Annotated in this window: 54 protein-coding genes and 3 tRNA genes (1 of these 57 cut by a window edge); 22 read left to right on the top strand and 35 right to left on the bottom strand. The window is 65.0% G+C overall.

The annotated features are described in order from the left end of the window. From ACQRBR_RS07165 to ACQRBR_RS07150, 4 genes are all read left to right on the top strand, one after another. On the top strand, positions 1–16 hold the 3' portion of the coding sequence (locus tag ACQRBR_RS07165; protein WP_303880628.1) for an AzlD domain-containing protein. It extends 326 nt beyond the left edge of the window; the window shows 16 of its 342 coding nt (coding positions 327–342); its start codon lies off the left edge, out of view; the stop codon is at positions 14–16. Further along, positions 16–351, top strand: a complete 336-nt coding sequence (locus ACQRBR_RS07160; protein WP_204626018.1) for a DUF4911 domain-containing protein — start codon at positions 16–18, stop codon at positions 349–351. The genes ACQRBR_RS07165 and ACQRBR_RS07160 overlap by 1 nt, the downstream gene beginning before the upstream one ends. A 105-nt stretch (positions 352–456) precedes the next feature. Further along, positions 457–1,080 (top strand): hypothetical protein, encoded by a 624-nt coding sequence (locus ACQRBR_RS07155; RefSeq protein ID WP_427812653.1) that lies wholly within the window; start codon positions 457–459, stop codon positions 1,078–1,080. After that, entirely contained in the window at positions 1,077–2,786 is a 1,710-nt protein-coding gene (locus ACQRBR_RS07150) for a carbon starvation CstA family protein (protein WP_427812652.1), read from the top strand. Before ACQRBR_RS07155 ends, ACQRBR_RS07150 begins: the two co-directional genes overlap by 4 nt. 246 nt (positions 2,787–3,032) lie before the next feature. Here the strand turns inward: ACQRBR_RS07150 and ACQRBR_RS07145 are convergent, their stop codons facing one another. After that, positions 3,033–3,590: a nitroreductase family protein gene (locus ACQRBR_RS07145; protein WP_303880630.1), complete on the bottom strand. Its 558-nt coding sequence runs from the start codon at positions 3,588–3,590 to the stop codon at positions 3,033–3,035. Between the two features lie 603 nt (positions 3,591–4,193). Between ACQRBR_RS07145 and ACQRBR_RS07140 the strand changes: the two genes are divergently transcribed. Continuing rightward, positions 4,194–4,667 (top strand): hypothetical protein, encoded by a 474-nt coding sequence (locus tag ACQRBR_RS07140; protein ID WP_427812651.1) that lies wholly within the window; start codon positions 4,194–4,196, stop codon positions 4,665–4,667. Between the two features lie 156 nt (positions 4,668–4,823). Here ACQRBR_RS07140 and ACQRBR_RS07135 read toward each other — a convergent pair. Further along, positions 4,824–4,909: transfer RNA gene (locus ACQRBR_RS07135), tRNA-Leu, on the bottom strand. 478 nt (positions 4,910–5,387) lie between these two features. Here ACQRBR_RS07135 and ACQRBR_RS07130 point away from each other — a divergent pair. Next, positions 5,388–5,864: a phosphatidylglycerophosphatase A family protein gene (locus tag ACQRBR_RS07130; protein ID WP_168935851.1), complete on the top strand. Its 477-nt coding sequence runs from the start codon at positions 5,388–5,390 to the stop codon at positions 5,862–5,864. 437 nt (positions 5,865–6,301) lie between these two features. Here the strand turns inward: ACQRBR_RS07130 and infA are convergent, their stop codons facing one another. From infA to moaC, 3 genes are read right to left on the bottom strand one after another with little or no spacing between them, the layout of a single operon-like run. Next, positions 6,302–6,520: a translation initiation factor IF-1 gene (infA, locus tag ACQRBR_RS07125; RefSeq protein WP_006008898.1), complete on the bottom strand. Its 219-nt coding sequence runs from the start codon at positions 6,518–6,520 to the stop codon at positions 6,302–6,304. A gap of 59 nt (positions 6,521–6,579) precedes the next feature. Next, positions 6,580–7,410: a prolipoprotein diacylglyceryl transferase gene (lgt, locus tag ACQRBR_RS07120; RefSeq protein WP_303880632.1), complete on the bottom strand. Its 831-nt coding sequence runs from the start codon at positions 7,408–7,410 to the stop codon at positions 6,580–6,582. 5 nt (positions 7,411–7,415) lie between these two features. Further along, complete coding sequence (gene moaC / locus ACQRBR_RS07115; RefSeq protein WP_168935853.1) at positions 7,416–7,904, bottom strand: cyclic pyranopterin monophosphate synthase MoaC; 489 nt, start codon at positions 7,902–7,904, stop codon at positions 7,416–7,418. Between the two features lie 170 nt (positions 7,905–8,074). Between moaC and ACQRBR_RS07110 the strand changes: the two genes are divergently transcribed. Further along, a tRNA-Leu gene (locus ACQRBR_RS07110) sits at positions 8,075–8,161 on the top strand. A gap of 289 nt (positions 8,162–8,450) precedes the next feature. Here ACQRBR_RS07110 and ACQRBR_RS07105 read toward each other — a convergent pair. From ACQRBR_RS07105 to cbiB, 3 genes are read right to left on the bottom strand one after another with little or no spacing between them, the layout of a single operon-like run. Continuing rightward, positions 8,451–9,035, bottom strand: coding sequence for a bifunctional adenosylcobinamide kinase/adenosylcobinamide-phosphate guanylyltransferase (locus tag ACQRBR_RS07105; protein ID WP_427812650.1), 585 nt, complete (start codon positions 9,033–9,035; stop codon positions 8,451–8,453). Between the two features lie 40 nt (positions 9,036–9,075). After that, on the bottom strand, positions 9,076–9,816 hold the full coding sequence (gene cobS, locus ACQRBR_RS07100) for an adenosylcobinamide-GDP ribazoletransferase (protein WP_427812649.1): 741 nt from the start codon (positions 9,814–9,816) through the stop codon (positions 9,076–9,078). Between the two features lie 41 nt (positions 9,817–9,857). Next, positions 9,858–10,853, bottom strand: coding sequence for an adenosylcobinamide-phosphate synthase CbiB (gene cbiB, locus ACQRBR_RS07095; RefSeq protein WP_427812648.1), 996 nt, complete (start codon positions 10,851–10,853; stop codon positions 9,858–9,860). A gap of 595 nt (positions 10,854–11,448) precedes the next feature. Here cbiB and ACQRBR_RS07090 point away from each other — a divergent pair. Continuing rightward, positions 11,449–11,535: transfer RNA gene (locus ACQRBR_RS07090), tRNA-Leu, on the top strand. A 346-nt stretch (positions 11,536–11,881) separates the two neighbouring features. Here the strand turns inward: ACQRBR_RS07090 and ACQRBR_RS07085 are convergent. Beyond that, positions 11,882–13,126 carry a metal-dependent hydrolase gene (locus ACQRBR_RS07085; RefSeq protein WP_427812647.1) on the bottom strand — a complete coding sequence of 415 codons (1,245 nt, stop codon included), beginning with the start codon at positions 13,124–13,126 and terminating at the stop codon, positions 11,882–11,884. A gap of 9 nt (positions 13,127–13,135) precedes the next feature. Then, positions 13,136–13,459 carry a chemotaxis protein gene (locus ACQRBR_RS07080; protein ID WP_303880639.1) on the bottom strand — a complete coding sequence of 108 codons (324 nt, stop codon included), beginning with the start codon at positions 13,457–13,459 and terminating at the stop codon, positions 13,136–13,138. 113 nt (positions 13,460–13,572) lie between these two features. On the opposite strand from ACQRBR_RS07080, the gene ACQRBR_RS07075 reads away from it, so the two are divergent. The 8 genes from ACQRBR_RS07075 (at position 13,573) to leuB (ending at position 22,459) form a co-directional block, all read left to right on the top strand. Further along, on the top strand, positions 13,573–14,313 hold the full coding sequence (locus tag ACQRBR_RS07075; RefSeq protein WP_303880640.1) for a substrate-binding periplasmic protein: 741 nt from the start codon (positions 13,573–13,575) through the stop codon (positions 14,311–14,313). Between the two features lie 70 nt (positions 14,314–14,383). Next, positions 14,384–15,985, top strand: coding sequence for a diguanylate cyclase (locus ACQRBR_RS07070; protein WP_427812646.1), 1,602 nt, complete (start codon positions 14,384–14,386; stop codon positions 15,983–15,985). Positions 15,986–16,016: 31 nt separating this feature from the next. Beyond that, positions 16,017–16,658 carry a phosphatidylserine decarboxylase family protein gene (locus tag ACQRBR_RS07065; protein ID WP_303880642.1) on the top strand — a complete coding sequence of 214 codons (642 nt, stop codon included), beginning with the start codon at positions 16,017–16,019 and terminating at the stop codon, positions 16,656–16,658. A gap of 18 nt (positions 16,659–16,676) precedes the next feature. Continuing rightward, positions 16,677–17,468 carry a CDP-diacylglycerol--serine O-phosphatidyltransferase gene (gene pssA, locus ACQRBR_RS07060; protein ID WP_168935862.1) on the top strand — a complete coding sequence of 264 codons (792 nt, stop codon included), beginning with the start codon at positions 16,677–16,679 and terminating at the stop codon, positions 17,466–17,468. Between the two features lie 122 nt (positions 17,469–17,590). After that, positions 17,591–19,138 carry a 2-isopropylmalate synthase gene (locus tag ACQRBR_RS07055; protein ID WP_006008917.1) on the top strand — a complete coding sequence of 516 codons (1,548 nt, stop codon included), beginning with the start codon at positions 17,591–17,593 and terminating at the stop codon, positions 19,136–19,138. A 167-nt stretch (positions 19,139–19,305) separates the two neighbouring features. Next, entirely contained in the window at positions 19,306–20,568 is a 1,263-nt protein-coding gene (locus ACQRBR_RS07050) for a 3-isopropylmalate dehydratase large subunit (RefSeq protein ID WP_168935863.1), read from the top strand. A gap of 26 nt (positions 20,569–20,594) precedes the next feature. Next, complete coding sequence (locus ACQRBR_RS07045) at positions 20,595–21,095, top strand: 3-isopropylmalate dehydratase small subunit (protein WP_006008919.1); 501 nt, start codon at positions 20,595–20,597, stop codon at positions 21,093–21,095. Between the two features lie 290 nt (positions 21,096–21,385). After that, positions 21,386–22,459: a 3-isopropylmalate dehydrogenase gene (gene leuB, locus ACQRBR_RS07040; protein ID WP_303880643.1), complete on the top strand. Its 1,074-nt coding sequence runs from the start codon at positions 21,386–21,388 to the stop codon at positions 22,457–22,459. Positions 22,460–22,929: 470 nt separating this feature from the next. On the opposite strand, the gene ACQRBR_RS07035 is transcribed toward leuB, so the two are convergent. The 6 genes from ACQRBR_RS07035 to ACQRBR_RS07010 all read right to left on the bottom strand — a co-directional run bounded on the left by ACQRBR_RS07035 (position 22,930) and on the right by ACQRBR_RS07010 (position 31,313). Next, the gene (locus tag ACQRBR_RS07035; protein WP_427812645.1) at positions 22,930–23,823 is read right to left on the bottom strand and encodes a DMT family transporter; all 894 of its coding nucleotides are present in this window, start codon (positions 23,821–23,823) and stop codon (positions 22,930–22,932) included. A 155-nt stretch (positions 23,824–23,978) separates the two neighbouring features. Continuing rightward, positions 23,979–24,581: a septal ring lytic transglycosylase RlpA family protein gene (locus ACQRBR_RS07030; RefSeq protein WP_204626359.1), complete on the bottom strand. Its 603-nt coding sequence runs from the start codon at positions 24,579–24,581 to the stop codon at positions 23,979–23,981. Between the two features lie 643 nt (positions 24,582–25,224). After that, positions 25,225–28,224 carry a phosphoribosylformylglycinamidine synthase subunit PurS gene (locus ACQRBR_RS07025; protein ID WP_321030793.1) on the bottom strand — a complete coding sequence of 1,000 codons (3,000 nt, stop codon included), beginning with the start codon at positions 28,222–28,224 and terminating at the stop codon, positions 25,225–25,227. 52 nt (positions 28,225–28,276) lie between these two features. Then, complete coding sequence (locus ACQRBR_RS07020; protein WP_321030794.1) at positions 28,277–29,242, bottom strand: polyprenyl synthetase family protein; 966 nt, start codon at positions 29,240–29,242, stop codon at positions 28,277–28,279. Between the two features lie 14 nt (positions 29,243–29,256). Next, positions 29,257–29,994: a futalosine hydrolase gene (gene mqnB / locus ACQRBR_RS07015; protein ID WP_427812644.1), complete on the bottom strand. Its 738-nt coding sequence runs from the start codon at positions 29,992–29,994 to the stop codon at positions 29,257–29,259. 5 nt (positions 29,995–29,999) lie between these two features. Next, complete coding sequence (locus ACQRBR_RS07010; protein ID WP_427812643.1) at positions 30,000–31,313, bottom strand: nucleotide sugar dehydrogenase; 1,314 nt, start codon at positions 31,311–31,313, stop codon at positions 30,000–30,002. Positions 31,314–31,358: 45 nt separating this feature from the next. Here ACQRBR_RS07010 and ACQRBR_RS07005 point away from each other — a divergent pair, with 45 nt between their 5' ends. After that, positions 31,359–31,559 (top strand): DUF2065 family protein, encoded by a 201-nt coding sequence (locus ACQRBR_RS07005; protein ID WP_040370049.1) that lies wholly within the window; start codon positions 31,359–31,361, stop codon positions 31,557–31,559. 125 nt (positions 31,560–31,684) lie between these two features. Here the strand turns inward: ACQRBR_RS07005 and ACQRBR_RS07000 are convergent, their stop codons facing one another. The 15 genes from ACQRBR_RS07000 to alr all read right to left on the bottom strand — a co-directional run bounded on the left by ACQRBR_RS07000 (position 31,685) and on the right by alr (position 45,197). Continuing rightward, positions 31,685–32,398 (bottom strand): ubiquinone/menaquinone biosynthesis methyltransferase, encoded by a 714-nt coding sequence (locus tag ACQRBR_RS07000; protein ID WP_303880650.1) that lies wholly within the window; start codon positions 32,396–32,398, stop codon positions 31,685–31,687. Next, on the bottom strand, positions 32,391–32,564 hold the full coding sequence (locus tag ACQRBR_RS06995) for a hypothetical protein (protein ID WP_427812642.1): 174 nt from the start codon (positions 32,562–32,564) through the stop codon (positions 32,391–32,393). Before ACQRBR_RS06995 ends, ACQRBR_RS07000 begins: the two co-directional genes overlap by 8 nt. A 254-nt stretch (positions 32,565–32,818) precedes the next feature. After that, the gene (locus ACQRBR_RS06990) at positions 32,819–33,766 is read right to left on the bottom strand and encodes a hypothetical protein (protein ID WP_427812641.1); all 948 of its coding nucleotides are present in this window, start codon (positions 33,764–33,766) and stop codon (positions 32,819–32,821) included. A 140-nt stretch (positions 33,767–33,906) separates the two neighbouring features. After that, complete coding sequence (locus ACQRBR_RS06985) at positions 33,907–34,314, bottom strand: cytochrome c3 family protein (protein ID WP_168935871.1); 408 nt, start codon at positions 34,312–34,314, stop codon at positions 33,907–33,909. A 217-nt stretch (positions 34,315–34,531) separates the two neighbouring features. Further along, a complete protein-coding gene (locus ACQRBR_RS06980; protein WP_303880655.1) occupies positions 34,532–35,185 on the bottom strand; it encodes a hypothetical protein in 654 nt (217 codons plus the stop codon). Further along, the gene (locus ACQRBR_RS06975) at positions 35,178–36,386 is read right to left on the bottom strand and encodes a cobalt-precorrin 5A hydrolase (protein ID WP_427812640.1); all 1,209 of its coding nucleotides are present in this window, start codon (positions 36,384–36,386) and stop codon (positions 35,178–35,180) included. The genes ACQRBR_RS06980 and ACQRBR_RS06975 overlap by 8 nt, the downstream gene beginning before the upstream one ends. Before the next feature lie 644 nt (positions 36,387–37,030). Then, a complete protein-coding gene (gene hemL, locus ACQRBR_RS06970; protein WP_168936162.1) occupies positions 37,031–38,302 on the bottom strand; it encodes a glutamate-1-semialdehyde 2,1-aminomutase in 1,272 nt (423 codons plus the stop codon). Between the two features lie 13 nt (positions 38,303–38,315). Beyond that, the gene (ahbB, locus tag ACQRBR_RS06965; RefSeq protein WP_204674983.1) at positions 38,316–38,792 is read right to left on the bottom strand and encodes a siroheme decarboxylase subunit beta; all 477 of its coding nucleotides are present in this window, start codon (positions 38,790–38,792) and stop codon (positions 38,316–38,318) included. An 87-nt stretch (positions 38,793–38,879) separates the two neighbouring features. Next, positions 38,880–39,434, bottom strand: coding sequence for a hypothetical protein (locus ACQRBR_RS06960; protein ID WP_006008959.1), 555 nt, complete (start codon positions 39,432–39,434; stop codon positions 38,880–38,882). A gap of 217 nt (positions 39,435–39,651) precedes the next feature. Then, positions 39,652–39,918 (bottom strand): RNA recognition motif domain-containing protein, encoded by a 267-nt coding sequence (locus ACQRBR_RS06955; protein WP_006008963.1) that lies wholly within the window; start codon positions 39,916–39,918, stop codon positions 39,652–39,654. A 952-nt stretch (positions 39,919–40,870) separates the two neighbouring features. Further along, positions 40,871–42,337: a replicative DNA helicase gene (dnaB, locus tag ACQRBR_RS06950; RefSeq protein ID WP_303880660.1), complete on the bottom strand. Its 1,467-nt coding sequence runs from the start codon at positions 42,335–42,337 to the stop codon at positions 40,871–40,873. Between the two features lie 425 nt (positions 42,338–42,762). Beyond that, positions 42,763–43,272, bottom strand: a complete 510-nt coding sequence (gene rplI, locus ACQRBR_RS06945) for a 50S ribosomal protein L9 (protein WP_006008970.1) — start codon at positions 43,270–43,272, stop codon at positions 42,763–42,765. Positions 43,273–43,282: 10 nt separating this feature from the next. After that, entirely contained in the window at positions 43,283–43,546 is a 264-nt protein-coding gene (gene rpsR, locus ACQRBR_RS06940; protein WP_006008972.1) for a 30S ribosomal protein S18, read from the bottom strand. Then, positions 43,546–43,848, bottom strand: coding sequence for a 30S ribosomal protein S6 (rpsF, locus tag ACQRBR_RS06935; RefSeq protein ID WP_040370053.1), 303 nt, complete (start codon positions 43,846–43,848; stop codon positions 43,546–43,548). The genes rpsR and rpsF overlap by 1 nt, the downstream gene beginning before the upstream one ends. A gap of 221 nt (positions 43,849–44,069) precedes the next feature. Beyond that, entirely contained in the window at positions 44,070–45,197 is a 1,128-nt protein-coding gene (gene alr / locus ACQRBR_RS06930) for an alanine racemase (protein ID WP_303880661.1), read from the bottom strand. A 161-nt stretch (positions 45,198–45,358) separates the two neighbouring features. Here alr and tgt point away from each other — a divergent pair, with 161 nt between their 5' ends. The 4 genes from tgt to ACQRBR_RS06910 all read left to right on the top strand — a co-directional run bounded on the left by tgt (position 45,359) and on the right by ACQRBR_RS06910 (position 50,215). Further along, on the top strand, positions 45,359–46,495 hold the full coding sequence (tgt, locus tag ACQRBR_RS06925) for a tRNA guanosine(34) transglycosylase Tgt (RefSeq protein ID WP_006008977.1): 1,137 nt from the start codon (positions 45,359–45,361) through the stop codon (positions 46,493–46,495). 101 nt (positions 46,496–46,596) lie between these two features. Beyond that, positions 46,597–48,216 (top strand): GGDEF domain-containing protein, encoded by a 1,620-nt coding sequence (locus tag ACQRBR_RS06920; protein ID WP_321126721.1) that lies wholly within the window; start codon positions 46,597–46,599, stop codon positions 48,214–48,216. Positions 48,217–48,551: 335 nt separating this feature from the next. Further along, positions 48,552–49,481: a GTPase Era gene (era, locus tag ACQRBR_RS06915; protein WP_006008984.1), complete on the top strand. Its 930-nt coding sequence runs from the start codon at positions 48,552–48,554 to the stop codon at positions 49,479–49,481. An 8-nt stretch (positions 49,482–49,489) separates the two neighbouring features. After that, positions 49,490–50,215: a YggS family pyridoxal phosphate-dependent enzyme gene (locus tag ACQRBR_RS06910; RefSeq protein WP_427812639.1), complete on the top strand. Its 726-nt coding sequence runs from the start codon at positions 49,490–49,492 to the stop codon at positions 50,213–50,215. 209 nt (positions 50,216–50,424) lie between these two features. On the opposite strand, the gene ACQRBR_RS06905 is transcribed toward ACQRBR_RS06910, so the two are convergent. From ACQRBR_RS06905 to ACQRBR_RS06895, 3 genes are all read right to left on the bottom strand, one after another. Beyond that, a complete protein-coding gene (locus ACQRBR_RS06905; protein WP_321126718.1) occupies positions 50,425–51,096 on the bottom strand; it encodes a hypothetical protein in 672 nt (223 codons plus the stop codon). Between the two features lie 73 nt (positions 51,097–51,169). Beyond that, positions 51,170–51,628 (bottom strand): DUF134 domain-containing protein, encoded by a 459-nt coding sequence (locus tag ACQRBR_RS06900; RefSeq protein ID WP_427812638.1) that lies wholly within the window; start codon positions 51,626–51,628, stop codon positions 51,170–51,172. A 219-nt stretch (positions 51,629–51,847) separates the two neighbouring features. Beyond that, positions 51,848–52,633: a TrmH family RNA methyltransferase gene (locus tag ACQRBR_RS06895; protein WP_427812637.1), complete on the bottom strand. Its 786-nt coding sequence runs from the start codon at positions 52,631–52,633 to the stop codon at positions 51,848–51,850. Positions 52,634–52,746: 113 nt separating this feature from the next. On the opposite strand from ACQRBR_RS06895, the gene ACQRBR_RS06890 reads away from it, so the two are divergent. Then, positions 52,747–54,390 (top strand): LysM peptidoglycan-binding domain-containing protein, encoded by a 1,644-nt coding sequence (locus ACQRBR_RS06890; protein ID WP_427812636.1) that lies wholly within the window; start codon positions 52,747–52,749, stop codon positions 54,388–54,390. A 353-nt stretch (positions 54,391–54,743) separates the two neighbouring features. On the opposite strand, the gene ACQRBR_RS06885 is transcribed toward ACQRBR_RS06890, so the two are convergent. Next, the coding region (locus tag ACQRBR_RS06885; RefSeq protein WP_427812635.1) for a hypothetical protein at positions 54,744–55,015 on the bottom strand (272 nt) is incomplete at its 5' end.

Here is a 55,015-nt window from a genome sequence, read left to right as displayed (position 1 = left end):
CCTGGGGTGGTACTGATGGCACACGAGTCCCGGCCGCACTGTCCCTTCCACCTGCGGGAGGCCCATCTGCCCCCGGCCCTGCGCAAACCGCGCAAGCCCGCGCCGCCCCTGCCGCCCCCGGCCCGCAGTGCCCGGCTGCTGGTGCGTCTGGCCGCGGAGGATACGGCCCTGTTCCGCTTTTTGCTGGAAGGCTATGACAACACGGCCTACTTCACCGTGCTGGAGCCGCGCACGGCCCTGCTCAAGCTGGTCTTTTCGCCGCACCGGGAAGAGGCCCTGCGCCGGGCCCTGGCCGAGATGGCCGAGAGCCTGGATTTTTCAGTGGAACCCTGGCCCCTGGACAGGGCCTGATACCGTTGGCGGGGAGGTGCCCGGCAGGGCGGCCGTCCCCGGCGTCCCCGGCGCGTTGCCTGTCCGGCACAGGCAGCGGACGGCCGGGAGACGGGAGTTTTTGCCATGGAGAAGGATGCCCCTTCAGATGCGGGAGCCCGCACGGACCAGTCCCGCCCCGCCGGAGAGGAGAGCGCCCCGGACGGACAGCTGGACGCCCTGCTGGCGACCCTGACCGCCGCGAGCTTCGATGTGGAGCGGCAGGACGGGCCCGGCAGCCTGCGCGCCACTTGCGCCTTCCACCGTCGTGACGAGGCCTATGTGCTGCACCGCAAGGCCACGCTCTGGGCGGCGGAGACGCATGAATACGTGCAGGTCCACTCTCTGCCCCGGCTGGATATGGCCGCCTGGGAGCGCATCCGTGACGGAGCCCTGGCCTGGGGGCAGGAGCGCATCCGGCCCCACGACGAACATATGGCCTCGTATGTGAGCGTCATCATCCTTTGCCGGTCATGGCATCAGGATGCGGCGGCCGCCGTGGAGCGCTGCCGTGTCTGCAAGAGTTTCTGGCTGGGCCTGCGCGGCTGGATGCGCCTGCGCGCGCTGGCCCTCACCCTGCCTTCCGCGCCGTGGCGCGACACCGTCCCCCCCGATGCCGCCTGCGTCTGCAACAAGGCAGCCCGGGCCACCCTGCTGCCGCTGGTGCGCAGGGCGTTCCCGTCCCATTTTCCTCAAGAGCGTGCATCATGAATTCCCTGTATCTGCTCCTTGGCGGCCTGGCCCTGCTGGGGCTGGGCTATTTCGTTTACGGCGCCTGGCTGGAAAAGGTCTGGGGCGTCGATCCCTCCCGGCCCACACCGGCCCACCAGTTCCGCGACGGCGTGGACTACATGCCTTCCAAAGCTCCGGTGGTGCTGGGCCACCATTTTTCGTCCATCGCCGGGGCCGGGCCCATCAACGGCCCCATCCAGGCCGCCGTCTTCGGCTGGCTGCCCTGTTTCATCTGGGTGGTCGTCGGCGGCATCTTCTTCGGCGGCGTGCATGACTTCGGCTCCCTGTTCGCCTCCCTGCGCAACAAGGGCCGCTCCATCGGCGAAGTCATCGCCGGCAGCATCGGCCTGCGGGCCAAGCGTCTGTTCGTCATCTTTTCCTTCCTGACCCTGGTGCTGGTGGTGGGGGCCTTCGCCTCCATCGTGGCGGGCACCTTCAACGGCTTCATGACCGATGCCTCGGGCGCGCTGGTCCACAACCACGTCAACGGCTCCACGGCCACCATCTCCCTGCTGTTCATCGTGCTGGCCGTGATCTTCGGCCTGCTGGTCTACCGTTTCGAGATGCCCCTGGGCAGGGCCACCCTGCTGGGCGTGGCGGGCATCGTGGGCGTCATCGCCCTGGGGCTGCGCTTTCCCCTCTACGCGGGCTACGACACCTGGATGTGGCTGCTGGGCCTGTACATCCTCGTGGCCTCGGTGACGCCCGTCTGGATCCTGCTCCAGCCCCGCGACTACCTCAGCTCCTTCCTGCTCTACGCCATGATGCTGGCCGCCGTGGTGGGCATCGTGGCCGCGCATCCGGTCATCGAGCTGCCCGCCTTCACCTCCTTCGAGGTCAACGGCCAGTATCTCTTCCCGGCCCTGTTCGTGACCGTGGCCTGCGGGGCCATCTCGGGCTTCCATTCGCTGGTGGCCTCGGGCACCACGTCCAAACAGCTGAGCAGCGAGCGTGACGCCCGCCTGGTGGGCTTTGGTTCCATGCTCATCGAAAGCGCGCTGGGCATCGCCTCGCTCATCGCCGTGGGCTACATCTTCACCCAAAACGGCCATGCCTTCACCAGCCAGACGCCCACCCAGGTGCTGGCCGACGGCCTGTCGCAGATGCTGGCCCGTGTGGGGCTGGGCAGCGAGAGTGCCCGCGGCGTCACCTACGGCCTCATCATCCTGGCGGTGTCCACCTTCTGCCTGACCTCGCTGGATACGGCCACCCGTCTGGGGCGCTACATGTTCCAGGAACTGTGGCTGGCCCCGGGCCAGAGCGTGAAGGACGTGCGCGGCTGGCGGGCCGTGCTGGTCAACAAATATGTGGCCACGCTGGTGACCGTGGGCCTGGGCATGAGCCTGGGCTTTGGCGGTTATGCCAAGATCTGGCCCCTGTTCGGTGCGGCCAACCAGCTGCTGGCCGCGCTGGCCCTGCTGGCCGTGGCCTGCTGGCTCCAGAACCTTGCCCGCCGCAACGGCATGTTCCTGCTGCCCATGCTCTTCATGCTGCTGGTGACGCTCTCCGCCCTGGTGCTGGGCATCGTGGCCCAGGGCCGTGCCCTGCTGGCCGGGACGGGCGGTGCCGTGGCGGCCCTGCAACTGGTCATCGCCGTGCTGTTGTTGGCGTTGTCGCTGGTGCTGGTGCACGAAGGCTGGCAGGCCCTGCGCCGCAAGGGGCGTCCTGCGGCGGAAAAGGCCTAGAGCAGGTTTTCCCCATTAATAGGCTGGCGGAGCGCTGCCTTAAAAGAGCAGCGCTCCTGCCCCGGCATACGATAAAAAAGGCGGATCAGAGGATCCGCCTTTTCACGTTCTGATGTCTGCCGGTCGCGCCGGGGCCGCCCGGCAAGATGATGGCCCGTGGCATGGTGATGCTTCGGCGTTGCCGCCGTCACGGCGCGGAGGCCATCCTGCAGACGGTCTACTCCGGCGGTCCGCCATCCCGGGGATCTAGCCGTTGAAGATGACCGGCTCCTTGCGCTGGGCTTCGGGCAGATGTCCCTTGGCGTACCCCAGGCTCAGGGCGCTGACGAAGCGGCACTGCTCCGGCACCTTGTAGCGGGCCTTGATCTCCGGACGGTCCATGAAGTCCTGGGCAAAACCGATCCAGCAGGAGCCGATGCCCTTGGCGTGGGCGGCCAGCATGATGTTGGCCGTGCACAGGGTGCCGTCATACACGTACCAGTGCGAGGCCGTGTCCCCGTAGACGCAGATGACGTTGTTGGCGTCATAGAATATGTTGTAATTGGGGTTGTCCAGCCATTCCCTGTACTGGGCCAGCCAGGGGAAGTCGGCAAAATTCTCTTTGAGCCAGGCTTTGATCTCGTCGGAAAGGGCGGCGATCTTTTCCCGTCCCTCCAGGGTCACGAAACCCCAGGGCTGCATGCCGGAACCGGTGGCGGCTTTGGTGCCGACGGTCAGCAGCTCCAGAATCTCTTTTTTGGGGATGGGCCGGTCCTCATAGGAACGGCAGGAACGGCGGGTGAGGATACATTGCAGGGCGTCCATAAAAGACCTCCCGGGTCGGAAGAGGAAGGGAACGTCCGCAGACTGCGCGGACACTCTGCCAGTATAGCGCGGGGGGACGCAAAGGTCGAGCCGGAGGGGCGTCCGCAGACGGCATGTGGCGGCCATCCCTGGGGAACAGGCAGGGCGCTCTGGTGCGGGAGGCATGGCGCAGAAGGCTTTCAGCAAAACCGGAAGAGAAGGGCGGCAGGCTTTTGTATCTGGGGGCAGCGCCTCGTCCAGAGATGCGAGATGGCTGCGGCAAGAGGACGGGCTTGCGGAAAGAGGGATGGCGACGGCAGCCCTTTCTGTGACCGGCAGTGATGCGGGAGGGGATCGGGATGCCTGGTCGGATATGGGGCGGGCTCTCCGGCAGGCAGAGGGCAGAGCCTGTGCCGGGCGCTGGACATTGCGCCACGCTTCTCGTACTCAGCGCAGGAAAGGCGCTGCCTGTGGGGCGGCCCCGCCATGCTTCTGATGCATTTTTCCTTCGTGTCCGTTGTTCTGATGGAGAGCGGGCGTTGCCCCGTTCCCCGGCGGCATGGAAAAGGTCCCGGAAGGGGGCGGGAAGATGCCGCGGCGCCGGAACATCTTACTGGAGACGATATGCCACGGACCCTTTTGGCCCTGATCTTCCTGCTTCTGACCGCTGTTGCCTGCCCGGCCGGGCAGCATCCCCTCACCGTCACCCGGACTGCCGACGATTTCTACGCCGCGTTCGACCGGGATATCCTCATCAAAACGAAATTCTGTTCCGTTCGGGCGTTTCAGGAAAGAGCCCTGCTGCGCTCGGACAGCTTCGGCGAACTGGTGTTCATGGACGGCACGCGTTGCAACGTGGACACGGTCTATGTCCGCAAGCGCCTGCGGAGGGGGACCCATAAGGTCACCGTCACCCGTGAGGAAGAGGGCATCTACCGCCTGGCGGGCTCCGAGGCGCTGCTCTTCACGTCACGTTGCTCCACGCTGGCCCTGCGGGACGAGGCCGTACTGGAGATGCAGGACAGCCTTTCCGGCATCTTGCATCTGCATGGCGGCACCTGCCGGGTGGAGGGCGTTTTCGAGGCCATCTCTTATTGATGCCGGGCCCGCTCTGGCCTGGACGATCCCCCGGGAAAGACGGCCGGGCCGGCCTGGCTTCCCCTTCCCGGCTGTGGACTTGTCCCGCCGGTGGATGGGGGGCTTGAGAAAAAGGAAAAGCCGCCGCAGACCTGTCTGCGACGGCTTTTTGGGTTCTGGTACCCGGAGCCGGGCTTGAACCGGCACAGCCGGTGGCCGAGGGATTTTAAGTCCCTTGTGTCTACCAATTCCACCATCCGGGCGTGGGCTCCTTTGTAGCTGGCAGCTCCTGCGGCGTCAAGGGGCGGGCGTTGCCAGACGGGGGCCGAGCCGCTACACTGCCCGAGGCTCCGCCGTCACAGGGGAGGCCCGGCAGGGGGGCGCGTTTTCGTACGGCAGTGCTTTGTTCGGGCCGAGCCGCACGCTCCGCTCCTGTCGGGGGGGGAAGGCAGGGAGGCTCATCGGGACACGTGCCGAGGCCGTCACGGACTGTCAGGCAGCTGCGAAGGAACAGCCGCAAAAGGATGCCTTGGGGCGCGTCGCCCGCACGGTATCCCGTTCGCGACAGACCGCCGTGCCGGTGCCGAGGTAAGGTGTCCGCTCGGGAGTTCGTTGTGGCTCAGTCCGCTATCGTCCATGGCCGTGGACGGCGGCATCTGTGAGGCATTCGCCGTGCCGTGGAGGCCGCCGTAAGGCCAGCTGTCCCAGTGTCCCTGTATGGTGGAGCCGTGGAGGAGATATATGTCATTCTGGAATACCTGCATCCTGGCCTATTGCCGTCTGGGCATCGCCGGGCTTTCGCCCAAGGCACCGGGCACGGCCGGTTCGGCCCTGGCCGCCCTGCTGGCGCCGCTGCTTTTTCTGCCCCTGCCGCTCTGGGGCCGTCTGCTTTTTTTGGCCGTGATCGTCGTGACCGGTGGTCTGGCCGCCACCCGGGCCGAGATCCTGCTGGGGCGCACCGACCCCGGGGAAGTGGTCATCGACGAGCTCGTAGGCGTCTGGATCGCCCTGCTGCCCCTGGGCGCGGGCCAGTGGTCGTGGCCCGGTCTGGTCTGGGCCTTTGCCCTGTTCCGTCTGTTCGACATCTGGAAGCCCTGGCCCGTGCACGCCTCGGAAAACTGGCTGCCCGCAGGCTGGGGCATCATGCTGGACGATATCCTGGCCGGTCTCATGGCCATGTGCTGCATGCTGGTGCTGCGGGCCCTGGGCTGGGTCTAGCAAGAGGGAAAAGAAGCCTTCACGCGCTGCTCCGATGCCCGCGGCGGTCTTCGGCGGACGGGTATCGGTCCGGAGGAACTGCTTTCAGTGGCCGGGCAGCGCAAAAAAAAGCCCCTTCCTTTTACGCCTTCCTGTCACTCCGCGTGTTTGATGCGGGAGGGTGAGGGGAAAAAGGCAGGCCCGTCTCAGGCCGGATAGGGGAGGCTGTACTCTTGGAGGAAACAAAAAAAGGACGCTGCGGCGTCCTTTTTTCGTATTTGTTGCAGGGAAAGGGGAGGAAGATTTTTCCTGAGCTCCCATATCCCATGTTTGCTTGGGCGGGGCTGTGCGGCTGCGGGAAGGGACGGTGATATTTCTCCGCCATCCACAGGACGCAACAAAAGCGCACCTCTGTCAGTACAGTCAGGGGTGCGCTGAAAAGGCGGGGCGGGTGCGGGCTACTTCATGCGGTAGGTGATGCGGCCGCGGGTCAGGTCGTAGGGAGAGAGCTCCACCTTCACGCGGTCGCCGGGCAGGATGCGGATGTAGAACTTGCGCATCTTGCCGGAAATGTGCGCCAGCACTTCGTGGCCGTTTTCCAGCTCCACACGGAACATGGCATTGGGCAGGGCTTCCTGCACCACGCCGTCAACTTCAATGGAACCTTCTTTAGCCATATTTCCTCCAAAAAAATTCAGATAAGCGGCGAATATCTACACAGAAGAGACAAGGTCTGTCAACGCTTTCGTGCGCTCTTGCCCTTGCGGGGAGCCGCTGCAGGCTCCACGGCGGCCTGTTCCCGAGGGGTGCGGCACAGCAGCCACAGGCCCGCGGCCATGAGCGGCAGGCAGAGCAGCTGGCCCATGGTCAGCCAGCCGAAGGCCAGGTAGCCCAGCTGGGCATCGGGCACGCGCACGAATTCCACGCCAAAGCGGAACACGGCGTAGAGCAGGGCGAAAAGGCCGGAAACAGCGCCCGCCTTGCGCGGCCGGGCGGAGAATATCCAGAGCACCACGAACAGCACCAGCCCTTCCAGCAGGCCTTCATAGAGCTGCGAGGGGTGGCGCGGCCAGGGCCCGCCGGTGGGGAAGACCATGGCCCAGGGCACGTCGCTGACCTTGCCCCAGAGCTCGCCGTTGATGAAGTTGCCCATACGGCCCCAGAACAGGCCCTGCGGCACCAGCGGCGCGATGAAGTCCGAGACCTCGAGGAAGGACTTCTTGCGGGTGCGCGCGAAATACCAGAAGGCGCAGAGCACGCCCAGCAGGCCGCCGTGGAAGGACATGCCGCCGTTCCAGATGCGCAGGATCTCGCCGGGGTCGTCGATGTAGGCGGGCAGGTCGTAGAAGAGCACATAGCCCAGGCGCGCGCCCAGGATGACGCCCAGCATGACGAAGGTCAGCAGGTCGTCCACATCCACGGTCTTCCAGCCGGAACCGGGACGGGAGGCCCGCCAGCGGGCCAGGCCCCAGCCCACGAAAAAGGCCAGCAAATACATGAGGCCGTACCAGCGCAGCTGCAGGGAGCCGATGCTGAAGGCCACGGGATCGATGGCAGGGAACTGCATCCGTCTTAGTCCAGGGGCTTGGCGTGGAAGGCGCCGCTGCGGCCGCCGTCCTTGAACAGCAGACGGACGCGGCTGATGACGATATCTCGCTGCACGGCCTTGCACATGTCATAGATGACGGCAGCGGCGGTTTGGGCGGCGATGATGGCTTCCATCTCCACGCCCGTGGGGCCGGTGGTGCGGGTCTCGGCCTCGATGCGCACGCTGGGCGGGGTGTCGCGCACCTCAAAGCGCACGTCCACGAGGTTCAGGTTCAGGGGATGGCAGAGCGGGATCAGTTCCGAGGTGCGCTTGGCGGCCATGATGCCGCCCACCTTGGCGCAGGTCAGCACGTCGCCCTTGGGCAGGGCGCATTCCTTGAGCAGTTTCAGGGTATTGGGCGAAAGCTCCACGATGGCTTCGGCAATGGCCACACGCTGGGTGTCGGGCTTGGCGCCCACGTCCACCATGGTGATGTTGCCGTCCTTGTCCAGATGGGAAAAATTGTCCTGCATGAGGCGTATCCTTGCATTAAGAGTGTGCCTTGCTGTGTAGCGCATGGACAGGCGCAAGGCAAGGCGGCCGGGGCCTGCCGGGCAGGCCCCGGGCGAAAAATGGCGGGCCGGAAATTTTTTTGCAAAAAACACTTGCCAGGCAGGGGCAAATCCGCTACATACATTTCCGCGCCGAAGTGGTGGAATTGGTAGACACGCTAGGTTCAGGGTCTAGTTCTGGCAACGGAGTGGGAGTTCGACTCTCCCCTTCGGCACCAATGGAAAGTAAGGCTGGTAGAAATACCAGCCTTTTCCTGTTTCTGGGCCGGCCAGTTTTTGTGCCGGTCAGGGATGACAACCGGTGGCAGGCAGCAGCCTTGCCCCGGCTTTTTTTATTTCCTTTGTGTTTCATGGAAACAGAAGACGACGGGTGTTTGCCTGTTGCCGGCAGCATGGAAACAACAAGACGCGCTCTTCCCGTGGAGGAAAGGCGCGTCTTCTGTTTTGGTGTACGGAGCGGGAGCGGCTTTGTGCACGACAGCGTGCAGGCTCCCGGAAAGGCGGGGCTCAAAAGGTCAGCTTTTCCAGCCGCAGGCAGCGTCCGGCCACCACAAGGAATGCCTCCCGGGCCTGTGCGGCCAGCATCTGGTTGGCCAGGCCCAGGCCATCGTCGAAAACGCGGGCCAGACGTTCCGCCTGTATGCCGCCAAGGCCGGTTTCACCGGAGACCAGCACCCAGTGGCAGGGGAAGGCCCGCATGGTGTGCAGCAACTCGTCCACTTCTTCCGTGAGACTGGTCTCGAAGGCCGCCGCATCCTGCGGATCATCCAGCGCGAACAGGATGTTGCTCATCCAGAGGGTCACGCAGTCCAGCAAGATGGTGGGCTCAGGGGCATCCGCGGTCTGTGCGGCCAGCAGGGGCGCCAGCTCCCGGCCCGGATGCCGGGGGCATTCCAGTGTGTGCCAGTGGGCGGGACGGCGGCTGCGGTGGCGTCGGATACGTTCGGCCATGGCTGGGTCGTCCCCCAGGGGCCGGGCCGTGGCCAGATACCAGACAGGCCCCCGGGCCTTTGCCGTGACCAGGGTCTCGGCCAGCGCGCTCTTGCCGCTGCGGGTCCCGCCCAGGAACAGGGTCAGGTCAAGATCTTCCACAGGATTTCCTCCTTCAGGGGGCGTCGTCATATCCATATCATTACGGCAGGCAGCAGACCGCCAGCACGGCGCACTCCGTGGTCTCGATGAGGGCCCCGAAGACGTCGCCCGTAACGCCGCCGATGCGCTTGCGGGCCGCGGAAAGCAGCCAGAAGGCCACCAGTCCGGCCGCCAGCAGCCCGTAGAGGCCATGCCGTCCCATCACGAGACAAGCCGCAAGGCAGAGCCCAAGGGCCGTATAGGCGTAGCAGGGCTTCATGCCGTCGTGCATCATGGACCCCAGACCGCCGGGCCGGGCCGAGGGCAGACGCATGCCCACGAAGACCTGACAGCGGCCCAGCAGACCGGCCAGGCAGCAGGCCCCCAGCGCGTGCAGGGGCGCCATCCCGGCCAGTGCCGCCAGTGCCGCGACCTTGGTGGAGAGGACGAAGAACAGGGCCAGGGCGCCGAAGCTGCCCAGGCGTGAATCCTTCATGATGGTCAGGCGGCGTTCGGGCGAGGTCTCCACCAGCAGGCCGTCGCCGCAGTCGGCGACCCCGTCCAGATGCAGGCCGCCGGTGATGACGGTCCAGACAAAGGCGGCCCCGATGCCGCAGAGCGCGGCGGGCAAACCCAGCCGGGCAGCCAGCAGCAGGGGCAGAGCGGCCAGCGCGCCCACCAGCAGGCCCACGGCGGGCAGCCAGGCCACCACACCGGAGAGCGTGGGGGGCAGAGGGGCGGAGCCTACGGGGATACGGGTGAAGAAGGCCAGACCGGCGCGGAATGAGGTGATGATGGACATGCGGTATCGCCTTGCTGGAGGTTGAAGGAAAAACGTCGTCCTCAGATGCAGGCCACTGCCGCCAGCAGCAGGGAAGCCAGCGTTGCGAAGACCAGCAGGGAGCCCCACATAAGGCGCACGGCCTGCCGGATATGCCGGGCCGTGGCCAGCGGGGTGCCGTCGCCCAGCCAGGGGTGGTCGCGGTACAGGGGGCCGTACCAGGCCGGGCCACCCAGACGCAGGCCCAAGGCCCCGGCAAAGGCGGCTTCGCTCCAGGCGGAATTGGGGCTCTCGTGGGCATGGCGGTCGCGCCAGCCCACCCGAAGGCAGGCCAGGGCATCAAGGCCGGGCAGCAGGGCCGCGGCCAGCACGATGCAGGGCAGGGCCAGCCGCGCCGGGCACCAGTTGAGCACGTCGTCCAGGCGGGCGGCGGCTGTGCCGAAACAGCGATAGGTCTCGTTGAGCTTGCCCCACATGGCATCCAGCACGTTGGCGGCACGATGGCAGGCGGCCAGGGCAGCGGCCCCGGGCAGTCCGGCAAGCAGCAGGCCCGCCGCCGCCCAGAACAGGGTGGAAAGGATGCCGTCGGTCAGGTTCTCGCCCACGCTCTCCACACAGGCCCGGGCCACGCCGTGGGCATCCAGCTGTTGTGGGTCGCGCCCCACCAGCATGGACACGGCCCGGCGGGCCGCCTCCAGATCGCCCTGTTCCAGCGGCAGGGCCACACGGCGGGCGTGTTCGTCCAGGCAGCGGGGCGCCAGACAGAGGGAGACCACGACCGCACAGGCGATCCAGGCGGCCGCGCCACCGAGCATCTCTCCGGCAAGCCGGACAGGCAGTGCCGCCAGCAGGCCCACCGGCAGGACCACGGCCAGACAGGCCGCCAGACCGGCCAGTGTCATGCGTGGCCCGTTGGGACCACGACGGAAGACGCGTTCCATGATGGCGGCCAGAGCTCCCATGCCGCAGACGGGATGGATGCGGGCCGGGGGTTCACCGAACAGACGGTCCAGCAGCAGGGCGGCGGGCAGGAGAAGGATGGCGGACAATGCGCTCATCGCCATGCTCCTGATGTCCTTGCGGTCGTTGCCGGTAAGATAGGGGAGAGCGCCACCAGCGCAGCAGCGGCGCGGGAAGGGCTATAGCCGGACAGCGGCTGTGTCCGGGGCTGGGTGCGGAAAGAGATGCCGTTTTCCCCGTGCCGGAGGGCAGGGACAGGATAAAACGTGGGCCGGAAAGGCTGGGGGGCAGTGCTGCGCATGTAAGTTCCTTGCGTTTTCCGGCCTTGGCCGGGCCGCCAGTCTGCGAAAAATCGGCTGCCTGCGCAAGGGGAAGGCAGATGCTATCCGGCTTTGTCAGCCTCCATCCCGCGCCTTCAGCATATTTCCCGAAAAGGCGTCACCAGTCGGATGGCGCATATCCCGTCATGGCACATGGCCGGACGCTCCCTGTGCCTGCTTGTGGGGCTGTTCCGCGGACGGCAGCTATTTCGTCCGCTGTCCGCAGGGCGGCGAGTTTTGCGTTTCCTCTGTCTGTATGGGGCTGTGAGTGCTGCCTTTTATCATCCCGATTTTGTTTGCTAAAATAAAAAAATGGGAAAAATCGAAAAAAAAGCTTGCCAGCGGGGGGCGAATCCTGTAGACAGATTCTCGCGCCGAAGTGGTGGAATTGGTAGACACGCTAGGTTCAGGGTCTAGTTCTGGCAACGGAGTGGGAGTTCGACTCTCCCCTTCGGCACCAATGGAAAGCAAGGCTGGTAGAAATACCAGCCTTTTCCTGTTTCTGGGGCCGGACAGTTTTTGTGCCGGTCAGGGATGACAGCCGGTGGCAGGCAGCAGCCTTGCCCCGGCTTTTTTCGTATGCTGGGCAGTCGCCCGCCGGAGCTGGTATCCCGTATCCGAATCGTTGCAGGACAAAAAAGGAACGCGCCTCCTTCCCAAAGGAAGAGGCGCGTTTTTGTTCACTGTGCAAAGCAAGGACGGAGCTGCCGGGATGCATCCCGCAGGGCCGTGCCCGTTCGCCGCAGCGCGATGGGAACAGGCCCTTGGGCCGCAGGCTCCTTTGTCATAAGGGCGTATCCGCCCTCCTAACGCAACCCGGCCAGCCAGGGCAGGAAGGCGGGCTGGGACGGACGGCGGGGGGCCTGCCAGCCGGAATCGCGGCGGCTGTCGGAGAAATAAAGGCGCTCCTGCAGCAGGCGCGGGCCCATGTTGCCGGGCTCCATCTGCACCATGAGCTGGAAGGGGATGCCGGCATTGGGGCGCATGGCCATGATCTTCTGTACCAGTTCCAGCTGCGAGCCGAAGCGCTCGTCGTGCAGCAGCCACTGGCTGGCGCCGGGCATGTCCGTGGTGCGCTGGCCTTCGGACAGCGGCGTGATGACGGGCAGCAGCAGGAACTGGTCGAAGGTCCGGCAGGCCACGGACTGGCGGGCCAGAGCTGTCATCAGGCCGGAGGGCGCGGACACGCGGGTCTCTTCCTGACCATGGGGACGGCCCAGGGCATCCAACCCCTGGATACGGACCACCAGCTCTTCCTGCCTGTCCGCCGGGGGCAGCAGGGGATCGAGCTCCGTCTGCCAGGCCGGGGCGTCAACGGGGCGGGCGGGCAGCTTTTCCAGATAGAGCGCCCGCCAGAACAGGGGGGCGAAGGCATCGGGCAGCACCACCAGCTGGCGGATGTCACGTCCCTGGGCGGCCAGGGAGGCCTGCATCTGCTGCGTGTGCCAGATCTGGCACCCCAGGGCCAGGGCCGGGTAGAGGAGGATGCTCCAGAACAGAGCCAGCCGGACGCCGGGCTTGCCGTCGGAGACGGTGAGCGAGGCCGTATCCTGGAAGGGGAAGGGGATGGCCCCCTGGGCCTGGGCACGCTTCTTCTCCTGCCGCAGGCCGTGCCAGATGCCCCAGAGCAGGGGCAGGGTCATGAGCAGGTCGATGATATAGACGGCGTTGAGGCGCAGGCGCTCCCCGGAGAAGGGCAGCCAGACCAGCGTGCCGTACGTGGTCAGGGCATCGAGCCAGATATGCAGCAGGACCAGGAGCATCATGAAGGCCCAGACCCCGCCGAACGACCATGCGTTGCGGGTATCGTAGCGCCAGAGGGGCCGGGCCAGGATGGCCAGCAGCAGGCCCATGAGCGGTGCCGCCGCCAGGGCGTGGGTGATGCCGCGGTGCAGCAGCAGGGTCTGCAGGGGGCCGCTGGCGGCCAGGATGTCCAGATCGGGCGCGGCAGCCGCGAAGGCTGCCAGGGGCAGGGCCCAGCGGGTGGCGGGGCGCTGCGGCATGGCCAGCATGGCAAGGGCGCCGCTGGCGGCATGGGTGACAGGATCCATGATGTTCCTCTACTGACGGAAGGGGCTGCGCTGCCGGGGGACGGCCCGGTAGGCGGGATCTTCGGGCGAGATGTCCCGGCCCATGTGGCGCATGTACATGTTGAACTGGCTGCGCTGCATGGACTGCATGACGTCCGGCCGGTTGAAATAATACAGCATGGTCTGGGTGCTGTTGTTGCCGGTCATGGGCTGGCGCATGCTGTCCGCACCGCTGATGCCGGCCGGCACGGTGTCGGGCTCCGAAGTCCCGGTGCCGATATCCTTGGGGCCGCAGGCGGCCAGCAGGGCCGCCAGGACGCAGATGACCAATAGGAAAAGGGGCGAATGTCTCATATTCCACCTCGGCCCGACTATACGGACTGGCGGCGTGGCTGGCAACCGCACAGGGGGCTGGCTTTTGCCGCAAAATAGTGTAGGGTGCAGAAAATTACTATTGGTAATCGTTTATGAAACAATTCCTTAGTATTATCCTGTGGTTGCAGCTTTGCCTCGCGGTATCCCCGGCGGCGGCCGCAGGGAGGGACCTGCGCGTCGGCCTCAGCGATGAGTATCCGCCGCTGTCGTATATCGACGAAGACGGGCAGCGGCGGGGATTCGAATACGAGCTGGCGGATGCCCTGTGCCGACGTCTGGGGCGCACCTGCGTCTGGACGTTCACCACCCAGGCGAACCTGCTGCAAGGGCTCAGGGACGGCAGCCTTGACCTGATCTTTGCCCAGCGCCTGGAGCCGAAACAGGAAGGGCTGCTCTACAGTACCCCGTACTACCACTCACGGGCCATGTGCATCGGGCGTCCCGGCGGGCGCGGGCCGGAAGAGGCGGGGGCCCGCATCGGCGTCTATCAGGGCTCCGTGCTGGTGCAGCGGGCCCGGGGCTTCTGGCCGGAGGCCGACATCGTCACCGGCAGTGTGCAGGAGCTCATCAGGCACCTGCGGCAGGGCAGCATCGATGTGCTGTTCATCAATGATCTGGCCGGTTATGCCTTCTTGCTGACGGACGAAGGGCTGGAATTCGACCGCCTGGATGTCCCTTTCGATGCCGAAACCAAAGCCACCGGGAGCTGTGTGGCGGTCAGGGACGGGCGCCCCGACCTGCTGGATGCCGTGAACAGGGCGCTGAAGGCCCTGCTCTACAGCGGGGAGCTCCACAACCGCAGCCGCAGCTATTTCCAGTACATCATCTACTGATACCGGGCGGCGGTATGCTGTGGGATCTCCACGGTCCCTTTCCCGGAGGGGAGTTTTCCAAGGTCTTGCCATGATCGGCTTTATCCGCAACAAACCTTTGCCGGCCCGCCGGTATCTGCTCCTGCTGGTGCTGCCCTGGTGCCTGATGCTCCTGCTGGCGGTGGCTGTGCTCTGGCCCTATCTGGCCAACTTCCGCACCACGGTGGCGACCTTGCAGGACGTCCATCTGCCCGGGGTCCTGGAAGCCCAGCGCACCCGGACCAACCTGAACATGCTGCGCAAGCAGCTGGCCATCATTTATCTGGCCGAGGCCCCTTTGGAACGGCGGCGGGCCCGTCTGCATGCCCAGGCCCTGCTGGCCGGTATGGGGCATGATCCCTCGCCCGCGGCTGCCGAGGTCCTGGCGCTGGGGCCGCGCATCCGGCAACTCTATGCGATCTGCATGGAGGCGGATAAAGGACTTTCCCGGCTCCATCGCCACGAGATGGAGATGATGCTCGCCCTCAACAGCCTGGAGCAGGCCACAGGGCGTAAGATGGCCGAAGAGGTGATCTTTTCCCATACCGGAAAGGACGGCGTGCGCCATGGCAGGATGGCCTTTGAAAAGATGCAGCGCCTGCTGGCTCCGGTGTCGCTTTTGTGCGCGGAGTCTGCGGACTTTCAGGACATCTGCGGGACGTTCGAGCGGAACAGGCTTGCCCTGACTGACGTCTGGGAAGAAAAGCTCGCCGCCGCGACCCAGGCCCGCGCCCTCTGGCAGTCTTTGGAAGACGAGCTGCTGCGTCTGGTCAATGAGGTCTCCTCGCGTGAGTTGCAGCGCTCCCTGGAAGAGGCCGAGTCCCTTTCCGAAGCCACGGAGTACATCGTCTGGAGCATTTTCCTCTTCACGCTGGGGCTGCTGGCCTTTTTGCTGGTCCTGCTCCTGCTGTTGCGGCGCGACCTGCTGCGTCCGCTGGTGCGCATCGCCGGGAACCTTTCCCGCCTGCGTGACGGCATGCAGCCGGAGCCCATCCCCGCTGTCCGTATCACCGAATTGCAGGAGGTCGTGGACATCGTGCCCGACATCGGCGGCTATCTGGGGTCACTCAAGGAACGCAGCTGCCGTCTGGAAAAGGAAAAGGACGCCTACTCCCGCATGAGCCTCATGGACAGCCTGACGGGCATCCCCAACCGGCGCGCCCTGGACATGCGGCTGGCGGATCTGGCGGAGCTGCGGCAGGCGGCCAGCCTTATCATGCTGGATGTGGACCTGTTCAAGATCTACAACGATACGCTGGGGCATCAGGAAGGGGACGTATGCCTGCACCGGGTGGCCCAGGCCATGCGTGACAGCCTGCGCGGCGGCGACCGCGAGATCTTCCGTTACGGAGGGGAGGAGTTTGCCGTGGTTCTGGACGGGGTATCGCCGGAGCATGCCCTGCATGTGGCCGAACGCCTGCGCCAGACCGTGGAACAGCTGGACATCCCCCATCCCGGCAATCCCGCCGGGCATGTGACCATCAGTCTGGGCGTGGCCGCCGTCGAGGTGCTGACGCCCGAGATCCTGCCCCGGCTCCTGGAGACCGCCGACAGCGCCCTGTACAGCGCCAAGGAACACGGCCGCAACAGGGCCCATCTCGCCGGGGAGCTCGTGAAAAAGTCCGCTTGCCTTGCGGCGGGCGACAGGCTATAGCTCAATTTTCCATCCCATCAGGAGATAATGCATGCGCCCTGCTTCTTGCGGCATCACCCCCGAAGGCTGGCCCACCATCGGCATCACGGCCCTGACGGCCCTTGTTTTCGCCTGTCTCGGCTGGCCGATCCCTGCTATTCTGGCCCTGGCCCTGTGCTGGTTCGCCTTCCACTTTTTCCGTGACCCCGAACGTGTGGTGCCCACCGCGCCCGGGCTGGCCGTCAGCCCCGCCGATGGCCGCGTCATCCGCATCGAGCGCAAGCCCGATCCCCTGACCGGTGACGAGCGCACCTGCATCAGCATCTTCATGAACGTGTTCAGCGTGCATGTGAACCGCTCGCCCGTGACCGGCGTGGTGGAGCAGATCCGCTACTGGCCGGGCAAATTCGTCAACGCCGCCTACGACAAGGCCGCCACCGATAACGAACGCTGCGGCTACCTGTTGCGCGGCGAAGACGGCGCCGCCTGGACCATGGTGCAGATCGCCGGGCTCATCGCCCGCCGCATCGTCTGCCGCGTGTCCGAAGGCGATGCCCTGGAACGCGGCCAGCGCTATGGTATGATCCGCTTCGGTTCGCGTGTTGACCTTTACCTGCCCGAAGGCTATGTTCCCTCTGTGAACATCGGCGAGCAGGTCTTTGCAGGCCAGAGCACGCTTGCCACCAGAAACTGATTTCGAGTCGAGTGGAGCATGGTTGTGGACACCCAGCCGCAAGAAAAAAAACTGCCCGTACACAAGAGCATCTACCTCCTGCCCAACCTCATCACGTCGTTGAGCATGTTCATGGGCTTTTTGTCCATGGTCTGGGCTGTGCAGTCCCGTTTTGAAGAAGCGGGTCTGGCCATCGTGCTGTCCGCTCTGCTGGACGGCATGGACGGCAAGGTGGCTCGCCTGACCCATACGGCCAGTGAATTCGGTGTCCAGTATGACTCCCTGGCGGACCTCATCGCCTTCGGTCTTGCTCCGGCCTTCCTGCTCTGGCAGTGGCAGCTGGAGAGCCTGGGCCGCTTCGGCGTGGTGGTGGCCTTCCTCTTTGCCGCCTGCGGCGCCCTGCGTCTGGCCCGCTTCAACATCAGCACGGCCGTGACCGGCAAACGCTTCTTCATCGGCCTGCCCATCCCCGCCGCGGGCTGCACGGTGGTGGCGTTCCTGTACTTCGCCGGTATCCTGCCGGAGTTCTTCCTGCCCGCCCTGCCCTATGTCAGCATCGTCATCGCGCTGGGCCTGGGCGTGCTCATGGTGAGCCGCGTGCGCTACTTCTCCTTCAAGGAGTATGATTTCCTGCGTGCCCACCCGGTGCGTTATCTGCTGGCCGTCATGGTCATCTTTGGCCTGGTCTACGCCCAGCCGCGCCTGTTCGGCTTCCTGCTCTGCGCCGTCTACATCTGTGGCGGCCTCTACTACTCTTTTGTCATTCTGCCCCGTCGTAACCGTCAGCTACTACGCGCCCTGAATCTGCAGGACGAGGAGAAAGCTGCGTAACGGTTTGTCGCCCCGCGGGGGCGGATCGAGAACCTTCTGATCGCCGCCGGCAGGGCGGCCGTTATGCAGTAGCATAACAAACAAGCACCCTTCGCGGGTGTCCGATCAGAGGAGTCAGATCCATGTCCAACCGTGTGTTCTTTTTCGACACCACCCTGCGTGACGGCGAACAGTCGCCGGGCGCGACCATGAACCTTCAGGAAAAGCTCCGTATTGCCCACCAGCTCGAAGTGCTGGGCGTGGACATTATGGAAGCCGGTTTCCCCGCCTCCAGCCAGGGGGATTTCGAGTCCGTGCAGCGTATCGCCCGCCAGGCGAAATCCATCCAGGTGGCCGGCCTGTGCCGCTGCATGGACAGCGACATCGACCGCTGCTGGGAGGCCGTGAAGGACGCCAAGAATCCCCGCATCCATACCTTCCTTTCCACTTCGCCCCTGCACATGAAGTACAAGCTGCGCAAGGACCCCGAAGTGGTGCTGCAGATGATCGAAGCCGGGGTGCGCCGCTGCGCCGGATACACCGACAACGTGGAGTTCTCCGCCGAGGACGCCTCCCGTTCCGAACGTGACTTCCTCTGCCGCGTAGTGGAGACCGCCATCAAGGCCGGTGCCACCACCATCAACCTGCCCGACACCGTGGGCTATGCCCAGCCGCAGGAATTCGCCGACCTCATCCGCTACGTCATCGAGAACACGCCCAACAGCGACAAGGCCATCTTCAGCGTGCACTGCCACAACGACCTGGGCCTGGCCGTGGCCAACACCCTGGCCGCCCTCAGCGTGGGTGCCCGTCAGGCCGAGGTGACCATCAGCGGCATCGGCGAGCGCGCGGGCAACGCCGCCCTCGAAGAGCTGGCCATGGCCCTGCGCGTGCGCAAGGACTACTACGGTCTGGAACACGGCATCGTCACCGAGCAGCTCTATCCTTCCTGCCGCCTGCTCTCCATGACCATCGGTCAGCCCATCCCCAACAACAAGGCCATCGTGGGCGCCAACGCCTTTGCCCATGAGTCCGGCATCCACCAGGACGGCATGCTCAAGAACCGCGAGACCTACGAGATCATGACCCCGCAGTCCGTGGGCCGCAACGAGAGCAACCTCGTCATCGGCAAGCATTCCGGCCGCAATGCCGTGCGCAACAAGTTCGAGAGCCTGGGTTACAGCCTGGATGACGATCAGCTGCAGATCGTCTTCGAAGCCGTCAAGGCCCTGGCCGACCGCAAGAAGACCCTGCACGACGACGACCTCATGGCCCTGGTGCAGGAAGAAGTTTATCGCATGCCCGACCTCTACCGCCTGCGCCATGTGAGCGTGCAGAGCTCCGACGCCGGCGGCGTGCCGCCCACGGCGGCCGTGCTCATGGACGTGGACGGCATGGAAAAGAGCGGCGCCGGTTTCGGCGTGGGCCCCGTGGACGCCATCTTCAATGTCATCAACGACATGCTGGGCCGTGAACCCCAGCTGGAACAGTACGCGGTCAACGCCGTCACCGGCGGCACCGACGCCCTGGGCGAAGTGACCGTGCGCCTGCGCGAAGGCGAGTTCTCGGCTGTGGGCCGCGGCGCCCATCCCGACATCCTGGTGGCCACGGCGCGTGCCTATGTGAACGCCCTCAACCATCTGGCCAAGAAGGAAAAGGAAGGCGAGCGTCTGCACTGCCAGCACAGCTAGGCCATATCGAGGGGGGGAAGGGCTGACCTGTTGGGGGAGGCCCTTCTCCCGCCTTCTCTCGGCGACTGCATCAAAGAAGCCTTTTCCTGTTTTTTGCGTGGGGTCCTGCCCCCGAACAATGCATTCCACGGGAGCGTCCCGCGCGTCCCGGACTAAGGAGAACCATCATGCCTCAGACGCTTGCGCAAAAGATCCTGCAAGCCCACACCGACGACGTCATCGAGCGCGACGGACAGATCGTCCAGTGCCGCCTGTCCCTGGTGCTGGCCAATGATATCACCGGCCCCCTGGCCATCAAATCCTTCAAGGGCATGGGCGCCAGCCGCGTGTTCGACAAGGACAAGATCGCCCTGGTCATGGACCACTTCACGCCCCAGAAGGACATCGCCTCGGCCAACCAGGTGATGATCAGCCGCCAGTTTGCCCAGGAGCAGGGCATCACCCACTACTACGAAGGCGGCGACTGCGGCGTGGAGCACACCCTGCTGCCCGAACGCGGCCTGGTGGGCCCCGGTGACGTGGTCATCGGCGCGGACAGCCACACCTGCACCTACGGCGGCATCGGCGCCTTCGCCACGGGCATGGGCTCCACCGACATCGCCGCCGGCATGGCCCTGGGCGAGACCTGGATCAAGGTGCCCCCGACCATCCGCGTGAACATCAACGGCCAGATGCCCAAGTGGCTGCGCGGCAAGGACCTGATGCTGCTGCTCATCAAGACCATCGGGGTGGACGGTGCCCTGTACAAGGCCCTGGAATTCGGTGGTTCCGTCATCGATGCCCTGCCTGTGGAAGGCCGTCTGACCATGGCCAACATGGCCATCGAAGCCGGCGGCAAGGTGGGCCTGTTCGCCGTGGACGAGCTCACCCGCCAGTACTGCGCCGAGCACGGCCGTCCCGGCGTGACCATGAGCCTGGCCGCTGACGAAGGCGCCGTGTACGAGCGCGTGGTGGACATCGACGTGACCGGCCAGGAACCCGTGGTGGCCTGTCCGCATCTGCCCTCCAACGTGAAGAACGTTTCCGAGCTCAAGGACCTGTCCGTGCAGCAGGTTGTGGTGGGCTCCTGCACCAACGGCCGCATCAGCGACATGCGCGATGCCGCCGAGATCCTGCGCGGCCGCAAGGTGGCCAAGGGCGTGCGCTGCATCATCCTGCCCTCCACCCCCGCCGTGTGGAAGCAGTGCCTCAAGGAAGGTCTGATGGAAGTCTTCATGGATGCCGGCTGCATCGTGGGCCCCTGCACCTGCGGTCCCTGCCTGGGCGGCCACATGGGCATCCTGGGCGACGGCGAACGCGCCGTGGCCACCACCAACCGCAACTTCCGCGGCCGTATGGGCAGCCTGGATTCCGAAGTCTACCTGTCCAGCCCCGTGGTGGCGGCCGCCAGTGCCGTGGCGGGTTGCATCGCCGGCCCTGACCAGCTCTAAGCCGTTTTTTCAGAAAGGATCACGTCATGAATTACAAAGGTACGGCCCACAAGGTGGGCGAACATATCGATACCGACGCCATCATCCCGGCCCGCTTCCTGGTGACCTCCGACGCCAAGGAACTGGGCGCCAACTGCATGGCCGGTCTGGAACCTGACTGGGTCAAGCGCGTGAAGCCCGGCGACATCATGGTGGCCGGCCGCAACTTCGGCTGCGGTTCTTCCCGCGAGCACGCCCCCATCGCCATCCTGGGCGCGGGCATGCCCGTGGTCATCGGCCACAGCTTTGCCCGCATCTTCTACCGCAACGCCTTCAACATGGGCCTGCTGCTCATGGAAGTGGGCGACGACGTGGACAAGATCAATGACGGCGACGAGCTGGAAGTGGATGCCGCCACCGGTGTCATCCGCGACCTGACCAACGGCGCCGAGATCCAGTGCCCGCCCCTGCCGGCCTCCATGGCCGCCATCCTGGCCAAGGGCGGCCTGGTCAACTATGTGAAGGAACGCCTGGCCGCCAAGGGCTAGGCGGACAGCTGCTGGCTGAGGGGGAGAGGGGCCCCTTTTGGAAAAGGGGCCCCTCTCCCCCTCAAACTCCCCCTCTCCTCCCGAAAACTTTTGTTCCGGTCGATAACGGGGCAGGGCAGGACGGTGATCGTGCCCTGAATATCTGTCCCCCGGTGGTTTGGGGAGAGCGTGCCGTGGAGGCCGGGTAAGAGCGGGGGCTGCGGAAGGCGTGTCCTTCGCGGCTTTCTCGGGGAGCAAGAACAGTTTTTGCACACAAGCGCAGTGCTGCGGCGCTGCATGAGGATACCAAGATGAAAAAGACCATTTGTCTGTTGCCGGGTGACGGCATCGGTCCCGAGATCGTGGCCCAGGGCGTGGCCGTCCTGGAAGCTGTGGCCAAAAAGTTCGGCCATGAATTCGACTTCGTGCCCGCCCTCATCGGCGGCGCGGCCATCGACGCCACCGGCGAGCCCCTGCCCGCCGCCACGGTGGAAGCCTGCCAGAAGGCCGACGCCGTGTATCTGGGCGCCGTGGGCGGCCCCAAGTGGGACAATATCGAGCCTGCCCGCCGTCCTGAAAAGGGCCTGCTGGGCATCCGCAAGGCCCTGGGCCTGTTTGCCAACCTGCGTCCCGCCCTGCTGCTGCCCGAACTGGCCGGCGCCTGCCTGCTGCGTTCCGACATCGCGGCCCGCGGTCTGGACCTCATCGTGGTGCGCGAGCTGACCGGTGATATCTACTTCGGCGAGCCCCGCGCCATCGAAGAACGTGACGGCCTGCGCGTGGGCTACAACACCATGATCTACGACGAGAACGAGATCCGCCGCATCGCCAAGGTGGCCTTCGAGACCGCTCGCCAGCGTCGCAAGAAGGTCTGCTCCGTGGAAAAGAGCAACGTGCTGGAGACCTCCCGCCTCTGGAAGGCCGTGGTGCAGGAAGTGCACGCCGACTACCCCGACGTGGAACTGAGCCACATGTACGTGGACAACGCCGCCATGCAGCTGGTGCGCGATCCTTCGCAGTTCGACGTCATCCTCACCGGTAACATCTTCGGTGATATCCTCTCCGACGAGGCCTCCGTCATCACCGGTTCGCTGGGCATGCTGCCTTCCGCCTCCATGGGCGCCCAGGCTCCGGCTCTGTTCGAGCCCATCCATGGTTCCGCGCCCGACATCGCCGGTCAGGACAAGGCCAATCCGCTGGCCACCATCCTGTCCGCCGGCATGATGCTGCGTCTGGCCTTCGGTTTGTCCGAAGAAGCCGACGCCGTGGAGAATGCCGTGCGCCAGACCCTGCGTGACGGTTTCCGTACCGGCGACATCATGGAAGACGGCTGCACCCTGGTGGGCTGCGCCGAGATGGGCCGTCTGGTGGCCGAACGCCTGTAGTCTCTGGTTCTGTTTTTCCGGAATGGAGCGGAGCTGCCCTGCGGGGCGGCTCCGCTTTTTGTTTTTGGGGGAAGGGGGAAAGCGTTGCTGCGGCGGTTCTCAAAAGGGAAGGCTAGGCCTCTGGTCTCGGCAGCCGCCGATGGCAGGAAGGGAAGGATAGGGGAGAGGGGCGATGCCAGGAAACAGGCCTCTGGTCACGGCAGGAAGGAAAACGGCACGAGAAGGAGCTCAGTGGCAGCCGTAGGGGCGTGCGTCCGTGGTCAGGCGCATACGGCACGGTATGCCTCGGATGCGGATCGCGGGGAAAGATCAGAGCAGTGCGAGCCGTCGGGAAGACCTGTCGGAGACGGTCGGCAGAGACCGATCATGGGCCCTATGTGGCGTTTTATTGATCGGAAAACGTTTGGGCAGGAAGAAGGGGCGAGGGGGAGAGGCGTTTCGCCAAAGCGAAGTTCCTCTCCCCCTCGTAGCTACCCATGCTTTCTTTTTTGCAGCCAGGCCTGGATCTGTGGTCCGGTCATGACCAGGACAACGGCGGCGCAGATGACGGCCACGCCGCTGAAGACGGCGAAGGTGGCGGGTTCGTCGAAGACGAGGATGCCCACGGTGACGGCGGTGAGCGGTTCGCCCACCCCCAGGATGGAGGCCAGGGTGGAACCGATGCGCTGGATGGCCAGGATCAGGGTCAGGTTGGAGATGACCGCGGTGATGATGGCCAGCAGCAGGCTCAGGGCCAGCTGTTCCCAGGAGCCGAGGATCTCGAAGGTCCCGGAGATCAGGGCATTGATAAGGGAAACACCGGTACCGAAGAACAGCACCCAGAAGGTGATGCTCAGGCCCGAGATGCTGTGGATGCGGGCCACATGCAGGCCCGAGATGTAGAGAGCGTTGCACAGGGCCGAAGCCAGCAGCAGGCCTACGCCCAGCGGGTCAAGGCTGCCGCCGTCATCACCGCCGCCGCTGCCCAGCAGGGCCACGCCGAGGATGGCCAGCAGCACGGAACTGGCCGTGATGATGGAGAATTTTTCGTGGAAGAAGATGGTCATGATGAGCATGACCATCAGCGGATACAGAAATTGCAGGGTGGCCGTGACGCCGCCCGACAGGTAGAGCAGGCCCCAGATCATGAGCAGGGCGGCCAGGGCGTAGAGCACGCTGAACAGGGCCAGCAGACCGAGGTCACGCGCGGGCGCGGCAAAGCGCTCCTGGCGCAGGATGAGGATGAGCCCCAGGCTGATGGAGGCGAAGAGAAAACGGTAAAAAAGAACACAGTCCGCGGACAGGCCGCTGTGCAGCAGGGGCAGGCTGAACAGAGGGATGAGACCGAAAGCGGCGGAGGAAATAAGGGCAAGCACAAAACCCATGACAGCTCTCCATGACGATGGATTTGCGGTTTTCCAAATGACTCACGATTTTCGACATTGCCCCAAAGAAAACGGGAATACAAGGGGTTGGGGCTGATCGAAGGCCAAAAAAAAGGGCGCTCGGAGCGCCCGGGAAAAAGGGGAGCGGCAGAGCGCTAGTTGCCGGCGTCGTCCAGCACGACTTCGGCCTCGGGGTGGCCCTGGCGCAGCGCTTCATGCATGGCGGCCGCGTCGGCAAAGGCGAAGAAGGGGCCCACCTGGTCATCCTTGTAACGCACGAAATAGGCCTGCCCGTTCTGCAGGGGGGTGCCGCTGGGGTCGCTGACCACTTCCAGATCGACCTTGCCCACGCCGCGATCGTTCATGTTGATCTGCTGGGCGGCAGCATAAGAAAGGTCGATGATGCGGCCACGCACATAGGGGCCGCGGTCGGTCACACAGACCATGACGCTTTTGCCGTTGCTCTTGTCGGTGACGCGCACCACGGTGCCGATGGGCAGGGTGCGGTGGGCAGCCGTGAAGGTGTACATATCATAGCCTTCACCGCTGGCGGTCTTCTTGTTGTGGAAGTCGGCCCCGTACCAGGAGGCCATGCCGGTCATGAAGGCATCGGCGTTGCTCTGGGCACGCTTGAGCCAGACATCACGGCTGGAGGAAGCAGTCTTTGCATCGCCGGCATAGGCGGCGGACATGGGGGAGGCCAGCAACAGACAGGCCAGCAGCAGCGCCAGCATCCCCATGGAAGAATGTGAGGTCATAGAAACTCCTTGGTTGAAGCAGGTACGCGGCGTGGTTGCCCACGCGGCGCAGGTCGTCGCACGACCCACCCCGTCAAGGCTGCACAACGGGGTTTGCCTGAAACGCCAAACAAAAAGATTGAGGCATGATGCCTGAAAAAAAGCTCTGTGTCAAACCAGGTAAATTTTGCAAGAGAAAGTCTGGAAAATTTCCTGTCCAAGATGAGTAATTAACAGTTGATATGCAGTCAGCTGACAACTTTATATTGACTGTTATTTTTTATGATATAAAGTTGCTTTTTTTGAATATAAAGTTGATATAAAGTTAAAAGTTTCTGCAATTCTTCTGTATATTGTGAAAGGGGTTAAGAGGCCCCTGCACGGGCTGTCAGGGGGGGCTGAATTGCATATTCCACTTTGAGGAATGCTCGTGTGGAAGGTGCGAAGGGGAGGACAGAAGGGCCGGGCAGTCCGGAGCAGATCCGGCCCGGTGGCTGGTCTTTTCCGCTGCCGTGATGCCATGGCCGCAGCAAGGCAGCAAGGGATCTTTTTGACGAAGGGATCTCTGCCGGGCAGAGGGCCGACAGGACCGCACAGCGGGGCGGACAACAAAAAAAGGGCGCCCCTTGCGGGGCGCCCCTGATGTTCGCGGCAGGGCCGGGACTTACCAGTCCAGGGTGCGCTTGAAGGCGGTGGTCAGGTCGTCCACGCTTTCCTGCAGGACGGTGACACCGCCACGGGTCATGGTCAGGGTGTTGTCGTCGGTGACGGTACCGATGCGGCGGCAGATCTGCCAGCTGCCCAGCATGTCGAGGATCATGGCCAGGTCGGGGCGCACGCTGACGATGAGGCGGCTGGCCGATTCGCTGTACAGCAGTTCGGTCAGGGTCATGTCTTCCATGGCGGGCACGGCGTCCAGGTCGATGTTGGCGCCCAGGCGACCGCCGATGCACATTTCGGCCAGGGCCACGGCCAGACCGCCGTCGGAGCAGTCATGGCAGGCGGACAGGGCGCGCTGGCCCATGAGGCCGTGCACGGCGCGGTAGCGCGGCATGGCGGTGGCGGCGTCCACATTGGGCACGCGGCCGCCGGTGAGGCCCAGTTCGGAGCAGGCTTCGCTGCCGGCCATTTCACGCCAGGTACCGCCCAGCATGTAGATGTGGTGACCGGCGGCCTTGAAGTCCGAAGTCTGGGTGGCGATGACGTTGTTGATGACGCCCATCACCGAGAACAGCACCGTGGGCGGGATGGAGATCTTTTCGCCGCCGCCGGTGTAGTCGTTCTTCATGGAGTCCTTGCCGGAGATGCAGGGCACGCCGAAGGCCAGGGAGAACTGCTGCAGGGCCTTGCAGGCGCGCACCAGCTGGGCCAGCTTGTAGCGGCCGTCGGGGGTCTTCTCGCTCTGGACGGGGTCGCACCAGCAGAAGTTGTCCACACCGGCCAGGGCATCGGGGTTGCCGCCCACGGCCACGGCGTTACGGATGGCTTCGTCCATGGCGTTGGCCATCATCCAGTAGGTGTCGTAGTCGCTGAACTTGGGGCAGATACCGTGGGAGATGACCAGACCGGCATCGGATTCCAGCAGCGGACGGATGACGCCGGCGTCGGAAGGACCATCGTTCTTGACGCCGCACAGGGGCTTGATGGCGCTGCCGCCGCGCACTTCGTGGTCGTACTGGCGGATGATGTATTCCTTGGAGCAGATGTTCAGGCGGTTCAGCATGCGGCGCAGGAAGGCGCCCTGTTCGCTGTCGGGCATGTCCACGCGGATGTCTTCCACCTTGGGGGCTTCCCATACGGCTTCCAGTTCCAGCTGGGGCACGCCGTCATGCATGAATTCCATGGGCAGGGAGGCCACGGGACGGTCGTTGTAGCGCACGTCGAAGAAGCCGCTGTCGGTGTAGTGGCCCAGGGCGGTGGCTTCCACGTCCATGCGGGCGGCCAGTTCCATGAACTCATCCAGCTTGGCGGGCGGCACGGCCAGGGTCATGCGTTCCTGGGCCTCGGAGAGCAGGATCTCCCAGGGGCGCAGGCCGTCGTACTTGAGGGGGGCCTTGGCGATGTCCAGCACGCAGCCGCCGGTATCTTCGGCCATTTCGCCCACGGAGGAGGAAAGGCCGCCGGCGCCGTTGTCGGTGATGGCGTTGTACAGGCCCAGGTCACGGGCGCGCATGATGAAGTCGTACATCTTGCGCTGGGTGATGGGGTCGCCGATCTGCACGGCCGTGGCCGGGGAACCTTCGTGCAGTTCCTCGGAAGAGAAGGTGGCGCCGTGGATGCCGTCCTTGCCGATGCGGCCGCCGGTCATGACGATGATGTCGCCCACTTCGGCCTTCTTTTCCCAGCCCTTGCGGCCGTTGACGTCGGTGGGGATCACACCCACGGTGCCGCAGTAGACCAGGGGCTTGCCCAGGTAGCGTTCATCGAAGACCAGGGAGCCGTTGACGGTGGGGATACCGGACTTGTTGCCGCCGTGTTCCACACCTTCGCGCACGCCTTCCAGCACGCGGCGGGGATGCAGCAGGCGCGGGGGCAGTTCCTTGTCATAGAAGGGGGAGGCGAAGCAGAACACGTCGGTGTTGCAGACAAGTTCCGCACCCATGCCGGTGCCCATGGGGTCACGGTTGACGCCCACGATACCGGTGAGGGCGCCGCCGTAGGGGTCCAGGGCGGAGGGGCTGTTGTGGGTCTCCACCTTGATGCAGGCGTCGTAGCCGTTGATGAAGGCGATGACGCCGGCGTTGTCCTTGAACACGGACTTGCAGTAGTCGTCGTCGCCCAGGCGCTTGCGGATGGCGGCCGTGGCGTCACGGATGCAGGTCTTGTACAGGTTGTTGACCTCTTCGCGCTGGCCGGTCTCCTTGTTCTCGTAATGGATGCGGGAGGCGAAGATCTTGTGCTTGCAGTGTTCGGACCAGGTCTGGGCCAGCACTTCCATTTCCACATCGGTGGGGTCGGCGGGCAGACCGGCGGCCTTGCGGCGGGCCTGTTCGTCAGGGGTGGCGAACTGGTCGCGGATGCAGTGCAGTTCGCGCAGGGTCAGGGCCCAGGTGTTGTCGCGGCTGGCTTTCTGCAGGGCCTCGTCGTCCATGCTGGACAGGGGCACCACGTCCACGGTGTCGTTGGATTCGCCGGTGACCTTGGCGGCCTGGGCTTCGAAGCCGGGCTGGGCCTGCCATTCTTCGGCGCTCTTGACGCGGAAGCGCTGGATCAGGGTGTTGCAGAGCAGGTCGCGGGCCAGGGCCTCCACTTCTTCACGGCCGAGCATGCGGTCGGGCGTGCAGGTGATGCGGTACTGCACCGAGGTGTAGACGCGCAGGCTGTCACGGGCGATGCCCAGCACCATGGCGGCGGTATCACGGGCGGTGCGGCCTTCGTTGTCGGTGACGCCGGGGCGGTAGCCCACTTCCACGATCCAGTGGGGGGCGGGTTCCACGAAGGGCAGCGGCTCCAGCGAGGCCTGCTGCAGGATGGGGTCGTGCCAGATGCCTTCGTCCACCAGACGGTTCACCTGGGCGGCATCCAGACCGTCCACGGTGTAGACTTTGATCTGACGGATGGCGGCAACGGGGATCTGCAGTGCCTTGAGCAGATGCAGCGCCGTCTTGCGGCCCTGGGTATCGGTAATGTTGGCATGAAGCCCGGTTTCCACACGATAGAGCATACGGTCCTCGCTTTGGCGGCGGGAATCCCGCCGGTTCTCCGTAATAAGGCGATTATTTTTTGCGGTCGCGAACGTAGTCGGCCATTTGTTGCAGGATGTCCTGTTCCGGTCCCGAGGGCAGGGTGGCCAGGGCCGCGCGGGCCTTGTCCAGATAGCCTTCGGCAGCCATGCGTGTGGCCTGGTCGAAACCGGCCGCACGGATGCTGTCAGCGATGCGCTCGGCGTCGCTGTCGGTGAAGGAAGCGTCATTGAAGGCCTGGTCGAAGGCCGCGCGGGCGGCATCGTCCAGGCTGTCGCGGTACATGCGCAGGGGCGGGGTCAGCTTGCCCTCGCGCACGTCGCCGCCCGAAGGTTTGCCCGTGACGCTCTGGGGGGCGAAGTCCAGGGCGTCGTCCACGATCTGGAAGGCCATGCCGATGTTCTCGCCATAGGCGGCGGCGGCTTCCACCAGGGCATCGTCGGCACCGGCGCGCAGGGCGCCCAGCTGGCACGAGGCCCGGATCAGCCAGGCCGTCTTGCCGCGGATGATCTCCTCGTATTCCTCGGCGCTGGTCTCCACCTGATGCTGGGCCGCGATCTCCAGGATCTCGCCGGCGGCGGTGCGGCTGGTGGCTTCGGAGAAGCAGAGGCACAGGCGCGGGTCGCCGCACTGGGCCACCAGGGCATTGGCGTGGGCCAGCATGGCATCGCCGGCCAGGATGGTGCTGGTGGCGTTGAAAATGGTGTGCGCGGCGGGTTTGCCGCGACGGGTATCGGCATTGTCCAGCACGTCGTCATGCAGCAGCGTGGCGGCATGGAGCATCTCCATGGTGACGGCCAGATCGTAGATGTCTTTTTTGTCATAGCCCAGCAGGCGGGCCATGAGGATGGTCAGCAGGGGGCGCAGGCGTTTGCCGCCCGCTTCGAAAATGTGGCGGGCGATGGGGCGCACGGGATGGGGCAGGCCCTCGGCGGCCCGGGAAAGAGCCTTGTTGATGGGGGGCAGTTCCAGTGCCAGACGGGCTTTCAGAAGCAGCATAGCGACATCTCGGTTTATGGTACGGGGCGCCAGATATCCGCCAGACGGCGCATGGCTCCCGGAAAATCCGTTTCATGCGGTGCGCGCGGCCCCACCCGGTTGGAAACGCTGCGTACCTCCACACAGGCGATGCCCTGGCGGGCGCAGGCCAGCGCCACGGCAAAACCTTCCATATTTTCCAGCAGGGCCCCGGGATGGGCCTGCCGGAGCTGTTCCACGCGCTGCCGGGAAGCGCTGACGCCCGCCACGCTCAGGGACGTGGCCGCAGGCAGGGAGCACAGCCCGTGCAGGCAGGCGGGCAGCTGCGCGGGAGCGGCCAGGGGCAGACGGTCGAAGACCGGCCCGTGCGGCCCTTCCCACTGGGGAAAACCGAACGACGGGCCGTCCACAGCCGTCCCGTCGTGCAGGCCGTATTCCGGCCAGATTTCTTCCTCCACCCGCCAGAGCGAACAGAGGGGCGCCCGTTGCAGGTCCATGCTGCCGGCCACGCCCACGTTGAGCACCAGCGATACCGCATGTCCGGCCTGTCGGGCTCCGGCCAGTGCCAGCCCCATGCCGAGGGCGGCATTGACGGGCCCCACGCCGGTGATGCAGGCCAGGGCCGGGAAGCCCAGACGCAAGGGCAGCAGTTCCTGCTCCGGCAGGCCGGTCTGCGCCGCCGGGCCGCATGCCGCTCCGGGAACGGGCCCCAGGGCCTGTTCCGGCAGGGCGGACAGCAGTTCGCGGGCGGTGGCGGCACAGACCAGCAGCACGGCGCTTACAGTCTCCAGTAGTCGATACCCGCGGCGCGCATGACCTGCGGGTCGAAGAAGCCCTTCACGTCCATGAGCACGGCCTTGTTGCCGTCCTTGCAGCGGGCCTTGATGTCTTCGGGCGTCAGGGCGGCATAGGCCTTGTGGCTCACGGCCAGCAGCACGGCATCCAGGTCGCGCAGCTGGTCCAGATCCACCAGCTCCTGCCCGTATTCGCGCATGGCTTCGGCCGGGTCGGCCTCGGCGTCATGCACCAGCGGGATCACATTATATTCCTTGAGTTCGCGGATCACGTCCACCACGCGGGTGTTGCGCAGGTCGGGCACGTTTTCCTTGAAGGTGAAGCCCAGGATGCCCACGCGCGCGCCGCTGACCACGTTGCCGTTCTTGATCAGGCGCTTGACCAGGCATTCGGCCACGTATTTGCCCATGTTGTCGTTGGTACGGCGACCGGCCAGGATGACTTCGGGGTGGAAGCCCATCTCCTCGGCCTTGAAGGTCAGGTAGTAGGGGTCCACGCCGATGCAGTGGCCGCCCACCAGACCGGGACGGAAGGGCAGGAAATTCCATTTGGTACCGGCGGCTTCCAGCACTTCGAGGGTGTCGATGCCCAGACGCTCGAAGATGATGGCCAGTTCGTTCATGAGCGCGATGTTCAGGTCGCGCTGGGTGTTCTCGATGACCTTGGCGGCCTCGGCCACCTTGATGCTGGAGGCGCGGTGGATGCCCGCCTTGACCACGGAGCCGTAGACCTGGGCCAGCAGGTCGGCCGTGGCCTGGTCGGAACCGGAGACGATCTTCTTGATGGTCTCCAGGGTGTGGACCCTGTCACCGGGGTTGATGCGCTCCGGCGAGTAGCCCACGGTGAAGTCCGTACCGTAGGTCAGGCCGGATTCCTGTTCCAGGATGGGCACGCAGATCTCTTCGGTAAGGCCGGGGTAGACCGTGGATTCATAGACCACCACGCAGCCCTTGGGCATGTGGCGGCCCACGGTGTGGCTGGCGCCCACCACGGGGGTGAGATCGGGGGAGCGGTGTTCGTCGATGGGGGTAGGCACGGCCACGATGATCACGGCGGCCCGGGCCAGGTCGGCGGGGTCGCAGGTGTACTCGATCGTGGCGGTGGCCAGGGCTTCGTCGGTCACTTCGTTGGTGCGGTCATGGCCTTTGCGCAGCTCTTCGATGCGTCCGGCGTTGATGTCGAAACCGAGCACGTTCATGTGGCGGGAAAAAGCCACGGCCAGGGGCAGGCCCACATAGCCCAGGCCCACCACGGCCAGGGTCTGTTCACGATTCTGCAGGGCAGCGAAATCCACCATCGTTTTATCCTTTACAAAAATGCCTGTTTCCGCCATGTGAAAGACATGACTTTTGACTGGAAACCATTTCTTGCGGCATTGGGTTTGGCCATCCTTCTGGAAGGCCTGGTCTGGGCTCTGGCTCCCGACGCCATGCGACGGGCAGTGATCCTCATCGCGCAGATGCCCAAAAGCTCCATACGGGTCCTCGGGCTGGCGGCGCTGGCTCTGGGGCTCTTCCTTGTGTGGCTGGCCCGCAGCGCCTGAGCTTCAAGCTTTTTCCGTATGCATGACGGCGTCCCTTGGGGGCGCCGTTTTTTTGTGCCGGAGGATGGCGCCGGGGCGTCCCGCCTGCGGCGGGGAAGCCGGCGCTATCGCAGCACGCTGGCCCGCTAGCGGGCCTTTTCGCCCACATGCAGGCAGACGATGCCCGACGTGAGCTTGATATGCCAGGCCCGCGCGAAACCGGCGTCGGTCATTTCCTTTTCCAGGGCCGGGGCCGTGGGGAAATTGCGGATGGTCTCGGCCAGGTACTCATAAGCACCCGGGTCGCGGGAGACCATCTGGCCGATACGCGGCAGGATCCTGTCCAGATAGAAATTGTACAGTCCGCCCCAGATGCGTTCGCTGCCGGAGCCGAACTCCAGGATGCAGGCACGCCCGCCGGGAGTGAGCACGCGCAGCATCTCGGCGAAGGCCTCGGAGCGCGGCTTGATGTTGCGGATGCCGAAGGCCATGGTCACGCAGTCCACCGAGGCGTCGGGCAGGGGCAGTTTTTTGGCGTCAGCGGCCACAGGCATGATGGCCCGGGCGTTGTCGCCCTTGAGCTTGTGCAGGCCGCGCTGGAGCATGGGCGGGCAAAAGTCCATGGCGGGCACCTGCACATGCGGGTACTTGCGGCGGATGGCCAGCGAGACGTCCAGGGTACCGGCGGCCAGGTCGAGCACGCGGTTGGTGCTGCCCACGCGCACGTTCTTGGCCAGCACATGGCGCCAGTAATAGTCGATGCCCAGGCTCAGCGTATGGTTGAGCAGGTCGTAGAAGCCGGCGATACGGCCGAACATGCCGGAGACGGCAGCGTCATGCTGGGGACGGGGATCAGTCACGTCCGGCCTCCTTGGGAGCGTTGCCCTGGCGGATGGCTTCGCAGACCACGCGGTACACGGCGGGAAAGACCTCGGCGAAGTTGCCCGGCGAAACCGTGCGCGTCTCGATGAATTTGGCGGTCAGCTCTTTGGCGATCTGAAGGGCTTCCTTGCTGTCTTTGTCCATACCTGGCCTCGTGGCATACAAAATGAAAAACCCGTCCACTGGGGAATGGCCTTGACCCACAACGGGAAAACGCCGGACGGGTAAAGGAACGGAAACGGCGGCCCCCGCCCCTTTTGTTTTTGATTCGGGCCTGTACAGGGCTGCTGCCTGCAAAAGGCCGTCCGTCAGCATATGCGCTAACGGTGCGCTTGGCAAGTCGATGCCCCCGCGGGAGCGGGGGCGGAAAAGGCCGTGCGCGCAGGGAAAAAGGCCGCTCAGGCCTGGTCCGCCATCAGGCGCCGGATCTCTTCATGCAGGATCCGCGCCGCAGCGGCGGCGGCCGCCTTTTCCACGTATTTGTCAAAATCCGTCATCAGGTCGCCAAGCTGGTGTTCCAGGGCTTCCACCCGCTGTGCCAGCATTTGTCGCTCTTCCTCAAGACGGGCCATGCGTTCGCTGTCCGCAGTGGCCGGGGCCTCTCCGGAAGCGGCCGGAGCGTCCTGCAGGGCCTGCACCTGTTCTTCCAGGTGGGTGAGGCGTTCCACGGTCTCCATGAGCAGGGTACCGTCACTGTGACTGCCCCCGGTCTGGCTCTCCAGACTGTCGAGACGCTGCAGCATCTCCTGGCGTTCACCCTCCAGCGCGGAAAGGCGTTCCATGCTTTCCATAAGCAGAACGCTGTCGGGCGCTCCGGCCATGCTGCCGGAGGCTGTGTCTTCCGTGGCGGGCAGGGCCTGTACCTGCTCTTCCAGATGGGTGAGACGCTCCACGGTCTCCATAAGCAGGGTGGCGTCGCTGTGGCCGTTCCCGGCCTGGCCTTCCAGGGCACTCAGGCGACGGTCGAGCCGGCGGCAGCTTTCTTCCAGGCTGCTGATGCGCTCCAGGCTTTCCGGCAGCAGAGGGCTTTCGGTGCCGGTCTGTGCTGCCAGGGCGGCCAGATGCAGGCCCGTATCGCCGATCACGGCCGCGGAGGCATCCAGCTGGGCTTCCCAGTCCCGGGCGGGGGGCACGTCCTCGGCGGCCGGCGCGGGGGACGGCGCGGGCTCGTGATCCTGGACAGGCAGCAGGAGCAGGTCGTCAGAAGCCGGGGCAGCCGTTGCCGGGGCCTCGTCGGGCAGGGGAAGGGGCTCAGGCGTTTTGGGGCTGTTTTTCGGCAGGTCAGGGCCTTTTTCGATAAGGTCCGTCAGTTCGATGATCTCGTTTTGCTCGGCAGATGCGGCCATGGGCGCCTCTCATGCAGGATGGTTGGTGATCCGGTTCCTCAACGGCTTGCCCTGCATAGCAGCTCATGCTCCAAAAGGCAAACCGCCAAAAAGAAAAGCCGCGGTTTCCCGCGGCTTGCAATGCGAAAATGGATGACGGCCTACGGATGGCACTTGGACTTGGCGCAACCGGTGAGGTCCTTCTTCAGGTCAGGCTTTTCGGCCACGACCTTGACGTGACAGGACAGGCAGCTCTGATGCTTCAGGGGAGCATCGGCCTTTTCCTTGGCGTGCATCACATAGTACAGGCTGTTGGTCCCCTTCTTGTCCTTCAGGTTGTCATGACAGCCGGCGGTGGCGCACTTGGCATAGCTTTCCTTGCCGTCCACAGGGTGGTGGCAGACGACGCATTCCACGGTCTTGTGGGTGGAGTGGTTGAAGGTCACCGGCTTCTTGGGATTGGAACCTTGCAGGACGAGACCGTCAGCCGGGACAGGGGGCTGGGCCGCGATGGCGGGCACGGACAGGGCCAGAGCCAGGACACCGGCAGACAACAGGGCGAACTTCATGACAACCTCCTCACAGGCTAGTCGAACCTTGGGACGCGCGGAACGGCTCCGGGACGTCACAGACAGATAACAAATCAATACGCCGGGTTGCAGAATGTGTCAACGTGGGTGGCGGAAAATCCGCACGGGCTTCGGGCAGGCGGGAACGCCGGAAAAACGTCCGCCTGCCGTGAAATTGTGGCGTGATTTTATGAAATTTTTCTTGAAAATCGAAAGATTACGCACTGCCTTCCCGTTCCCCGCCCGTGCTGAACAGCGGCAGGGTCCGGTGCGTCAGGTGGACATTGTCCGGCACAAAAATATTTTTTTCCAGCCGCAGGCCCGCATCCACGCGTACCTCCCGGCCCAGATGGGCCCCTTCTTCCACGATGACGCCCTCACCCAGGTGCGCGCCTTCCCCCAGATGGACATGATCCTCCAGGCGGCAGCCTGCCTCCAGACGAGCCCCGGCCCGCAGCACGCAGCCCGTGCCGGTACGGCAGCCCGCCGCCAGCGAGGCATCGGCAAAGATGAGGTTCCCGGCGCCGACGAGGACATCCCGCTCCCTGTGGGCATCAGGATGGACCGCACTGACCAGAGTGAAGCCCAGTTCGCGCAGGGCGTCGTGCAGCAGACGGCGCAGTTTGGCAGCCTGCTTGTGCGGGGCCGTGACCACGGCCCGGGAGAAGTCCGGCCGCAGGCGGGCCAGGTCGGCGTCCCGGCCCAGCGGAGGCACGCCCGCCTCTGCCGCGAAGTCACAACGCGGACCGTGGATGACGCCCGCAGGGACCAGCCCGGCAGCCTGCAACAGCGGTACGGCCGCGGCGCACAGGCTGCCGCCGCCCACCAGCAGGACCGCGTCCCGCCCTTCGTTCATTACGATCTCAGACATCATCCCTCCGCAAAATGCTGTTCGACAGGGCCACGGCCAGGGTCAGCTGGCCGGCCACCTTGGTTTTTTCCACCAGCAGACGGGCGGCCGGAGCTTCCGTGCCGTCTGTTCGCTGTCCGTTTCCTGTTCCCGCCGGCGGGCCGTCCTTCAGATGGGCCCGGTTAACAGGCGACGCCCCCCCACCATCCGCCTGCATCGTACCGGTTGCGGCCATCCGCCGGGCCGCCAGCAGGCAGGCTGCCTCACAGACACTGAAGGGGGCGCAGGCGAAGCGTTCCCCTGCCGCTGTGGACGGGTGCGGTGTGCTGACGGCGGCCAGTTCCGCGGCATCGAAGGTCAGCAGGGGCAGGCCCAGACGCCGGGCCAGTTCCTGCAAGGCCGGTTCTTGGGCCTTTTCCGTCACGGTCGCCAGGGCCGCCAGAGCCTGGGGTTCCAGTCCGTGGCGCAGCAGCAGACCCTCCACGGCTGTGGCCACCAGCGGCGCAGGGATACCCTTGCGGCAGCCCAGACCCAGTACCAGCGAGGGCAGGGCCACCCGCAGGCGGCCTTGCCGTGCGGGCAGACGTTGCCAGTGTACGCAGACTGCGGGCCCGTCCTGTTCCGGCAGATGTTCCTGCCGCAGGAATCCCCCCCCTTCTCCGTCCGTCACCGCGCCGCAGGGGTCCCATAGCGGCAAGGGCCGTCCTTCAAGCCAGCAGGCCTGGGCCGGAGGCAGCTGGTCCCAGTCCAGGATGCGCAGGCCCGCTGTCTGGAGGAAGAGGTCCAGCGCCGGGCGTTCGCCGCAGTCCGTGGCCGTGGTGATGACCGGCACGGCGTCCAGCAGGGCGGCCACATGGCGGCACAGGCTGTTGCCGCCGCCCCAGTGTCCGGCCAGCAGGCTGATGACGAAACGTCCGTCCGGCGAGATGACCAGGACAGGCGCGTCCGTACTCTTGTGTTCCAGCAGGGGCGCCACGGCCCGCACGGCGATGCCTGTGGCGCCTATAAAGATTTGGGGAACTTTTGCGGCCTGTCGGGCTGCATCCATGATGCCGGCAAACGGCAGGCAGTCTTCCGGGGCAAAACGTCGCGGCGCGGACAGGCGGCATTCCGCCAGCGTCTCGCCCGACGGTCCGTGCCACGGCGCTGCGGCCATGGCTTTCCGCAGGCGTCGGGCCAGCGGCAAGGCCGCGCTGCTCAGGACATGACAGATACAATGCATGGGGATTCCGGTTTGAATCGTAGTGGGAGAGGTGGGGCGAGGGGGAAGGGGGGCCCTTTTGGAAAAGGGCCCCCCTTCCCCCTCGCGCTCCCCCATCCCCGCCGAAAACTTTTACTCTGGTCGGTATGGCACGTCCCCGCCGCCGGGCGCAAGGCCTGTCATCTCCCCTGACCGGGAAAGGAGCGGGTGGGCAGGCGGAGAAAGAGCCGCCGCCAGTGCGGCAGAGGGGCGGCAGACAACAGGGCACGGATGACCGTGCAGAGGACCGGAGGGGCCTCAAAAAGAAAAACGGACGACTGGCAGAAGAGGGCTCGCGTCTGCCATATAGCGCCACGGAAAAGCGGCCGTTGGGGAAACGGGTCGAGGGCGGCCGCAGGCCGTGCCCGTTAGTGCGCAGGCAGCTACGGGCAAGGATAGGAGGGGGCAACGAGACAGACGCTGCGTACCGGCTGCTGTGCTCTTCATCGTAAAAAACAGCCCGCCCAAAAGCCGGGAGACCGGCATCAGGGAGCAGGCCTGCGTGCCGGACAGGCCGTCAGGGACCTGATGAAAAGGTTTTGGAAAGGAGAGGGGGCATGGGGGAGAGGGAGAACCTTTTCGCCGAAAAGGTTTCCCTCTCCCCCTCACGGACAAGATCAGGCAGCCTAGAAGCTGACCTTGCGGGCGGCGTCCAGGGCCTTGTTGAAGTCGTCGTCGGTGTGGGCGAAGGAGACCATGCCGGTCTCGAAGCCCGAGGGCGCCAGGAAGATGCCCTGCTGGCGCATCTGCTTGTAGAAGGTGGTGAACAGCTGCTGGTCGCACTGTTTGGCGGTGGCGAAGTCCACCACTTCCTGCTCGCTGAAGTAGGGGCAGAACATGGAGGCGATGGTGGGCATCTGGATGGGCACGCCCTTGGCGCTGAGGATGGCGCGCAGTTCGCCGGCAAAGGCGGACACGCGGCGTTCGAGGGCATCGTAATCCATCTGGCGCAGCTGGCGCAGGGTGGCCAGACCGGCGGCCATGGCCAGCGGGTTGCCGGAAAGGGTACCGGCCTGATAGACGGCGCCGCGCGGAGCCACGTTTTCCATGTACTGGCGCTTGCCGCCGAAGGCACCCACGGGCAGGCCGCCGCCGATGATCTTGCCGAAGGTGGTCAGGTCGGGATCGATGCCGAAGCGGGCCTGGGCGCCGCCGAAGGAGGCGCGGAAGCCGGTGATGACTTCGTCGAAGATGAGCAGGGCGCCGTACTGGCGGGTGATCTCGCGCAGGCCTTCGAGGAAGCCGGGCTTGGGCAGGACAAGGCCCATGTTGGCGGCCACGGGTTCGACGATGATGGCGGCGATGCCTTCGCCATGCTGGCGGAAGATCTCGCGCACGGCCTCAAGGTCGTTGTAGGGGGCCAGCAGGGTGTCGGCCACCACGGCGGCGGGCACACCGGGGGTGCCGGGGATGGAGAAGGTGGCAAGGCCGGAACCGGCGGCAGCCAGGAAGGGGTCGGCATGGCCGTGGTAGCAGCCCACGAACTTGAGCACCTTGTCGCGGCCGGTGACGCCGCGGGCCAGGCGCAGGGCGCTCATGGTGGCTTCGGTGCCGGAGTTGACCATGCGCACCATTTCCAGGCTGGGCATGTCGGCCACCACTTCTTCGGCCAGGGTGACTTCGTCGGGGCAGGGAGCGCCGTAGCTGGTGCCGCGACCGGCGGCCTCACGCACGGCGGCGGTGACGGCGGGATGGTCGTGGCCCAGGATCATGGGGCCCCAGGAGAGGATGAAGTCGATGTACTCGCGGCCGTCCACGTCGATGATGTGGCTGCCGTGGGCTTCGGCGATGAAGAGGGGCAGGCTGTCCACGTTGTGGCAGGCGCGCACGGGGCTGTTGACCCCGCCGGGGATGAGCTGGCAGGCTTTGTCAAAAAGCGCGCGGGATTTGTCGTCCATTGGCGTCAGGCTCCTAAAAATAGGTCATGGAGATTTTTTTGAGCTCTTTCAAGCTCTTGAGGATGGCGTACTCACGCAGGGGCGTGGTGGCGATCAGTTCCTGCGCCACGTCGAGGCATTCCTGTTCGCTGCGGCCGTGCACCATGGTGTACAGCTCGTAGGGCCAGTCGGGAGCGGCGCTGGGACGGTAGTAGACATGGGAAATGTGGCTGTGGCGGGCGGCGATGGCGCCGCATTCTTCCACCAGCTCGGGGGCCACTTTCCAGCCTACCATGGCATTGTGGTTCCAGCCGGTCTTCTGGTGTTTGATGCTGGCCCCGAAGCGGCGGATGGCACCGCTTTGCTTGAGGCGGGAGAGCAGGTCGAGGACCTCCTCTTCCGTGCAGCCCACGGTGCGGGCGATATCGGCATACGGGGTCAGGGTGTCGGGCAGGTCGGCCTGCACGATACGCAGGATGGCACGTTCTGTTTCGGTGAATTGCTGGGCCATGGATTCCTCACAGGACGCAAAACGCCGCGCCTGTGAAAGCGCGGCGGATGCGCCCGAAAAGGCCCGGCAGCCTGGGCTGCTCGCGGCTTAACGGTTGAAGGAGCGGGCGAAGAGATCCTGGATGGCGTCGCGGCCGTTGTCTTCCAGGAAGCGGGTGCCCGTAGCGGCAAAGTGGGCATGCTCGATGACGGGCTTTTCCACCGGGGTCCAGACTTCCTTGTCCCAGGTGAACCAGCCGTTCTTGGGCTGGTCGAACACCAGCAGGGGCTTGTTGCAGATCTTGGCGAATTCGGCACCCCAGCCGGTACCGCCCTTGACGGTGTTGTCGGGCTGGATGGCACCGATGACGATGACCTGGTTGCCGCTGCTGACCTGCCAGCAGATGGACTGCAGCACTTTGCGGAAGATGGGGGCGCGGGTGTATTCGCGGTTCATGAGCTTGGAGACGTAGGTCAGGCTCACGTCCTTGAGCGCCAGCTCTTCGGAGGTAAGCACGCGCACGCCGCGCTTGCGCTCGATCTGATGACCTTCAAAGCTGTAGTTGACTTCTTCGATGCCCCAGCCTTCGGCCAGAGCGCCGAAAAACTGTTCGGTCCCGGCAGCGCCGCCGCTGTAGAGAACACACTGTTTGGGATTGAGCATGCAAGCCTCCTCATTAAGATTGCTTCGTGCGGTACTCCCGGCACGTCTTTCACATCATGGCAGAATTTGCCGCGCTCGGCAAGGCGGGGAGCCTGTCCCGTGCCCTGCGGGAGGGGAGGATGGGCTGTTTTTTCTGGTGTCCGTCATTGCCCTTTGCCAATAAAAAAAGCCCCGGAAGCGATGCACCCGGGGCGTTTCTTATGTCCGCGGGAATTCCCTAGTAGCGGGGAGGACGCGGGGCGCGGGGTTTGGCTTCGTTGACGCGAAGAGTGCGACCACCAAAGCTGTAGTTATCCAGAGCTTCGATGGCAGCCTGAGCTTCACCGTCTTCCATTTCCACGAAGCCGAAGCCACGGGCACGGCCGGTTTCCCTGTCGCTGACCAGTTTCACCGACAGAACTTTGCCGTATTCGGCAAAAAGATCCTGCACCTGTTCTTCAGTAGCGGCCCAGGGGAGGTTCCCAACATAAATGGACTTGGACATGAAAAAACACCCTCTCGAAAGTGACAGACACGCCGCATGTGATCCCCAAAACAGCTTGAAGACCTGCGGCAATTGAGAAAACAGAAACATGCTTTGCAGGGCTTGTCAACGCAGACTGGCGGAAAAAGTCCGTTATTTCTTGATTTTTTCGGTTTTTTGCCCCTGCTTTGAGGGGCCTTTCGGGGGGCGAACAGGCTGATTTATCAGGCAAAGAAGAGGGCAATAGGGCGGCGTTCGCGTTTTTTTTCACAAAATCATTTTTCTTTGCACAAAGGTGCCGAGATGGCTGGAAAAATGCTGATTGAGCGCACAATCTTCCGGTCTGGAAGGGGCGGGACGGACGCACCGCTGCGAAGGATGTCCGGCAGAGGAAAAACAGGAGGAGGATAGGTTGCGACAGGGGGGAGCAGGTCGCCGGAAGACGTCGGGAGCGATACTCCCATGAGAGGGGGGGACAGGGCAGGAAGAAGGCGAATCCCCCAGGCAAGGGACGGAAGCCATAGCGGGACCTTGGCGGGGATGGTGTGTCCTGTGGCCGTGCCTTCACTGGGGGGGGACTGGTCAACAGGGCTGGCGGCAGCACGCGGATGAGGGGAGGAGCGAACGTTGCCTGGAACTGTGCGAGAGGGCGGGACGTGCCGAGAGCATCCTCTGACTCACCACTTCGGGGATGGGCCGGGGGGAATACGGCTCTGGGGCCGGTATGAGAGCGGAATGCGTCGCAGCCTGACAACGAACAGCGCGTGACGGAGAACGGGACAGCTCCCACGATACCTTCCCTAAACTGGCCGCTGGTCGTTCCTGCCAGCGAGGCAAGGGAACCTGCGGCCGGCGGCAGCGACGCTGTGAGGGCTTCATCCCTGGGGCGGTCCGCAGTCCACGCCGTCAGTGACAAAAGGAGCCCCGCGGGCATCGGCAGCGATGCGGGCGGGGCTCTTCGAGCCGTGATTGCTTATTGCGGCGTTTCCGAGGGGGCCCAGTCGGGGGCCAGGTCTTCGAAGGCCGTATAGGGCGACATGTAGAGCAGCTCGGCCACGCCCACGGGACCGTTGCGCTGCTTGCCGATGATGATCTCGGCGATGCCCTGCACCGGCCGGTCGGCAGGTTTGGTGAACTTGTACACGTCGTCGCGGTAGACGAACATGATGACGTCGGCGTCCTGTTCGATGGCGCCCGATTCACGCAGGTCCGAGAGCATGGGACGCTTGTCGCCGCGTTCTTCCACTTTTCGGTTGAGCTGCGAAAGGGCCACCACGGGCACGTTCATCTCCTTGGCCAGACCCTTGAGGGAGCGGGAGATGTCCGAGATCTCCAGTTCGCGTGAGTCGGTGCGGCGGCTGGTGCGCATGAGCTGGAGGTAATCCACGATGACCAGGCCCAGGCCCTTTTCGGCCTTGAGGCGGCGGGCACGGGCGCGCAGCTCCAGAGTGGTCAGGGCCGGGGTGTCGTCGATGTAGATGGGCGCTCGCGAGATGACGTCGGCCGCGGCGTAGAGGTTGCTCCAGTCGGCATCGGTGAGCAGGGCCGGGCGGCGCAGCTTGGACATGTCCACCTTGCCCCACACGGCCAGCATGCGCTGCATGAGCTGTTCCTTACTCATTTCCAGCGAGAACACGGCTACGGGCACGCCCTGGCGGATGGCGGCATTGAGGCCCATGCAGAGCGAGAAGGCCGTCTTGCCCATACTGGGACGGGCGGCCACGATGATGAGGTCCGAGGGCTGGAGACCGGCGGTGAGCTTGTCCAGGCGTGTGTAGCCGGTGGTGACGCCGGTGATGACATCGCGGGAGTCGGCCAGCTTGGACAGGTTCTCGAACACGCTGTCCACCAGTTCGCGGGCACCGGTGAAGTCGCGGCCCGTGGTGCGCTGCGAGATGGCGAACACGGCCTGTTCTGACTCGTCCAGCAGGCTGCCCACCTCGCGCGAGGCATCGTAGCAGTTGCTGATGATGGACGAGCAGGCGTTGATGAGGCCGCGTTGCAGGGATTTGTCGCGCACGATGGTGGCGTAATATTCGGCATTGGCGCCGGAGACCACGGCCTGGGCCAGGTCGGCCAGATAGACGGCCCCGCCGGCCTCTTCAAGGGCGTTGTTGCTCTTGAGCTGCTCGGCGGTGGAGATGAGGTCGATGGGCGCGCTTTTGCGGTACAGGTCCAGGAAGGCCCGGAAGATGGTGGCATGGGCCGGCAGATAGAAGTCCGTATCCGCGATGAGGTCCACGATGACGTGCATGAGCTGGGGCCGCATGAGGATGCCGCCCAGCACGGCCTGTTCGGCTTCGGGGCTGTGGGGCGGCACGCGCCGCAGCAGGTCGTTCTCCGCAGTGCGGGCGCGGTCGTTGCCCTCGGCGTTGCGGGGCGCGCCGGACTGGCGGGGGGACGGGGAAGAATCAGAGCCGAAAGGTTCGTTGCTGGCCATGATGATCTCGCGGGTTCGGGATGAGTGATGTTGCCTGAAAGGCATACGGGTTGCGCTGGTGCCTGTCAATGCGATGCTCGTTTCCGGGAAGGGCCGGACACCGCGCCCGTCCGCTCCGGCGTGCGGCGGACGTGCCTGCATCCGGTGCGTAGCCGGACAGGACCTTGCGGGCAACGGGCGCGCAGAAAAGTACGGGGCCGGTGCGCGCCCTCATGTGGCAGAACGGAGCGCGGGAACGGCGCCATCGGGCAGACTGGGGGCAGGCCATACGCGGGCACATGGCCTTGGCGCGAGCAGTGCGTGTACGGGGCCGGAAGGCACTGCCGTACGGCCGTGACGCGAGGGATGCAGACGACAGGCATGAAAAAAGCCCCGCTCGATGAGCGGGGCTTCGATCAGCATTGGCCGGAAGGCCGACGCCGGCCTTATTCGGCTTCGGCGGCGGGAGCTTCAGCTTCGGCTTCGGGCTGGGCTTCTTCTTCCACCACGGGATGGTCGGAAACGACCTTCACCGGCACGGTGGCCACGATGCTGGCGTGCAGGCGCACGCGCACGGGATGATCACCCAGGGTACGGATGGGGGCGTCCATGAGGATGCGACGACGGTCCACATCCACGCCCAGAGCGGCCAGAGCATCGCCGATGATGCTGCTGGTCACGGAGCCGTACAGCTTGTCGTTGTCGCCCACGTGCATGGGGATGACGACTTCCAGAGCTTCCAGCTTGGCGCACAGGGCCTGGGCGTCAGCGCGCAGGGCATCCATGCGTTCCTGGAGCTTCTTGCGTTCCAGTTCAAAGGCCTTCATGTTGGCTTCGGAAGCCACCATGGCCAGGCCCTGGGGCAGCAGGAAGTTACGGCCGTAGCCGGGCTTCACGGTGACGACGTCGCCAAGGTTGCCGAGATTTTCCACGTCGGCGCGGAGTATCAGTTTCATGTGCGCCTCCTTAGATCATGCTCTTTTTCTTGACGGTGGAATCATGCGTGGCGGTGTAGATGAGCAGGGCCATCTGGCGGGCACGCTTGATTTCGCGGGTCAGCAGACGCTGATGGTGCGCGCAGGTACCGGTGATGCGGCGGGCGATGATCTTGCCGCGTTCGGTGATGAAGTCGCGCAGGATGTCAGGGCGCTTGTAGTTCAGGGGCAGATCCTTGTCCGCGCAGAAGCGGCAGAACTTGCGACGGGGGGCAAACTTCTTCTTGAAAGCCATTACGCGACCTCCACTTCTTCAGCCAGTTTGACGGTCACGAACTTGAAGATGCCGTCGGTGATGCGCACGTTGCGTTCCAGTTCGGCCACCAGTTCGGCGGGAGCCTGGTACACGAGGCGCACATAGTAGCCGCGCATCTGCTTGCGCACGGGGTAGGCCAGATCGCGCATGCCCCAGTGATCCACTTCTTCCATCACGCCGTTTTCGCGTTCCACCACGCCGGTCAGGGCGGTCAGGATGCCCTCACGGGTCTCAGCGGACAGCTCCGGCGAAAGGAGGAGCAGGGTTTCAAATTTCCGCATGGTTATCTCCTTTTGGACTGACAGCCCGTACCCCTCTGGTACGAGCAAGGGAAGACGCTCTATAGCCGCAAGCGGCGCGTCTGTCAAGTTTTTGGCCGCAAAAGCGGCGGAAAAATCTTTTTTGGAGCGGCTGCGGGGCCGTTCCGCCGTCCGTCACGGGCAGGGACAGTCTTGCCCGCATATCCGGGACGGATGCCGTATGCCGGGCGCTGCGCCACGGCTTACTTGTGGTACACGCGCGGGCTGCCCTGGCCCAGCAGGCAAAGCAGCTCGTACGAAAAGCCGCCGCAGGCTTCGGCCAGTTCGTCGATGCCGACGGGCGTCTCACCCGGTGCGGCAGGGCCTCCCAGCAGCCAGGCCAGGTCACCGGCGCGGGCCGACAGGCCCGTGACGTCGATCATGAACATGCCCATGCAGATGCGGCCCACCTGGGGCGCACGGCGGCCGTTGACCAGCACATGGATGCGGCCGGATGCGCCGCGGGGGTAGCCCGTGGCATAGCCCGCGCCCACCACGGCCACGCTCATCTCGCGCGGCGCGATGAAGGTCTGGCCGTAGGAGATGCCTTCGCCGGGCTTGAGGTGGCGCACCTGCAGCAGGGGGGCGCTCACTTCCATGACGGGTTCCAGGCCCGCGCCGCGTTCCTCCCAGGCCGTGCCCCGGAAGGGGTTGCCGCCGTAGAGCGAGAAGCCCGGGCGGCAGAGCTCGAAGCGGCTCTCGGGCCAGCCCATGGTCCCGGCCGAGTTGGCCAGGGAACGCTTAAGGGCCGGGTAGGCCGCCCGCAGGCTGTCGGTCATGGCCGTGAACTTTTCCAGCTGGCGGCGGGTGAAATCTTCCTTTTCCGGCATGTCGGCACAGGGGAAGTGCGAGACGGCCAGGGTGGGCTTGAGGCCGGGACAGGCGCGCAGGCGCTCCAGCAGGGCCGGGATGTCTTCAGCGCTGAAGCCCAGGCGGCTCATGCCCGTATCCAGCTTGATGGCCACGCCCCAGGGATCGGCGGGGCTGCTCAGGGCGGCGGCCTTTTCCAGGGCGTCGAAACCTGTGATGAGGGGCGTCAGGCCGCAGGCGTTGGCCTGCTGCCAGTCTTCGTCGTTCTGGCAGCCCAGCAGGGGCAGGATGGTCTGGGCCAGGCCGTCCTGGCGCAGGCAGATGCCCTCTGCCACGGTGCCCACGGCAAAATGGCGGGCGCCGGCGGCGTCCAGGGCGTGGGCCACTTCGGTCATGCCGTGACCGTAGGCATCGGATTTGATGACAGGCATGAGTCTGTCGGGCCGGCCCATGCGGCTGAAGTTGCGGACAAGGGCTCCCAGGCGGATATGACAGCGGGAAGGGGTAAAAGTGCAGCTCATGACGGCTCCTCGGATGAAAAACAGGGAGGCAGCATAGCAACATTGCCCGGCAGGCACAAGGAAAGTCTGCCGTGATTCCGGCAACGGCCGGGTTTCACAGGCAAAAAATCCCGGCCCCGGACGGCTTGTCTTTCCGCGCCCATCCGGCTAGTCTGCCCGCCATGACACAATCCGTCTATACACTCGAACACAGCGACAATGCGGCCCGCGCCGGTCAGGTGCGCACGGCACACGGCGTCATCCCCACCCCCATCTTCATGCCCGTGGGCACCGTGGGCTCGGTCAAGGCCATCGCGCCGGACGATCTGGCCGCCATCGGCGCGCCCATCATCCTGGGCAATACCTACCACCTTTACCTGCGTCCCGGTGACGAGCTGGTGGCCCGGCACGGCGGCCTGCACGGCTTTGCCTCCTGGCCCGGCGCCATCCTCACCGACAGCGGCGGCTTCCAGGTCTTCAGCCTGAGTTCCCTGCGCAAGATCCGGGAGGAAGGCGTGGAGTTCCGTTCCCATCTGGACGGCTCCAAGCATCTGTTCACGCCCGAGAGCGTGGTGGGCATCCAGCGCAACCTCAATTCCGACATCATGATGGTGCTGGACGAGTGCGTGCCCTACGGCGCGGACTATGCCTATACGGAAAAGTCCCTGGCCCTGACCACGCGCTGGGCCCTGCGCGCCCGTGCGGCCTATCCGCAGGGCAGCGGCCAGAACCTGCTGTTCGCCATCACCCAGGGCGGTTTCTTCAAGGATCTGCGCAAGCGCTCCATCGAGGAGCTGTGCTGCCACGATTTCGACGGCTTCGCCATCGGCGGCCTTTCGGTGGGCGAGAGCAAGCACATGCTCTACGACTTCATGTACGAAGTGGCGCCCCAGCTGCCCAAGGACAAGCCCCGCTACCTCATGGGCGTGGGCACGCCGCTGGACATCGCCCACGGCATCAATGCCGGTATCGACATGTTCGACTGCGTGCTGCCCACCCGCAACGCGCGCAACGGCACGCTCTATACCTCGCTGGGCAAGGTCAACATCAAGCGCAAGGAATACGCCGAGGACGACAGCCCCCTGGATCCGGCCTGCAACTGCTACACCTGCCGGACGTTCTCCCGTGCCTATCTGCGTCATCTGTATGTCAGCAAGGAGCTGCTGGCCTTCCGCCTCAACTCCCTGCACAACCTGACCTATTTCCTCAATGTGGTCAGGCAGGCACGCCAGGCCATTCTGGAGGACCGCTATGCGTCCTTCCTGGCTCATATGGAAAGCCTTTATCCCGATGAGGCGGCCCAGGGCCGGGGCCTTTGATAACAGTCCGCCAGTACAGGGAAATATCGTAAAGTTGATTTTTAATATCACTTTTGGGTAGGATGGCGGTACTCTTCGCATTCGAACACAAGTGAGGGACCGTGTCCTTTCCTACTCACTCCACCCCCTGTTTTACCTGGCATCTGCCGACGGACAGCCTCGTCTTTTGCGCGCCGGCCCTGCTTTTGCTGGGCCTGACGCCGGAGACGGCGCCGCAGACCATGGCGGATTTTCTGGACAGGCTGCCGGAACCGCAGCGTCGCTTTTTGCAACGCCAGCGCCGGATGGCCCTGGCAGGGCAGGGGCCCGGCTGCCTGAGCTGTGCCTATACCTACAACGGGCGGCATGTTCGCGAAGACCTGAGCATCATCCAGTGCGATGCCGACGGCAGGCCGCAGACGATCCTCGGCACGTTCGACGTGCGTCATGAGGCTTCCCTGCCGGCAGGGGAAGACGGTGGCTACTGGACCTATGTCCGTAAGGAAGGGGCCCTGCTGCTGGATGCCCGCTGCGCCGGTCTGCTGGGGCTGGGAGCCGGGGCCGGGCCGCTGGACAGGGCCGCCCTGCGCCGTCTGCGCCGCCTGTACCGGGCGGCGGGGTCGCTGGCACGCTTGCGCCGCTGGCTGGACATCCCCCTGTGTTCGGGCCGGCAGAGCCTGCTGCTGATGCCTTCCCGTTCCGAAGAGCTTCCCCTGCTGCTGACGGCCTCGGTCCTGCACCGTGACAGGGATGGGCGGGCCCTGGTGGTATCGGGCAGTCTGGCGCCTTTTCTGGCGGGCAAGGCCGCTCCTGTGGGCGGTGCCGACCGTCTGCTGCTGGCCATGGATGCCTGCAGCGACGGCCTTTGGGATTGGGACGCCACCACCGGCAAGGTCTATTACAGCGAAAACTACCTGTCCATGCTGGGGCATACGCCCGAGACCTATCCCGCCGAGCTGGATTCGTGGGTGCGCGCCGTGCACCCCGACGATTACGAGAAGACCGTGAACATGCAGATGCGGGTCGCGGCTTCCCCCGCGGAGGGGGATGCCTTCTCCTGTACCTACCGCATCCGGCGGGCCGACGGCACCTGGCTGTGGGTGCTGGGGCGCGGCTGCGTGACCAGCAGGGACAGTCAGGGACGGGCCCTGCGCATCGTGGGCATGCATACGGACATCAGCTCCCTCCAGCACGACCGCAACGTGCTGGAAAAGAAGATCCGCCTCGACCCCTTGACCGGGGTGTACAACCGTTACCATCTGGACGGGCTGCTCCAGCAGGTACACAAGGACAGGGGGCCCCTGAGCGTCCTCATGGCCGATGTCAACGGCCTGAAGATGATCAACGACCATCTTGGCCACCACGCCGGAGACGAACTGCTGCGTACCGCGGCGCAGCAGCTTTTGAAGCATATCCGGCAGGAAGACTGCCTGGCCCGTCTGGGCGGGGACGAGTTCGTGATGGTGCTGTCCTGTCCCGCCAGTGTGGTGCGCGAGCGGCTGTCCACCATCCGCAAGGCCCTGGAGGCGTGGAATGCCGCCGGCGGCCTGCCGCTGGAGCTCTCCTTCGGGCTGGCAGGCTCCGATGACGGTTCCGTGGCGCCCGAGGTGCTGCTGCGTCAGGCCGATGCCCGCATGATGGAGGAGAAGAACCGGGTACGGGCCGCCTCACACGCCCGCATCCGGGCCTGGCTGGAAGCCCGCACGGGCCGGAAGGTCCCTGTGGACGATCCCCGGCTCTAGCTCCTGCCGTAGCGCGCGGGGCCGGGATGTCCGGCCGTGCCTGTGCGGCGTGCGGCCTCTCCCTTGCGGCGGGGCAGTCTTTTCCTGTGCCGGTTTCCCCGTCTTCCTTTCCCTTGTGGCATGACGGATCGCCGGGCCGTCTCCCTGCCCGGTCCCGGTGGCATCGCTCCCTTTTGCCGCTCTTTGCAGCTGCCCCGTCATGTGCTGTCCCGCCCTGCGGCGGGCTGCCCTCCTGATGGCCGGGCGGGCCTTCGCCGCGCTTGACCAGGCGCGCCGGATATGGGAGACAGGGCTCAGACACTCATTTTTTCATTACATATATACGAGGAAAAACAATGAACGGTCAGAATTACCGTTGCGGCTGGGTGGCGCTCATGGGCCCGCCCAATGCCGGCAAATCGACGCTGCTGAACGGGCTCATGGGCCAGAAGGTGACCATCGTCACGCCCAAGCCCCAGACCACCCGCAACCAGATCGTGGGCATCCTGACGGACGACGATGCCCAGGCCATCTTCATGGACACGCCCGGCCTGTCGCAGGTGCGCGGCCGCCTGAGCAAGACCATGATTCAGGCCGTGTGGCAGAGCCTTGGCCAGGCCGACGTCATCATGCCCGTGCTGGACGCCCACCTGTACATCCGCCATCCCGAATATCTGGACCGCGACCTGGCTCCCGTGGCCGAGGCCCTGGCCAGTGACGAACGCCCCATGGTGGTGGTGGCCAACAAGGTGGACCTGTTCGCCGACAAGAGCCGCATGCTGCCCCTGCTGACCCGTCTCAACGAGATGTGGCCCCGCGCCGAGATCTTCCCGGTGTCGGCCCTGAACAAGGACGGCCTGCCCGAGCTGGCCAAGCTTATCAAGAAACAGCTGCCCAAGGGCATCGCCCAGTTCCCCGAAGACCAGATCTCCACCGCTCCGGTGCGTTTCATGGCCGCCGAGATCGTGCGTGAAAAGCTCTTCCTGCACCTGCGTCAGGAAGTGCCCTACGGCATCGCCGTGGAAGTGGAGAACTGGGACGAAGATCCCGAACGTGAGCAGACCATCATCCACGCCGTCATCTATGTGGCCCGTCCCATGCACAAGGGCATGGTCATCGGCCGCGGCGGCTCGGTGCTGAAGCAGGTGGGCATGGAAGCCCGTCAGGACATCCGCGAGCTCATCGGCGGTAAGGTGCACCTGGAACTGTGGGTCAAGGTCCGCGAGAACTGGACGGAAGATACGGCCTTCCTGCGCGAGCTGGGCATGGGGGCCGAATCCCTGTAGAGGAATGCATGATGGATGATTCCGCCTTGCGTGAGCGCTATCTTTCCGTGCTGGATCGGCTGGGCGAGGCCATTGCCCGTGCCGGTCGCAAGCCGGAAGAGGTGCGCCTGATCGCCGTTTCCAAACTGCATCCGGCCGAGGACGTGGCCTGTGTGGCCGCCGCCGGACAGGTGGATTTTGGCGAGAACTATGTGCAGGAGGCCCTGCAGAAACGGCAGGATCTGGTGGCGCAGCCCCAGTGCCGTGACATCCGCTGGCACATGATCGGTCATGTGCAGAGCCGCAAGGCCGCCCAGGTGGCCGGGGCCTTTGCCCTGGTGCACACCCTGGATTCCGTCAAGCTGGCCGACGCCCTGGAAAAGCGCGCCGCCGCGCTGGGCGTGGTCCAGCCCGTGCTGTGCGAGATCAATGTGGGCGAGGAGCCCCAGAAAGCCGGGATCATGGCCGATGCCCTGCCCGAGCTGGAGGAGCATGTGCTGACCCGTTGCCCCCATCTGGAGATGCAGGGGCTCATGTGCCTGCCGCCCGTCTTCGACGCGGGCGAGGCCGCCCGGCCCTACTTTGCCCGCCTGTACCGTCTGCGTGAGGACATGCGGGCGCGTACCGGCCTGCCGCTGCCCCATCTTTCCATGGGCATGTCCGGCGACTTTGCCGCCGCCGTGGCCGAAGGGGCCACCCTGGTGCGCATCGGTACGGACATCTTCGGTCCCCGTCCGCCCAAGGTCCCCGCGTAACGGACCATCACGATGCTATGAGAGGAGCCTGTCACTGACAGGCTCCTTTTTTCTTTCATGGTGTTGGGCCAGAGCGGGTGAGCTGCAGCCTTTTGGGTGAAGAGGGCGGGGAGCAGGCTGTGCCCTATACGTTGTCACCTTGCAGCTATGCCGCATCACCGGGCCGTAGGGCAGGTCTGTCCGCCGGGACGGAGCAGGCCCGGGCAAGATCAGGAGTGCCGGGCCTCCCATTCCAGCAGGCAGGCCCCCAGGGGCAGGGCCTGCTGCAGGAACTCCTTGCGGCTCGTCTGGCCGGGATCATAGGTCAGCAGCGCGGAGCCTGTGACGGCGTTGAATGTGGCGTCCCGGATGCCGGTCCCCTCGCACAGCAGCGTGTACAGGGCCCCGAACGTGCTGCTTTCCCGGAACAGGGGATGACGCAGGCGGACACGTCCGTCGCTGAAATGGTGGATACTCCCCAGCAGGGCACGCATGGCGGCTTCCATATCCGTGTTGTCCACGGCCGTCGATGCTGCGGTGCCTGCGGGCAGGGCCTGCACGTCGATGGTCTCCGCTCCGGCCTCGTGCGGAGACGCGGCAGGCAGGAAGGTACGTACGGTCTCGCCCACGGTGGTCTGGCGTTGCAGGAGGCCGGTCAGCAGCTCATCAAGGGCCGGGGCGTCCGTTTGGCGGCAGCCCTTGCCGTCTTTGCCGCTGCGGCTCCCCTTCATGCCGCTGCCGTGCAGGGAGCCGCCTCTGCCGCATCCCATGCCTTTACCGGAGCCGCCGCCTTTACCGCTACCGCTGCCCAGCCCCTGGCTGAGGGTCTGCAAAAGGCCGCTGCCGGCCAGTCCCTTGCCTGCCATGCCCAGCAGGCCCATGCCGAGTTTCGTCCAGAGCATGTCTGTCACTCCTTTGCGCCGCCCCTGTACGGCATCATGCCGCCTGCGCCGGTGTGCGTCGTCGGACCGGAAATCAGCGTGATGTCCGGCGTCTCCTGCCATGCCCGAAGCCGTGCCCGCCACGCGGACGGGCAGGAGGACACGGCTCCTCTGTCTGCTCTGCGGTCCCGGGCGTCCGCGTCGCCCCATCCGGATGCTGCCCGTGCCCGTGTCCGCCGTGAGGGCCCTCTCCCCCGGCGTGGTGCTGGCAACGCAGCCGTACGGGACCGCCCTCCATGACCAGGGGCAGCCCCCGGGTCAGGGCCTGAGCCACACGCCGGCGGGCTTCGGCCAGCAGGCGGCAGAACGTGGGCGGAGAGATCTCCATCTGCCGGGCGGCCTCTTCTTGCGACAGCCCTTCGGCATCAGCCAGGCGCAGTGCCTCCAGCATGTCCAGGCCCAGCGTCATGGCGGGCGCGTCGTGCCCTGTATCAGGGGAGAAGCGTCGGCATGCGGGCTTGGCAGCGATGAGGCGCAATTTTTGCGGTCGCATGGGATATCCTTGATTTGAAATATATTTCAAAATATCGCTGTCGGCAGGGAAGTCAAGGCATACGCGGACAGAGGCACTCTTCCGGCGGCAGACCCAAAAAACAAGGGAGCTCCCGGGGGAACTCCCTTGCCGGCCGCGCTGTCGGCGGCCTTTCCTGTTGACGCCTGTTGGCGGCCAAGCTATTTTTCCCCCAGCATGCGGCGCAGGGGCTTATTTTTGTTATCCCTGGCGACGCATGGCGGCCAGCCCCAGCAGGATGGCGCCTGCCTGGGCCACGTTGAGCGAATCGAATTTGCGCGCCAGCGGGATGCGCAGCATCCGGCCGCAGCGTTTGGCCACACCGGGGCGCAGGCCCTTGTCTTCATTGCCCAGCACCAGCACGGCGGGCAGCTGTATGGCGTGTTCGAACGCGTCGGCGGCGTCAGGGCCGCAGCCCGCGCCGTAGATGCTGAAGCCCGCCTCTTCGGCTTCGTCCAGCGCATGGGCCAGGTTGGTCACCCGGGCCACGGGCAGGCGTTCCAGGGCCCCGGCAGCCGCACGATGGGCCGCAGGGCCCAGATAGGCGCTGTTGTGGCGGGGCAGGATCACGCCCGCGCCGCCCAGGGCATACAGGGTGCGGCACAGGGTGCCCACATTGCCCGGGTCCTGGACCTGGTCCAGGGCCACCACCAGCGGCAGGGGCGCTTCGGCCGCGGCCTGCAGCACGTCCGCCAGATCACGGAAATCCGTGGCCGTCAGGCGCGCCACCACGCCCTGATGGTTGAGCGGCGCGGCATCATTGCCGTTCTGCTGGGCGGCCTCGCGGCAGAGCCTGTCCAGGGCCGCCTGATCCACCAGACTGAAGCGCACGCCGCTCTGGCGGCACAGCTGCTGCACGTCCTGGGCATCCCGGGTACGCAGGCCTTTTTTGCAAAAGACGAGGTCGATGCGTTGCGGGTCGGTCCGCAAAAGTTCCAGCACGGGCTTCATGCCCGGCAGGAGCGGGGTCTCGGAAGTTTGATTCATGGCGTCTCCATGATTGGGGGCGTTGTTACAGGGAGGGACCGGGAAGAGGTCCCGATCCGTTTTTGTGTACGCAGCTTCCCGGCACATGGCAAGCCGGGGGCACGGGAGTAAGCATGTTCTTTCCTGATTGGTCCGGCAGGGGCCGCGCACGTCTGGGGGTGCTTTGTATTCTGGCCTTCTGTCTGTTGCTGGCAGGCGGCTGCGGCAGCAAACAGAAAAAAGGACAGCCCCTTTCCATGCCGTCCCTCATCATCCCCGGCGACGAGGGCGGCGAGCCTTTGACCCCCACGGAACTGGCCGCCTTCCAGAACACGGCCCGCATCGACCGCGACATCCACAAGGCCTCCATGCCGGACGTCGTCCTGCAATACAAGCACTTCTTGCGTAAGGGGCGCGGGACCATGACTGTCTTTTCCCGCAATGCCGAGCCCTATCTGGGCTATGCCCGCAAGGTCTTCCGTTCGCGCGGCATGCCTGAGGAACTGGCCTATCTGGCCCTGGTGGAAAGCGGCTACCGGCCCGATGCGGAATCCCGCGTGGGGGCTCTGGGCGCCTGGCAGTTCATGCCCTATACCGGTATGAAATACGGCCTGACCCAGGACTGGTGGCTGGACGAACGCCTGGACCCCTACCGCGCCACCGAAGCCGCCGCCGACTATCTCCAGAAACTGTACGGGGACTTCCGCGATTGGCCCACGGCCATCGCCGCCTACAATGCCGGTGAGGGCAAGATGAGCCGGGCCAAGGAAGGTACGGGCGCCCGGAATTTCTACGAAGTGGTGGAACGCAACCACAAGCTGGACGAAAAAGCCCGTCTGCGGCCCGAGACCGTACAGTATGTGCCGCGCTTCCTGGCCATGAGCAAGATCATGCGCAACCTGCCCCAGCTGGGCTTCACGCCCGTGGATCAGGACAAGCCCGCCCCTGTCCGTCGCCTGACGGCCCGTCCCGGTACCGACCTCATCGCCCTGAGCCGTGCCTGCGGCCTGAGCTGGGAAAGCTTCCAGGGCTATAACCTGCATCACAAGCGGACCATCTCGTCCACCGAGCGCTCCACCTTCGTCTATGTGCCGGTCCAGAACGAGGCCCAGGCCCAGGCCTTCCTGCGTTCGCCGTCGGCTTCGGCCTTTGCCAACTGGCGTCCCACCAAGGTGCAGACCTCGTCCGACTCTCTGGCCCGGATCAGCAAGCGCAGCGGCGTGCCCCTGGAACGCATCCAGGCCGCCAACCCCGAAAAGAAGAAGATCTACGCCGGGGATACCCTGCTGTTGCCGCGCGGTGTGCCCATGTCGCCTTCGGCCGTGGCCGCGGCGGACGGGAAGCCCTCGCGGAAAGAACTCTCGTCCGACCGGGACAGACAGGAGCGCAGCAGGCCCGAACCTTCGGGCGGCGTCTACGTGCTGCGGCCCAACGATACTCTTTACGGCGTGGCCCGAAGGTTCGGCGTTTCGGTCAGCGATCTGCAGGCCTGCAACAATATCGACGACCCCAGCCAGTTGCAGGTGGGCCAGCGTCTGACCATCCCCGGCAAGGGCGGCGCCGCGGCGTCACGCCCCTCTTCTTCCGAGCGGCAGACTTCGCCGAAGGGCAAGGCCTCCCGTGCTTCCCGCACCAAGACCTATACCATCCAGGCCGGTGACAGTTTGTGGGGCATCGCCCGCAAGAACGATGTCTCGGTGGAGGATATCAAGCGCTGGAATGACGGGGTCGATGCCCAGAATTTGCGCGTAGGCAGTACCCTGATCGTGGGGGATTAGGAGCATCAGCCATGACAGGCCGGGAAGGGGAGACCTTTCCCGGCTTTTTTTATGGCCGAAGAGGGCAGCCGGATACGGACGTACGGGAAAGTCCGCTCGTCGTAGGAGGAAGCCGAGGGCTTGGGAGTGCCCTCATTGAGGGGTGCCACCATTATGATGAAGAGGGAGCTGTCAGGGGGCTCCGGCGGCGGCTTTGTGGCGCTGTATCGGAGGCGCGCGGAGAGCAGGGGGGGGGGGATGCATTGCGAGGGCCTCATTCCGGCCTTGCCTGTAGCGGTGGGGGAAGGGACAGCATGTTACTTGAAAAAAATGCAAACACTTTTCTGTGTCTTTTCGGTATGTTGATTGAATAATCAGTCAGCGGGGAGCAAATCCGCAAATTTTTTTGCGGAAAAATGCTTGACGGTGGAGTTGAAAAGGCGCATAAAGCCGTTCGCACCAACGAGCCGGCCACGTCCGAAAGGACGACGGGAAAAGAAATTTTCCCGGATGGCAAAAAAGTTCTTGACGCGGGTCTGAAAATGAGACATAAGTCTCCCTCGCGCCAACGAGTTGCCCCGACGGGGCCGCGAAAAAAAACTTTCGCGAAATTGAAAAAACTTGTTGACAGCGAAAACGAAGCGGC

Source organism: Desulfovibrio sp. SGI.133, assembly GCF_050313955.1.
In the GTDB taxonomy this organism is placed as follows: domain Bacteria; phylum Desulfobacterota; class Desulfovibrionia; order Desulfovibrionales; family Desulfovibrionaceae; genus Desulfovibrio.
This window is presented reverse-complemented; position numbering and strand designations above follow the sequence as displayed.

Excerpts from the sequence above, each read along its gene's own strand:
- leuB (WP_303880643.1), top strand. The coding sequence starts at position 21,386 with ATGAAAAAGACCATTTGTCTGTTGCCGGGTGACGGCATCGGTCCCGAG.
- ACQRBR_RS06890 (WP_427812636.1), top strand. The coding sequence starts at position 52,747 with ATGTTCTTTCCTGATTGGTCCGGCAGGGGCCGCGCACGTCTGGGGGTG.
- ACQRBR_RS07025 (WP_321030793.1), bottom strand. The coding sequence starts at position 28,224 with ATGCTCTATCGTGTGGAAACCGGGCTTCATGCCAACATTACCGATACC.
- ACQRBR_RS07005 (WP_040370049.1), top strand. The coding sequence starts at position 31,359 with ATGACTTTTGACTGGAAACCATTTCTTGCGGCATTGGGTTTGGCCATC.
- ACQRBR_RS07030 (WP_204626359.1), bottom strand. The coding sequence starts at position 24,581 with ATGACCTCACATTCTTCCATGGGGATGCTGGCGCTGCTGCTGGCCTGT.
- ACQRBR_RS07055 (WP_006008917.1), top strand. The coding sequence starts at position 17,591 with ATGTCCAACCGTGTGTTCTTTTTCGACACCACCCTGCGTGACGGCGAA.
- tgt (WP_006008977.1), top strand. The coding sequence starts at position 45,359 with ATGACACAATCCGTCTATACACTCGAACACAGCGACAATGCGGCCCGC.
- pssA (WP_168935862.1), top strand. The coding sequence starts at position 16,677 with ATGGTTGTGGACACCCAGCCGCAAGAAAAAAAACTGCCCGTACACAAG.
- ACQRBR_RS06995 (WP_427812642.1), bottom strand. The coding sequence starts at position 32,564 with ATGGACAAAGACAGCAAGGAAGCCCTTCAGATCGCCAAAGAGCTGACC.
- ACQRBR_RS07075 (WP_303880640.1), top strand. The coding sequence starts at position 13,573 with ATGAAACAATTCCTTAGTATTATCCTGTGGTTGCAGCTTTGCCTCGCG.
- ACQRBR_RS06910 (WP_427812639.1), top strand. The coding sequence starts at position 49,490 with ATGATGGATGATTCCGCCTTGCGTGAGCGCTATCTTTCCGTGCTGGAT.
- ACQRBR_RS07035 (WP_427812645.1), bottom strand. The coding sequence starts at position 23,823 with ATGGGTTTTGTGCTTGCCCTTATTTCCTCCGCCGCTTTCGGTCTCATC.
- ACQRBR_RS07010 (WP_427812643.1), bottom strand. The coding sequence starts at position 31,313 with ATGGTGGATTTCGCTGCCCTGCAGAATCGTGAACAGACCCTGGCCGTG.
- ACQRBR_RS07150 (WP_427812652.1), top strand. The coding sequence starts at position 1,077 with ATGAATTCCCTGTATCTGCTCCTTGGCGGCCTGGCCCTGCTGGGGCTG.
- ACQRBR_RS07020 (WP_321030794.1), bottom strand. The coding sequence starts at position 29,242 with ATGCTGCTTCTGAAAGCCCGTCTGGCACTGGAACTGCCCCCCATCAAC.
- rpsR (WP_006008972.1), bottom strand. The coding sequence starts at position 43,546 with ATGGCTTTCAAGAAGAAGTTTGCCCCCCGTCGCAAGTTCTGCCGCTTC.
- ACQRBR_RS06900 (WP_427812638.1), bottom strand. The coding sequence starts at position 51,628 with ATGCGACCGCAAAAATTGCGCCTCATCGCTGCCAAGCCCGCATGCCGA.
- infA (WP_006008898.1), bottom strand. The coding sequence starts at position 6,520 with ATGGCTAAAGAAGGTTCCATTGAAGTTGACGGCGTGGTGCAGGAAGCC.
- ACQRBR_RS06905 (WP_321126718.1), bottom strand. The coding sequence starts at position 51,096 with ATGCTCTGGACGAAACTCGGCATGGGCCTGCTGGGCATGGCAGGCAAG.
- ahbB (WP_204674983.1), bottom strand. The coding sequence starts at position 38,792 with ATGGCCCAGCAATTCACCGAAACAGAACGTGCCATCCTGCGTATCGTG.
- dnaB (WP_303880660.1), bottom strand. The coding sequence starts at position 42,337 with ATGGCCAGCAACGAACCTTTCGGCTCTGATTCTTCCCCGTCCCCCCGC.
- ACQRBR_RS07065 (WP_303880642.1), top strand. The coding sequence starts at position 16,017 with ATGCGCCCTGCTTCTTGCGGCATCACCCCCGAAGGCTGGCCCACCATC.
- ACQRBR_RS06985 (WP_168935871.1), bottom strand. The coding sequence starts at position 34,314 with ATGAAGTTCGCCCTGTTGTCTGCCGGTGTCCTGGCTCTGGCCCTGTCC.
- rplI (WP_006008970.1), bottom strand. The coding sequence starts at position 43,272 with ATGAAACTGATACTCCGCGCCGACGTGGAAAATCTCGGCAACCTTGGC.
- ACQRBR_RS07080 (WP_303880639.1), bottom strand. The coding sequence starts at position 13,459 with ATGAGACATTCGCCCCTTTTCCTATTGGTCATCTGCGTCCTGGCGGCC.
- ACQRBR_RS07145 (WP_303880630.1), bottom strand. The coding sequence starts at position 3,590 with ATGGACGCCCTGCAATGTATCCTCACCCGCCGTTCCTGCCGTTCCTAT.
- era (WP_006008984.1), top strand. The coding sequence starts at position 48,552 with ATGAACGGTCAGAATTACCGTTGCGGCTGGGTGGCGCTCATGGGCCCG.
- ACQRBR_RS06980 (WP_303880655.1), bottom strand. The coding sequence starts at position 35,185 with ATGTCTGAGATCGTAATGAACGAAGGGCGGGACGCGGTCCTGCTGGTG.
- cbiB (WP_427812648.1), bottom strand. The coding sequence starts at position 10,853 with ATGAGCGCATTGTCCGCCATCCTTCTCCTGCCCGCCGCCCTGCTGCTG.
- ACQRBR_RS07085 (WP_427812647.1), bottom strand. The coding sequence starts at position 13,126 with ATGGATCCTGTCACCCATGCCGCCAGCGGCGCCCTTGCCATGCTGGCC.
- ACQRBR_RS06955 (WP_006008963.1), bottom strand. The coding sequence starts at position 39,918 with ATGTCCAAGTCCATTTATGTTGGGAACCTCCCCTGGGCCGCTACTGAA.
- ACQRBR_RS07070 (WP_427812646.1), top strand. The coding sequence starts at position 14,384 with ATGATCGGCTTTATCCGCAACAAACCTTTGCCGGCCCGCCGGTATCTG.
- cobS (WP_427812649.1), bottom strand. The coding sequence starts at position 9,816 with ATGTCCATCATCACCTCATTCCGCGCCGGTCTGGCCTTCTTCACCCGT.
- ACQRBR_RS06990 (WP_427812641.1), bottom strand. The coding sequence starts at position 33,766 with ATGGCCGCATCTGCCGAGCAAAACGAGATCATCGAACTGACGGACCTT.
- ACQRBR_RS06895 (WP_427812637.1), bottom strand. The coding sequence starts at position 52,633 with ATGAATCAAACTTCCGAGACCCCGCTCCTGCCGGGCATGAAGCCCGTG.
- hemL (WP_168936162.1), bottom strand. The coding sequence starts at position 38,302 with ATGGACGACAAATCCCGCGCGCTTTTTGACAAAGCCTGCCAGCTCATC.
- ACQRBR_RS07155 (WP_427812653.1), top strand. The coding sequence starts at position 457 with ATGGAGAAGGATGCCCCTTCAGATGCGGGAGCCCGCACGGACCAGTCC.
- alr (WP_303880661.1), bottom strand. The coding sequence starts at position 45,197 with ATGAGCTGCACTTTTACCCCTTCCCGCTGTCATATCCGCCTGGGAGCC.
- lgt (WP_303880632.1), bottom strand. The coding sequence starts at position 7,410 with ATGCAGTTCCCTGCCATCGATCCCGTGGCCTTCAGCATCGGCTCCCTG.
- ACQRBR_RS06960 (WP_006008959.1), bottom strand. The coding sequence starts at position 39,434 with ATGCTCAATCCCAAACAGTGTGTTCTCTACAGCGGCGGCGCTGCCGGG.
- ACQRBR_RS07045 (WP_006008919.1), top strand. The coding sequence starts at position 20,595 with ATGAATTACAAAGGTACGGCCCACAAGGTGGGCGAACATATCGATACC.
- ACQRBR_RS07130 (WP_168935851.1), top strand. The coding sequence starts at position 5,388 with ATGTCATTCTGGAATACCTGCATCCTGGCCTATTGCCGTCTGGGCATC.
- ACQRBR_RS07050 (WP_168935863.1), top strand. The coding sequence starts at position 19,306 with ATGCCTCAGACGCTTGCGCAAAAGATCCTGCAAGCCCACACCGACGAC.
- ACQRBR_RS07140 (WP_427812651.1), top strand. The coding sequence starts at position 4,194 with ATGCCACGGACCCTTTTGGCCCTGATCTTCCTGCTTCTGACCGCTGTT.
- ACQRBR_RS06975 (WP_427812640.1), bottom strand. The coding sequence starts at position 36,386 with ATGCATTGTATCTGTCATGTCCTGAGCAGCGCGGCCTTGCCGCTGGCC.
- moaC (WP_168935853.1), bottom strand. The coding sequence starts at position 7,904 with ATGCAGGACAATTTTTCCCATCTGGACAAGGACGGCAACATCACCATG.
- ACQRBR_RS07160 (WP_204626018.1), top strand. The coding sequence starts at position 16 with ATGGCACACGAGTCCCGGCCGCACTGTCCCTTCCACCTGCGGGAGGCC.
- rpsF (WP_040370053.1), bottom strand. The coding sequence starts at position 43,848 with ATGCGGAAATTTGAAACCCTGCTCCTCCTTTCGCCGGAGCTGTCCGCT.